53 protein-coding genes (1 of these 53 only partly in view) are annotated in these 55,349 nt (G+C 73.8%); 31 read left to right on the forward strand and 22 right to left on the reverse strand.

The window, feature by feature from the left end:
* Positions 1-128: 128 nt before the first annotated feature.
* The 3 genes from AC07A6_RS12770 to AC07A6_RS12780 are packed head-to-tail and all read right to left on the reverse strand — an operon-like array spanning position 129 to position 3,098.
* Positions 129-1,070, reverse strand: a complete 942-nt coding sequence (locus AC07A6_RS12770; protein WP_386274586.1) for a 3-oxoacyl-ACP reductase — start codon at positions 1,068-1,070, stop codon at positions 129-131.
* 37 nt (positions 1,071-1,107) lie between these two features.
* Positions 1,108-2,184, reverse strand: coding sequence for a Zn-dependent alcohol dehydrogenase (locus AC07A6_RS12775; protein WP_478777103.1), 1,077 nt, complete (start codon positions 2,182-2,184; stop codon positions 1,108-1,110).
* Between the two features lie 41 nt (positions 2,185-2,225).
* Positions 2,226-3,098: a MaoC/PaaZ C-terminal domain-containing protein gene (locus AC07A6_RS12780; RefSeq protein ID WP_362470784.1), complete on the reverse strand. Its 873-nt coding sequence runs from the start codon at positions 3,096-3,098 to the stop codon at positions 2,226-2,228.
* Between the two features lie 248 nt (positions 3,099-3,346).
* Here AC07A6_RS12780 and AC07A6_RS12785 point away from each other — a divergent pair, with 248 nt between their 5' ends.
* Positions 3,347-3,706: a response regulator gene (locus AC07A6_RS12785; RefSeq protein ID WP_478777137.1), complete on the forward strand. Its 360-nt coding sequence runs from the start codon at positions 3,347-3,349 to the stop codon at positions 3,704-3,706.
* Between the two features lie 66 nt (positions 3,707-3,772).
* Here AC07A6_RS12785 and AC07A6_RS12790 read toward each other — a convergent pair whose 3' ends face one another.
* On the reverse strand, positions 3,773-5,077 hold the full coding sequence (locus AC07A6_RS12790; protein WP_362474471.1) for a cytochrome P450 family protein: 1,305 nt from the start codon (positions 5,075-5,077) through the stop codon (positions 3,773-3,775).
* Positions 5,078-5,267: 190 nt separating this feature from the next.
* On the opposite strand from AC07A6_RS12790, the gene AC07A6_RS12795 reads away from it, so the two are divergent.
* Positions 5,268-6,695 (forward strand): amidohydrolase family protein, encoded by a 1,428-nt coding sequence (locus tag AC07A6_RS12795; RefSeq protein WP_478777104.1) that lies wholly within the window; start codon positions 5,268-5,270, stop codon positions 6,693-6,695.
* A gap of 290 nt (positions 6,696-6,985) precedes the next feature.
* Here AC07A6_RS12795 and AC07A6_RS12800 read toward each other — a convergent pair whose 3' ends face one another.
* Positions 6,986-8,173 carry a lipid-transfer protein gene (locus AC07A6_RS12800; RefSeq protein WP_362474477.1) on the reverse strand — a complete coding sequence of 396 codons (1,188 nt, stop codon included), beginning with the start codon at positions 8,171-8,173 and terminating at the stop codon, positions 6,986-6,988.
* 33 nt (positions 8,174-8,206) lie between these two features.
* Complete coding sequence (locus AC07A6_RS12805) at positions 8,207-10,411, reverse strand: acyl-CoA dehydrogenase (protein WP_478777105.1); 2,205 nt, start codon at positions 10,409-10,411, stop codon at positions 8,207-8,209.
* A gap of 102 nt (positions 10,412-10,513) precedes the next feature.
* Between AC07A6_RS12805 and AC07A6_RS12810 the strand changes: the two genes are divergently transcribed.
* The gene (locus AC07A6_RS12810) at positions 10,514-10,855 is read left to right on the forward strand and encodes a hypothetical protein (RefSeq protein WP_478777106.1); all 342 of its coding nucleotides are present in this window, start codon (positions 10,514-10,516) and stop codon (positions 10,853-10,855) included.
* 458 nt (positions 10,856-11,313) lie between these two features.
* Here the strand turns inward: AC07A6_RS12810 and AC07A6_RS12815 are convergent, their stop codons facing one another.
* Positions 11,314-13,059, reverse strand: coding sequence for a protein kinase domain-containing protein (locus tag AC07A6_RS12815; RefSeq protein WP_478777107.1), 1,746 nt, complete (start codon positions 13,057-13,059; stop codon positions 11,314-11,316).
* A gap of 31 nt (positions 13,060-13,090) precedes the next feature.
* A complete protein-coding gene (locus AC07A6_RS12820; protein ID WP_386274833.1) occupies positions 13,091-14,095 on the reverse strand; it encodes a helix-turn-helix transcriptional regulator in 1,005 nt (334 codons plus the stop codon).
* Positions 14,096-14,198: 103 nt separating this feature from the next.
* Between AC07A6_RS12820 and AC07A6_RS12825 the strand changes: the two genes are divergently transcribed.
* The 9 genes from AC07A6_RS12825 to AC07A6_RS12865 all read left to right on the forward strand — a co-directional run bounded on the left by AC07A6_RS12825 (position 14,199) and on the right by AC07A6_RS12865 (position 20,136).
* The gene (locus AC07A6_RS12825; RefSeq protein WP_478777108.1) at positions 14,199-14,609 is read left to right on the forward strand and encodes a DUF3224 domain-containing protein; all 411 of its coding nucleotides are present in this window, start codon (positions 14,199-14,201) and stop codon (positions 14,607-14,609) included.
* 101 nt (positions 14,610-14,710) lie between these two features.
* Positions 14,711-14,974: a hypothetical protein gene (locus AC07A6_RS12830; RefSeq protein ID WP_478777109.1), complete on the forward strand. Its 264-nt coding sequence runs from the start codon at positions 14,711-14,713 to the stop codon at positions 14,972-14,974.
* Between the two features lie 20 nt (positions 14,975-14,994).
* Entirely contained in the window at positions 14,995-15,192 is a 198-nt protein-coding gene (locus AC07A6_RS12835; RefSeq protein ID WP_478777110.1) for a hypothetical protein, read from the forward strand.
* A gap of 11 nt (positions 15,193-15,203) precedes the next feature.
* On the forward strand, positions 15,204-15,707 hold the full coding sequence (locus AC07A6_RS12840; protein ID WP_478777111.1) for a hypothetical protein: 504 nt from the start codon (positions 15,204-15,206) through the stop codon (positions 15,705-15,707).
* Positions 15,708-15,802: 95 nt separating this feature from the next.
* Positions 15,803-16,450 (forward strand): class I SAM-dependent methyltransferase, encoded by a 648-nt coding sequence (locus tag AC07A6_RS12845; RefSeq protein WP_362473420.1) that lies wholly within the window; start codon positions 15,803-15,805, stop codon positions 16,448-16,450.
* 127 nt (positions 16,451-16,577) lie between these two features.
* Entirely contained in the window at positions 16,578-17,567 is a 990-nt protein-coding gene (locus AC07A6_RS12850; RefSeq protein ID WP_362473417.1) for an N-acetylmuramoyl-L-alanine amidase, read from the forward strand.
* 117 nt (positions 17,568-17,684) lie between these two features.
* Complete coding sequence (locus AC07A6_RS12855) at positions 17,685-18,476, forward strand: DUF5336 domain-containing protein (protein WP_362473413.1); 792 nt, start codon at positions 17,685-17,687, stop codon at positions 18,474-18,476.
* Between the two features lie 147 nt (positions 18,477-18,623).
* Positions 18,624-19,634 carry an LLM class F420-dependent oxidoreductase gene (locus tag AC07A6_RS12860; protein WP_478777112.1) on the forward strand — a complete coding sequence of 337 codons (1,011 nt, stop codon included), beginning with the start codon at positions 18,624-18,626 and terminating at the stop codon, positions 19,632-19,634.
* 40 nt (positions 19,635-19,674) lie between these two features.
* A complete protein-coding gene (locus AC07A6_RS12865) occupies positions 19,675-20,136 on the forward strand; it encodes a hypothetical protein (protein ID WP_362473407.1) in 462 nt (153 codons plus the stop codon).
* Here the strand turns inward: AC07A6_RS12865 and AC07A6_RS12870 are convergent.
* The 5 genes from AC07A6_RS12870 to AC07A6_RS12890 all read right to left on the reverse strand — a co-directional run bounded on the left by AC07A6_RS12870 (position 20,133) and on the right by AC07A6_RS12890 (position 24,666).
* Positions 20,133-20,555, reverse strand: a complete 423-nt coding sequence (locus tag AC07A6_RS12870; RefSeq protein WP_478777113.1) for a hypothetical protein — start codon at positions 20,553-20,555, stop codon at positions 20,133-20,135. The two genes, AC07A6_RS12865 and AC07A6_RS12870, sit on opposite strands and share 4 nt — an antisense overlap.
* A gap of 26 nt (positions 20,556-20,581) precedes the next feature.
* Positions 20,582-21,154: a hypothetical protein gene (locus AC07A6_RS12875; RefSeq protein ID WP_478777138.1), complete on the reverse strand. Its 573-nt coding sequence runs from the start codon at positions 21,152-21,154 to the stop codon at positions 20,582-20,584.
* Between the two features lie 237 nt (positions 21,155-21,391).
* Positions 21,392-22,480, reverse strand: coding sequence for a prenyltransferase/squalene oxidase repeat-containing protein (locus AC07A6_RS12880; protein ID WP_386274828.1), 1,089 nt, complete (start codon positions 22,478-22,480; stop codon positions 21,392-21,394).
* Entirely contained in the window at positions 22,477-23,220 is a 744-nt protein-coding gene (locus AC07A6_RS12885; RefSeq protein WP_125604759.1) for a class I SAM-dependent methyltransferase, read from the reverse strand. The genes AC07A6_RS12880 and AC07A6_RS12885 overlap by 4 nt, the downstream gene beginning before the upstream one ends.
* A 135-nt stretch (positions 23,221-23,355) precedes the next feature.
* Positions 23,356-24,666, reverse strand: coding sequence for a glycosyltransferase family 4 protein (locus AC07A6_RS12890; protein WP_478777114.1), 1,311 nt, complete (start codon positions 24,664-24,666; stop codon positions 23,356-23,358).
* 242 nt (positions 24,667-24,908) lie between these two features.
* On the opposite strand from AC07A6_RS12890, the gene AC07A6_RS12895 reads away from it, so the two are divergent.
* Positions 24,909-25,568 carry a TetR family transcriptional regulator gene (locus AC07A6_RS12895; RefSeq protein WP_478777115.1) on the forward strand — a complete coding sequence of 220 codons (660 nt, stop codon included), beginning with the start codon at positions 24,909-24,911 and terminating at the stop codon, positions 25,566-25,568.
* A 536-nt stretch (positions 25,569-26,104) separates the two neighbouring features.
* Here AC07A6_RS12895 and AC07A6_RS12900 read toward each other — a convergent pair.
* Complete coding sequence (locus AC07A6_RS12900) at positions 26,105-26,707, reverse strand: DJ-1/PfpI family protein (RefSeq protein WP_362474987.1); 603 nt, start codon at positions 26,705-26,707, stop codon at positions 26,105-26,107.
* Between the two features lie 63 nt (positions 26,708-26,770).
* Here AC07A6_RS12900 and AC07A6_RS12905 point away from each other — a divergent pair, with 63 nt between their 5' ends.
* Positions 26,771-27,280 carry a hypothetical protein gene (locus AC07A6_RS12905; protein WP_386275868.1) on the forward strand — a complete coding sequence of 170 codons (510 nt, stop codon included), beginning with the start codon at positions 26,771-26,773 and terminating at the stop codon, positions 27,278-27,280.
* A 524-nt stretch (positions 27,281-27,804) separates the two neighbouring features.
* On the opposite strand, the gene AC07A6_RS12910 is transcribed toward AC07A6_RS12905, so the two are convergent.
* A complete protein-coding gene (locus tag AC07A6_RS12910; RefSeq protein ID WP_362474364.1) occupies positions 27,805-28,047 on the reverse strand; it encodes a ferredoxin in 243 nt (80 codons plus the stop codon).
* Positions 28,047-29,498 carry an aldehyde dehydrogenase gene (locus AC07A6_RS12915; protein ID WP_362474361.1) on the reverse strand — a complete coding sequence of 484 codons (1,452 nt, stop codon included), beginning with the start codon at positions 29,496-29,498 and terminating at the stop codon, positions 28,047-28,049. Before AC07A6_RS12915 ends, AC07A6_RS12910 begins: the two co-directional genes overlap by 1 nt.
* 216 nt (positions 29,499-29,714) lie before the next feature.
* On the opposite strand from AC07A6_RS12915, the gene AC07A6_RS12920 reads away from it, so the two are divergent.
* The 7 genes from AC07A6_RS12920 to AC07A6_RS12950 all read left to right on the forward strand — a co-directional run bounded on the left by AC07A6_RS12920 (position 29,715) and on the right by AC07A6_RS12950 (position 37,917).
* Positions 29,715-30,776 (forward strand): MBL fold metallo-hydrolase, encoded by a 1,062-nt coding sequence (locus AC07A6_RS12920; protein WP_478777139.1) that lies wholly within the window; start codon positions 29,715-29,717, stop codon positions 30,774-30,776.
* 314 nt (positions 30,777-31,090) lie between these two features.
* Positions 31,091-32,329: a prenyltransferase/squalene oxidase repeat-containing protein gene (locus tag AC07A6_RS12925; protein WP_478777116.1), complete on the forward strand. Its 1,239-nt coding sequence runs from the start codon at positions 31,091-31,093 to the stop codon at positions 32,327-32,329.
* Positions 32,326-33,051 carry an SCO2322 family protein gene (locus AC07A6_RS12930; protein ID WP_478777117.1) on the forward strand — a complete coding sequence of 242 codons (726 nt, stop codon included), beginning with the start codon at positions 32,326-32,328 and terminating at the stop codon, positions 33,049-33,051. Before AC07A6_RS12925 ends, AC07A6_RS12930 begins: the two co-directional genes overlap by 4 nt.
* The gene (locus AC07A6_RS12935) at positions 33,048-34,256 is read left to right on the forward strand and encodes an energy-coupling factor transporter transmembrane component T family protein (protein WP_478777118.1); all 1,209 of its coding nucleotides are present in this window, start codon (positions 33,048-33,050) and stop codon (positions 34,254-34,256) included. The genes AC07A6_RS12930 and AC07A6_RS12935 overlap by 4 nt, the downstream gene beginning before the upstream one ends.
* On the forward strand, positions 34,253-36,331 hold the full coding sequence (locus AC07A6_RS12940) for an ABC transporter ATP-binding protein (RefSeq protein ID WP_478777119.1): 2,079 nt from the start codon (positions 34,253-34,255) through the stop codon (positions 36,329-36,331). The genes AC07A6_RS12935 and AC07A6_RS12940 overlap by 4 nt, the downstream gene beginning before the upstream one ends.
* Positions 36,328-37,194: an ECF transporter S component gene (locus AC07A6_RS12945; protein ID WP_478777120.1), complete on the forward strand. Its 867-nt coding sequence runs from the start codon at positions 36,328-36,330 to the stop codon at positions 37,192-37,194. The genes AC07A6_RS12940 and AC07A6_RS12945 overlap by 4 nt, the downstream gene beginning before the upstream one ends.
* A 318-nt stretch (positions 37,195-37,512) precedes the next feature.
* Positions 37,513-37,917 (forward strand): aggregation-promoting factor C-terminal-like domain-containing protein, encoded by a 405-nt coding sequence (locus AC07A6_RS12950; RefSeq protein WP_469114024.1) that lies wholly within the window; start codon positions 37,513-37,515, stop codon positions 37,915-37,917.
* 110 nt (positions 37,918-38,027) lie between these two features.
* Here AC07A6_RS12950 and AC07A6_RS12955 read toward each other — a convergent pair whose 3' ends face one another.
* Complete coding sequence (locus AC07A6_RS12955) at positions 38,028-39,197, reverse strand: steroid 3-ketoacyl-CoA thiolase (RefSeq protein ID WP_478777121.1); 1,170 nt, start codon at positions 39,195-39,197, stop codon at positions 38,028-38,030.
* A 265-nt stretch (positions 39,198-39,462) separates the two neighbouring features.
* On the opposite strand from AC07A6_RS12955, the gene AC07A6_RS12960 reads away from it, so the two are divergent.
* On the forward strand, positions 39,463-40,707 hold the full coding sequence (locus AC07A6_RS12960; RefSeq protein ID WP_362469035.1) for a cytochrome P450: 1,245 nt from the start codon (positions 39,463-39,465) through the stop codon (positions 40,705-40,707).
* Positions 40,708-40,976: 269 nt separating this feature from the next.
* Here AC07A6_RS12960 and AC07A6_RS12965 read toward each other — a convergent pair whose 3' ends face one another.
* Entirely contained in the window at positions 40,977-41,498 is a 522-nt protein-coding gene (locus AC07A6_RS12965) for a PaaI family thioesterase (RefSeq protein ID WP_362469037.1), read from the reverse strand.
* A 111-nt stretch (positions 41,499-41,609) separates the two neighbouring features.
* On the opposite strand from AC07A6_RS12965, the gene AC07A6_RS12970 reads away from it, so the two are divergent.
* Positions 41,610-42,545: a GlxA family transcriptional regulator gene (locus tag AC07A6_RS12970; RefSeq protein ID WP_362469039.1), complete on the forward strand. Its 936-nt coding sequence runs from the start codon at positions 41,610-41,612 to the stop codon at positions 42,543-42,545.
* Between the two features lie 40 nt (positions 42,546-42,585).
* Here AC07A6_RS12970 and AC07A6_RS12975 read toward each other — a convergent pair whose 3' ends face one another.
* The gene (locus AC07A6_RS12975) at positions 42,586-44,628 is read right to left on the reverse strand and encodes a bifunctional glycosyltransferase 87/phosphatase PAP2 family protein (protein WP_478777122.1); all 2,043 of its coding nucleotides are present in this window, start codon (positions 44,626-44,628) and stop codon (positions 42,586-42,588) included.
* 118 nt (positions 44,629-44,746) lie between these two features.
* Between AC07A6_RS12975 and AC07A6_RS12980 the strand changes: the two genes are divergently transcribed.
* Entirely contained in the window at positions 44,747-45,031 is a 285-nt protein-coding gene (locus AC07A6_RS12980; RefSeq protein WP_478777123.1) for a hypothetical protein, read from the forward strand.
* Positions 45,032-45,096: 65 nt separating this feature from the next.
* Entirely contained in the window at positions 45,097-45,435 is a 339-nt protein-coding gene (locus tag AC07A6_RS12985; RefSeq protein ID WP_125821013.1) for an antibiotic biosynthesis monooxygenase family protein, read from the forward strand.
* A 74-nt stretch (positions 45,436-45,509) separates the two neighbouring features.
* On the opposite strand, the gene AC07A6_RS12990 is transcribed toward AC07A6_RS12985, so the two are convergent.
* The gene (locus tag AC07A6_RS12990; RefSeq protein WP_478777124.1) at positions 45,510-45,908 is read right to left on the reverse strand and encodes a nuclear transport factor 2 family protein; all 399 of its coding nucleotides are present in this window, start codon (positions 45,906-45,908) and stop codon (positions 45,510-45,512) included.
* Between the two features lie 106 nt (positions 45,909-46,014).
* Here AC07A6_RS12990 and AC07A6_RS12995 point away from each other — a divergent pair, with 106 nt between their 5' ends.
* Positions 46,015-46,560, forward strand: a complete 546-nt coding sequence (locus AC07A6_RS12995; RefSeq protein ID WP_478777125.1) for a GNAT family N-acetyltransferase — start codon at positions 46,015-46,017, stop codon at positions 46,558-46,560.
* On the opposite strand, the gene AC07A6_RS13000 is transcribed toward AC07A6_RS12995, so the two are convergent.
* Entirely contained in the window at positions 46,557-48,605 is a 2,049-nt protein-coding gene (locus tag AC07A6_RS13000; RefSeq protein ID WP_362469050.1) for an MDR family MFS transporter, read from the reverse strand. The genes AC07A6_RS12995 and AC07A6_RS13000 overlap by 4 nt on opposite strands.
* A 191-nt stretch (positions 48,606-48,796) precedes the next feature.
* Between AC07A6_RS13000 and AC07A6_RS13005 the strand changes: the two genes are divergently transcribed.
* Positions 48,797-50,431 carry a peptidoglycan-binding domain-containing protein gene (locus AC07A6_RS13005; protein ID WP_478777126.1) on the forward strand — a complete coding sequence of 545 codons (1,635 nt, stop codon included), beginning with the start codon at positions 48,797-48,799 and terminating at the stop codon, positions 50,429-50,431.
* A gap of 132 nt (positions 50,432-50,563) precedes the next feature.
* Entirely contained in the window at positions 50,564-51,253 is a 690-nt protein-coding gene (locus AC07A6_RS13010) for an HAD-IA family hydrolase (protein ID WP_478777127.1), read from the forward strand.
* A gap of 124 nt (positions 51,254-51,377) precedes the next feature.
* Here the strand turns inward: AC07A6_RS13010 and AC07A6_RS13015 are convergent, their stop codons facing one another.
* The gene (locus tag AC07A6_RS13015) at positions 51,378-51,959 is read right to left on the reverse strand and encodes a TMEM165/GDT1 family protein (RefSeq protein ID WP_469114032.1); all 582 of its coding nucleotides are present in this window, start codon (positions 51,957-51,959) and stop codon (positions 51,378-51,380) included.
* A 556-nt stretch (positions 51,960-52,515) separates the two neighbouring features.
* Between AC07A6_RS13015 and AC07A6_RS13020 the strand changes: the two genes are divergently transcribed.
* From AC07A6_RS13020 to AC07A6_RS13030, 3 genes are all read left to right on the forward strand, one after another.
* Positions 52,516-53,190 carry an HNH endonuclease family protein gene (locus tag AC07A6_RS13020; RefSeq protein ID WP_478777128.1) on the forward strand — a complete coding sequence of 225 codons (675 nt, stop codon included), beginning with the start codon at positions 52,516-52,518 and terminating at the stop codon, positions 53,188-53,190.
* 98 nt (positions 53,191-53,288) lie between these two features.
* The gene (locus AC07A6_RS13025) at positions 53,289-54,950 is read left to right on the forward strand and encodes an alkaline phosphatase D family protein (RefSeq protein WP_478777129.1); all 1,662 of its coding nucleotides are present in this window, start codon (positions 53,289-53,291) and stop codon (positions 54,948-54,950) included.
* A 103-nt stretch (positions 54,951-55,053) separates the two neighbouring features.
* A protein-coding gene (locus tag AC07A6_RS13030) for a DedA family protein (protein ID WP_478777130.1) crosses the window boundary here: on the forward strand, positions 55,054-55,349 show its beginning. The gene runs 316 nt beyond the window's last position; the window shows 296 of its 612 coding nt (coding positions 1-296); its start codon is at positions 55,054-55,056; its stop codon lies beyond the right edge, outside the window.

Consider the following 55,349-nt stretch of genomic DNA (forward strand, 5'->3'; position numbering starts at 1 on the left):
CGGGACCTGCTTCCCCTCCCGCGGGCCGGACGACGTGCGCGCGACCCTCTCTTTCCTGGGCGGACGCGGGGCGGGAGCGCGGGGGCGCCCTGGCTCCCCCCCCCCCCCCCCGCCGCCGGACACCGCGGTCAGCCGTGCTTGAGGCCCAGGACCTCGGCCGCCGCGAAGGTCTCGTTCGCCGGGCGGGAGTCGTAGTGCGGGCTGAGGAGGGCGTCGAGCTCCTCGTAGGAGAAGACCTCCTTGGCCGTGTCGAACTTCGCGGCCACCCGGGGGCGCTCCATCACGACGACGATCCCGCCGTGCACGACGAAGAGCTGCCCGTTGGCCTTGGCGGAGGCCGGCGAGGCCAGGTAGCCGACCAGCGGGGAGACGTGCTCGGGGGCGAGGGCGTCGAGCTTGCCGTCCTCCGGGACCTGGAAGCCGGCGAAGACGTCCTCGGTCATCCGGGTGCGGGCGCGCGGGCAGATCGCGTTGGCCGTCACCCCGTACTTGGCCAGGGCCAGGGCGGTCGAGGTGGTCAGGCCCACGATGCCTCCCTTGGCGGCCGCGTAGTTGGGCTGCCCGGCCGAACCGCCGAGGAAGGCCTCCGAGGAGGTGTTGACGATCCGCCCGTACACCGGGCCGCCCGCCGCCTTGGAGCGTTCCCGCCAGTGGGCGGCGGCGAAGTGGGTGGTGTTGAAGTGGCCCTTGAGGTGGACCCGGATCACCGAGTCCCACTCGTCCTCCGTCATGGAGAAGACCATCCGGTCGCGCAGGATGCCCGCGTTGTTGACGAGGACGTCGAGCTTGCCGAAGGAGGAGACGGCGAGGCCGACCAGCTCCCGGGCCTGCTCGAAGTCGGCCACGTCGCCCAGGTGGGCCACCGCCCGGCCGCCCGCCGCGCGGATCTCCTCGGCCACCTCCTCCGCCGGGGCGGCCGAGGCCTCGCCCGAGCCGTCGCGGCCGCTCTGCCCGAAGTCGTTGACGACGACGCTCGCGCCGAGCCGGGCGAGTTCGAGGGCCTCGGCCCGGCCGAGGCCGCGGCCGGCGCCGGTGACGATGGCGGAGAGCCCCTCAAGTGGGAGTGACATCCGTGGCGTTCCTCTCAGCGTTCGGTGAGCAGCGGTCTCAGAGTTCGATGCAGGTGCGCAGGGCCACGCCGGTGCGCATCTGGTCCAGGGCGTCGTTGATCTCGGCCAGGTTCACCCGGTGGGTGATCAGGTTCTCCAGGTCGATCCGGCCCGCCCGCCACAGGGCGATGGTGCGCTCGTAGGAGCGGAGCACGTCGCCGCCGCCGTACATCGACGGGAGGATCTTCTTCTCGTCGAAGAACAAGGAGAACATGTTGACCTGGAAGTTGTCGTCGAGGGCGCCCGCACCGACCACGACGACGGAGCCGCCGCGGCGGGTCGTCTCGTACGCCTTCTGCGCGGTCGCGGACTTGCCGACGACCTCGAAGACGTAGTCGAAGCCCTCGCCGGCCGTGATCCGGTTCTTGGCGTCGGCCAGTTCCTCCGGGGAGACGGCCTCGGTGGCGCCGAACCGCAGGGCTGCCTCGCGCCGCGAGGCGACCGGGTCGACGGCGGTGATCTGTGCCGCGCCCTGGACCTTGGCGCCCTGGATGACGGAGATGCCGACGCCGCCGCAGCCGATGACGGCGACCGAGGAGCCGGCCTCGACCTTGGCGGTGTTGATGGCCGCGCCGAGGCCGGTGGTGACTCCGCAGCCGATGAGGGCGGCGATGTCGAAGGGCAGGTCGTCGGGGATGGGGATCGCGCAGGCGGCCGGGACGACCATCTCCTCGGCGAAGGTGCCGGTGCCGGCGAAGCCGAAGACGTCGCTGGCGGCGCGCTTGAAGTTGGGGGTGGCGACGTTCCCGAAGGCCTCCAGGCACAGGTGACCCTGGCCGCGCTTGCAGGCGGGGCAGTGGCCGCAGGGCGGCAGCCAGCAGACGAGGACGCGGTCGCCGATCCGGTGGGAGGTGACCCCGTCGCCGATGTCCGTGATCACGCCGGAGCCCTCGTGGCCGGGTATGAAGGGGGCGGGCTGCGGCAGTACGCCGCTCATCGCGGAGAGGTCGGAGTGGCACAGGCCGGTGGCCTTGATGCGGATCCTGACCTTGCCGGGGCCGAAGCCCACGGCCTCCATGTCGTCGACGACCTCCAGCTTGTCCTGGCCTATCTCGCTCTGCAGTGCTGCGCGCACGGTGCGGCTCCTTAGTGGGTGCTACGAGGTGCTACGAGGTGCTACGAGTGTTCGACGACGGTGTCGGCGAGGACCGGTGCGTCGTCCCGTTCGGCGGCGGTCACCGAGACGAGTACGCGGCCCTCCTCGCGCCACATCCGGATGCGCAGCGTCTCTCCGGGGAAGACGATCCCGGCGAAGCGCGTGCGGTAGGCGCGGACCCGGGACACGTCCCCGTCGAGGACGGTGTCGACGACGGCCTTGAGGGTCATCCCGTACGAGCACAGGCCGTGCAGGATCGGCTTGTCGAAGCCGGCCAGTTTGGCGAATTCCGGGTCGGCGTGGAGGGGGTTCCAGTCCCCGGAGAGGCGGTAGAGCAGCGCCTGCTCCTCGCGGATGGCCCGTTCCTCGGTGCGGTCGGGGGCGCGGCCGGGCAGTTCCTCCTTGACGGAGGGGCCGCGCTCGCCGCCGAAGCCGCCTTCACCGCGTACGAAGATCTGCGCGTCGCTGGTCCAGAGCGGCCCTTCGGCGTCCGCGACCTCGGTGCGCAGCACGATCACCGCCGCCTTGCCCTTGTCGTAGAGGGCGGCGACCTTGGCGGAGGAGGTGGCGTTCCCCTTGACGGGGATGGGGCGGTGCAGCTCGATGGACTGGCCGCCGTGCAGGACGTTGGCGAGGTTGACCTCGATGCCGGGGGCGGCGAGGCCGCCGAGCATGGCCATTCCGGCTCCGGCGACGGTCGCGAAGCTGGGCAGGACGTGGAGCTTGGACTCCAGGGTGTAGCGGAGCTCGTCGGGGTCCGTGGCGAGGCTCTGCCCGTTCAGCGACGTGCCCGCTCCGAGGCCGAGGTGGTAGAGCTGGATGTCCTTGTGGTCCCAGCCGATGTTCCCCTGTCGGGGTTCGGCGGCCAGGGCCCTCGCGGCATCGATCGGCATGAGGATGCTGCTCCTTCGGTTCCTTGGAAGACCTCGGCACGGCCGTCCGCACCGTCGGCCGCACCGAGGTCGTATGCGGAGCCGGACGCCGCACGCGTTCTAGAACGCGTTCTAGCATCGGCTGAAGGCATGTATAACGCACGCCCCAGCACTTGGGAAGACTCCTGACTTCACGTCAGATGACCTTTGGCCGAGGCGTGTTGCCCGCCGCGGCGGGCACCGGCGGTTACGCTTCGCCGGTGGACGAAATGCCCGTGACGCACCGGCCCGCGCGCTCGCTGCGCGTCCTGCTGGAGCCGCCGGACCCGGCCCTCGCGCTGCTGCTCGGCCTCCAGCCGGACATCGAGGTGGTCGACTCCCCCGCGGCCCGGCCCGAGGTGGCGCTGGTGGAGGAGGTCGCCGCGGTGACCGCCCTCCTGGCCGAGGATCCCGAGTGCCGGGTCCTGGTCACCGCCCGCTCGGCCCACCCCGGCCTGCCGGAGGCGGCCCTGGCGGCGGGCGCGGCGGGACTGGTCCTGCGGGACGGCCCCGTCGAGGACCTCGCGGACTGCGTGCGCCGCGCCTCCATGGGCGAGACGGTGATCGACCCCGCGCTCACGGGTCCGTAGACCGCCGACAGCCCCGAGGCCCTCCGCCGGCACCGGCGGAGGGCCTCGCAACGCCCCTGCGGGGGCTCAGCCCGCGGGCTTGGTCCAGTCGTCGACCGTCCGCGACGGGTCCAGCGCCACGGGCAGCCGCTCCAGCCCCCGGAAGGCGGGGAACGGCCCCTTCAGCCAGTCGCCGCCGTGCGCCGACGGCATCGCCAGCACCATGTCCGGGAAGCGGTCCAGCAGCGAGGTCAGGCAGATCTCCAGCTCCAGGCGGGCCAGCGGCGCGCCCAGGCAGTAGTGCGCCCCGAAGCCGAAGCCGAGGTGGTTGCCCTGGAGCCCCTCGCGGGTGACGTCGAGCCGGTCGGGCTCGGGGAACTTCTCCGGGTCGCGGTTCGCCGAGGCGAGGGCGATCTGCACGACCGCTCCCCGCGGAATGAGCGTCCCGCCGATTTCCACGTCCTCCAGCGCGTAACGGAAAGTGGAGGTTTCCACCGATCCCTCGAAACGGACCATTTCCTCGATCGCCTGCGGCAGGAGTTCCCGGTTCGCCTGGACGGCCTCCAGCTGCTCCGGATTGGTCAGCAGGCTGTACACGCAGTTGCCGATCTGGAGGGTGGTCGTCTTGTGCCCGGCGAAGAGCAGCACCCAGATCATCGAGACGAGTTCGTCGTCCGTCAGCGGTTCCTCGTCGTGCGGTGTTTCCGCGAGCACGCTCAGGAAGTCGTCGGTGGGGTGCGCGCGGGTGCGGTGGATCAGGTCCGTGAAGTAGTCGCGCAGCCAGTGCTCGGCCTCGACCAGTTCGTGCTTGAGGTCCCGGCTGAAGCGGGAACGGGTGACCTGGGCGAACCACTTCAACACCTCGACGCGCTCGTCGCCGACGATGCCGAGCAGCTCGCAGATGACCATGACGGGCAGCGGCAGGGCGAAGGCGGCCATCAGGTCGACGGGCTCGTCGGTCGGGCACCGGTCCAGCAGCCCGTCCACCAGCTCCTGGATGTGCGGGCGCAGGTCCTTGACGTGGCGCGGGGTGAAGGCGGTCTTGGCGATGTGGCGCAGCCGGGTGTGCCGGGGCGGGTCCGCGAAGAGGAGGTTGTCGTCGAGCGCCTCGCACGCGTCCCCGAAGAGGGCGTGGTAGGTGTCGATGGCCTCGTGCATGTCCTTGCCGATGCGGTGGTCGGCGAGGACCGCGTGGGCGTCCTCGTACCGGGTGACGAGGTACGTGTCGACCCCGTGGCCGGGGGTCAGCCGGGCGATCGGGGCCCCTTCGCGCAGCGACCGGTAGACCGGATAGGGGCACTGCCGGTATTCCGGCGTACCCTTCGTCACCGCCGCCACCGCGTCTTCGAGGGCGGGTCCGTCCCCCACTGCCACCGTCGGTTCAGTCGTCACGCGCCCATACCTCTCGGGTAACCCGGAATTGACAGTCGGCTCCTTTCCCTGGGCCGAATGAAGGCAAAACCGCGTTGACCCGTTCGGAGCCGAATCCTCCCCCTCGGGAATGTCCGGGCGACGCCGGCCCGGGCCCGCCCTAAGGTGTGCGCTGATCCCGTTCCGCGGCCCGAAGAGAGGGAATGCGCGCATGCCGGAATACGGTGCCGGCGGTCTCACCGCCGGCGGTGCGTCACCGACCGGTTCCACGGCCCCGCCCCCGGCCCCGGTCGCGGAGGACGAGGACGACGGCAGCCGGGCGGTGATCGACGTCCACCACCACTTCTGCGCGCCGCAGTGGCGGGAGTGGGGCGAGGCGCAGGGGCTGGTGAACCCCCGGGCGCTGCCGCCGTGGGCCCACTGGGACGCGGAGTCCGCGCTCGCGCTGATGGACCGGGCCGGGATCGCCACGGCCGTGCTCAAGCCGATGCTGCCCGCGCGGTACGAGAGCTCCGCGCAGCTGCGGGAGGCCGTCACGGTCACGCTGCGGGCGGCGGTGGAGGCCGTCGAGGCGCATCCGGGCCGGTTCTTCTTCCACACCCCGCTGTTCCTGGACGACCTGGAGGTGTCCTCCTGGGCCCTGCGCCACGGACTGGACGAGCTCGGCGCGGTCGGCGTGAACGTGACCGCCAACTACGGCGGGGTGTACCTGGGGGACCCCGTGTACGACGGGATCTTCGCCGAACTGGACGAACGCTCCGCGGTGGTGGACACCCACCCGCACAACCTCCCGGCCGTACCGGCGGGGGCCGGGGGTACCGGGGGTTTGGGCGCGGGCAGCACCCCCGGGGCCCGGGGGCACGGGGCGCCCCGAGACACCGGGGGACCGGGCGCGGCCGGAGGGCCCGGGGCCGGGGCCATGGGGCCGCGCCCTGCGGGCGGCAGGCCGGATGCGGCAGGGGCCGCGGGCGGGCCCGGTGCGCACACGGCCGTCGGCGGCCCGGGAGCAGCGGGGCCAGGAGGGTCGTACGGGCTCGCCCGGCCGGGAGCGCCCGGTACCTCCACCGCCGTCGGCGGGCCCGGCGCCCGGGACGCGGAGCGCTCGGCCGGCGGGCCGGGGGGCTCGGGGGCGGCCAATGCCCCCTCGTCGGCCGGCAGGCCCGGGGCCGGGGGGCCGCCCGGGGTGACCGTGCCCGGGGTGCCGAACTTCCTGTGCGACTTCCTCCTCGACACCACCCGCGCCGCCGCCAACATGATCCGCAACCGGACCCTGGACCGCTTCCCCAACCTGTCCGTGATCCTGCCGCACGGCGGCGGGTTCCTCCCGCACATCGCAACCCGGCTGGAGGCCTTCGCGGGCTCCTTCGACCCCCCGGTCGACCCCGCGGCGGTCCGGGACCACCTGCACCGCTTCTACTACGACACCGCCGGCCCGATGTCCCCGGCCGGCACCCTGCTGGCCACCGTGGACCCCGCCCGGATCCTGTTCGGCAGCGACTGGCCGGCCTGCCCCGCCGACATGGTCGCGGACATCGCCGTCCCCGCACTGGCCGCGGACCCGGCGCTGACACCCGCCCTCCGCCGCGCCGTCAACCGGGAGAACGCCCTGCGCCTGATGCCCCGGCTCGTGCCCGCGTAGGGGTACCCGGCGCCCGAGACCGCACCGGTCCAGACCGAATCGAACCAGGGCCGCCCCGGGCCGGGACCGGACCGGGGCCGGACCGGGGCCGGACCAGGCCGAACCGGACCGGGCCGGGGACCCGGCCGGGGACCGGGCCGTGCCGTGCCGCACTGGACCGCGCCGGGCCGGGCCGGAGACCGGGACCAGGGAACCGGGAACCGGGGGACCGGGAACCGGGGGACCGGGACGCCCGGTACCGCGTCCTGGTCCGGTCCCGACCCGCGGAAGCCCCCCCCCCCCCGCGTGAGCTACTTCCGCAGCAGGGTCACCACCGCCGCGCCGCCCAGCCCGATGTTGTGCGCGAGCCCGACCCGGGCGCCGGGGACCTGGCGGGCGCCCGCCTCGCCGCGCAGCTGCCACACCAGTTCCGCCGCCTGCGCGAGCCCCGTCGCCCCGAGCGGGTGGCCCTTGGAGATCAGGCCGCCCGAGGGGTTGACCACCCACCGCCCGCCGTACGTCGTCGCGCCGCTCTCCACGAGCTTGCCGGAGGCCCCGTCCGCGCACATGCCGAGCGCCTCGTACGTCAGCAGTTCGTTGACGGAGAAGCAGTCGTGCAGCTCGACGACGTCGACGTCCTCGATGCCGAGCCCCGAGTCCTCGTAGACCTTGCGGCCGGCGGCGGCCGTCATCGGCTTGCCGACGACGTCGATGCAGGAGCCGCCGAAGCTCTCGGCGGTGTCCGTGGTCATCGCCTGGGCGATGATCTCGACGGCCTTGTCGTGCAGCCCGTGGGCCACCACGAACCGCTCGGAGACGACGACGGCCGCCGCGGCCCCGTCGGAGGTGGGCGAGCACTGGAGCTTGGTCAGCGGGTCGTGGATGGTCTTGGCCGCGAGGACCTCCTCGACCGTGTACACGTCCTGGAACTGCGCGTTCGGGTTGTTCGCGGAGTGCCGGTGGTTCTTGGCGCCGACCGCCGCCAGCTGCGCGGGCGTGGTCCCGTACCGCTCCATGTGCTCGCGGGCCGCGTTCCCGAAGATCTGCGCGGTGGGCGGGGACATCTCGAAGCCGTGCGCGGCCGCCATGATCCCGTAGTGCCGGGCCACCGGGGACGTCTTGAAGTCGCCGCCGCCGTCCGCCCCGCCGCCCAGCGCGCCGCGCTTCATCTTCTCGAAGCCGACGGCGAGCACGCAGTCGGCCAGACCGCCCTGGACGAACTGCCGCGCCATCATCAGGGCCGTGGAGCCCGTCGCGCAGTTGTTGTTGACGTTGTAGACGGGCACCCCGGTCAGGCCCAGTTCGTACGCCGCCCGCTGCCCGGCGGTGGAGGGCTGGAAGCAGTAGCCGGCCGGCACCTGCTCGACGAGCCCGTAGTCCACGCCCGCGTCGGCGAGCGCCGCACCGCCGGCCTCCTTGACCATGTCCCAGTACTGCCAGTCCCGTGACTCCGGCTTCTCGAACTTCGTCATGCCGACGCCCACGATGTACGACTTCATCTCCGTGACTCCTCGTCCGTGTCCGTTGGTCGTTCAGTCCCTGGGGAGGCCGAGGATCCGCTCGGCGACGACGTTCAGCTGGACCTGCGTGGTGCCCCCGGCGATGGTCAGGCAGCGGGACATGAGCGTCCCGTGGACCGCCCGCTCCCCCGCGCCCTCGCGCACCGCGCCCGCCGGGCCGAGCAGCTCGAGGGCCAGTTCGGCGGTCCGCTGCTGGTGGGGCGTCTGCACGAGCTTGCGTACGGAGGCCCCGGCGCCCGGCTCCAGCCCGGACACCTGCTGGAGGGTGGTCCGCAGGCCGATGCAGGCGAGGGCGTGCGCCTCGGCGGCGAGCGCGCCGATGCGGGCCCGGTAGGAGTCGTCGAGTCCGGCGGAGCGGGCGATGAGCGCCTCCAGGCCGGTGTCGAAGGTCATCTGGTCGGCCATGTGGACGCGTTCGTTGCCGAGGGTGTTGCGGGCGACCTTCCACCCGCCGTCGGCCGCTCCGACCAGGGCGTCGGCGGGGAGGACGGCGTCCTCGAACCAGACCTCGTTGAAGAGGGCCTCGCCGGTGATCTCCTTCAGCGGGCGGATCTCGATGCCGGGGGTGTTCTTCATGTCGACGACGAAGTAGCCGAGCCCCTTGTGCTTGGGTGCGGCCGGGTCCGTGCGGGCCAGCAGGATCCCGAAGTCGGCGGTGTGCGCGGAACTCGTCCACACCTTCTGCCCGTTGACCTTCCAGGAGCCGTCGGCGGTCCGCTCCGCGCGGGTGCGCAGCGAGGCCAGGTCGGAGCCGGCGCCCGGCTCGGAGAAGAGCTGGCACCAGGTGGTGTCCCCGCGCAGGGCCGGCAGGAGGTGGGCGGCGCGCTGTTCGTCGGTGCCGTAGGCGAGCAGCGAGGGCACCACCCAGGTGGCGATGCCGAGGTCGGCGATCCTGACCCCGGCCTCCTTCAGCTCCTGCTGGACGACGAGCTGTTCGACGGGTCCGGCGCCGAGTCCGTACGGCGGCGGGAGGTAGGGGGCCGCGTAGCCGGTGGGGGCCAGTGCGCGGCGGGCGGCGGCCGGGTCGAGGCCGCGCGCCCCCGCGATGGCGGCGCGGGCGGCGGCCCGGTGGGCCTCGGCCTCCGGCGGGAGTTCGAGGCGCAGCTCGCGCCGGGCGCCGGCCGCGGCGAGGCGTACGGCGTGGATGCGGTGGGCGTCGCCGGGGCCGAGGAGCTGGCGGGCGACGAGGGCGCGGCGCAGGTAGAGGTGGGCGTCGTGCTCCCAGGTGAAGCCGATGCCGCCGAGGATCTGGATGCAGTCCTTGGCGCAGGACCAGGCGGCGTCGAGGGCGGTCGCCGCCGCGAGGGCAGCGGCGAGCGAACGCGCCTGCGCGGCTTGACCGGCGGGCCCGGCGTCGGTGTCGGCGTCGGACCCGGCGGCACGCTCGGGCGCGGTGTCGCCCGCGGTGTCGCCCGCGCTGTTCGCGGCGTCCCAGGCGAGGGCGCGGGCCTGTTCGAGGCGGACCAGCATGTCGGCGCACAGGTGCTTGACGCCCTGGAAGCGGCCGATGGGGCTGCCGAACTGCTCGCGCGTCTTCGCGTACTCGGCGGCGGTGTGGAGCGCCCAGGCGGCGGTGCCGCAGGCGTCGGCGGCGAACAGGGTGCGGGCCAGGTCCCGGACGAGGCCGGGGTCCAGCTCCAGCAGCCGGCCGGGCGGGACGGTGACGGCACGGGCGCGGACCTCGGCGGTGGGGCGGGTGGGGTCGGCGCTCTCGTGGGTGCGGATTTCCAGCGCGGCGGCGTCCACGGCGTACCAGCGGGTCCCGCCGTCCGTCTCGGCGGCGAGCAGCACGAGGTCGGCCTCGGCGGCGCCGAGCACGGGCGGCGCGACCCCGTCCAGCCGCCATCCGCCCCCCTCGGCGGCGACGGCGGTGACACCGCCCGCCCCGAGGGCGACGGCCCCGACCCGCGCGTCGAGCGGTTCGGCCCCCGCCCGGTCCAGGAGTACGGAGGCCAGCGCGCTCGGCAGGAAGGGCCCGGGCAGCGCCGCCCGGGCGGCCTCCTCCACCACGACGGCCAGATCCAGCAGGGTCCCGCCCTCCAGGTGGGGCGCCAGCAGCCCGGACGCGGCCAGCCCGTCCCAGTAGCCGGGCCGGGCACCCGCCTGCGGCGGGGCGTCGAGCAGCTTGCGCACCTCCTCGGGCGGTACGGCCCGGGCCACCCAGCCGCGCACGGCGTCGGCCAACTCCCGCTGTTCTTGCGTGATTCCGATGCCCATGCGCGGCAGACTAGAACACGTTTCAATCTGACGGAAGGTCAGAAACGGCCCCTTCTCGGTACGCCCCTTGCGCCGGGGGCGGGGCTGCGGTGGGCTGTCGCCATGAACCCGGACTGCCCGCGCTGCGGGAGAGCGCTGACGGTGCTGAGCGTCTCGTACCTCCGCAACCGCTGGGGCGGTGCACCGCCGTCACCGAGGCCCGAACAGTGGTGGCAGTGCACCGGATGCGACTGGCTGGGCTACCGCCGGGGGGCCGACCGGCCGCTGCGCCCGATGCGGCGCCTGGAGGGCGACGAGGGAACCTGCTTCTTCTGCGGCGAGGAGGACTCCAACGCCGCCGGCGAACCCTGGGAGACCGACACGGGCGAACTCCGCGACTGGCTGGTCTGCCTGACCTGCGGCACGAGCAACCCCCGCCGCCTCACGCCTCCCGGCGGGCGCTGAACGGGCCCCCGGGCACGTGTCCCGCACTGGCAACCGCCCCCGGGCACGCGGATGGAGCGGGCGAACGGCACCGGCCCCCGTTCCGGCGGACCCGCCCCCGCCCGGCCTGCGTCCCCGAACGCCGGCGCCGGCCCGGCCCGTCAGCCGGCCCGGCCCGACCCGTCAGCCGGCCGGAACGGCCGCGAGGGCGGCGCGGGCGAACGGCCCCGGGCAGGCAGCCCGCACGGGCGAACGCACCGGCCCCCGTTCCGGCGGACCCACCCCCACCCGGCGTGCGTCCGCGAGCGCCGCAGCCCGCGCGGCGTTTGAGCGCAGCGGGCGCGCAGCGCCCGGTATCGGGGTCAGGGGCGGAGCCCCTGGGAACGGTGGAAGGGCGGGTAGGGGACCTCGCCCCGCGCAGCGGCACACCCACCCGCACCCGCCCCACCGGGACCAGCCACCCGCGCCGGCCCGACCCGTCAGCCGGCCGGGACGGCCGCGAGGGCGGCACGGGCGATCGCCACGGCCTCCGACCGGCACTCGGGCGGCGCGGCGGGCGACTCGCTCGCGCCGGAGCCGCTCCCTGCCTGCCCGCTCCCACCCGGATCGCCTCCGCTCCACACGGAGAGCCGGAGGTTCCCGTCACGGACCACGAGTTCGCAGTTGTCCTTCCACAGCGTCTCGTCGCCGAGCTCCACCTCCGTCTGCACCACCGACCGCGCGGCCGTCTCCGCCGTCTTCCGGTCCGCGGCGAGCCGCTTGCGCTGCTCCTCCACCGTGTCCCGGCTGTTCTCGGCGTCGAGCTTCAGGGCCCATTCCGCGATCACGCGGGGCTTCCCCTCGCCGAACCAGTAGCAGCGCACCGAGGTGGTGGGGCCGGCCCCGCGCTCCGGCAGGACGGTGTCCAGCGTCGGCGCCCGGTCCACCCCGGACGGCAGCGGCAGCTTGGCGCCCACTTCGTCGCAGCGGCTCAGCTTCGTGTGCACCTTCTCGCCCCACCACCCGCCGGACTGCTGCCCGTACGCCCATACGCCGACACCGGCCCCCACCAGGGCGAGGGCTGCCACCAGCGGCCCGGCCACGCGCAGCACGCTCCGGCGTGAAGACCGCCCGCCCGGCCCGGGAGCCAGGGCGTCGACGGTGACGGGCGGTTCCTCCGGCAGGGGCACGAGGGCCGGCCCCCCGGCCCCCCGCGGATCCGAGGCCCGCTCCGGCTCCGGCTCCGGCTCCGCCACGAGCGTCGCCGCGGGCCGGGCCGCGGCGGGCGGCGCCGGCGCCGGCGCCTCCGGCTCGGCCGGCCGGGCCGCCTCCCCGGCCGGGGGCTCGGCGGCGCCGCCCAGCAGGCGGTCGATGGCCGCCCCCTGCTCGGCGATCAGCCGGTGCACGGCCGGAGGCCACGGCAAGCGCCCCGCCGGGACCACCGGCCCGAGGAGGCCCAGCAGCTCCGCCGGGGCCGGGCGGGCGGCCGGATCCTTGGCCAGGCAGCGCTCCACCGCGAGCCGCAGTCCCGCCGGGACCGCGGCCAGGTCCGGCTCCGCGTGCACCACGTCGTACAGGGTCATGAGGGTCGACGAGCCCGCGAACGGCTTGCGCCCCGTGGCGGCCAGGAACAGCACGGAGCCCAGCGAGAACACGTCGCTCGCCGGAGTCAGTTCCCGCCCCTCGGCCTGCTCGGGCGACATGAACGGCGGCGAGCCGATCACCAGCCCCGTGTGCGTCAGCCGGGTGTCGGCCCCGCTCTCGGCGGCCCGCGCGATGCCCAGGTCGATGACCCGGACCCCGTCCTCGGCGAGCAGGACGTTCTCGGGCTTCAGGTCCCGGTGCACCAGACCCGCCCGGTGGATCTCCGCGAGGGCCGACGCCAGCCCGGCCGCGAGGCGGCGTACGGTCTCCTCGGGCAGCGCCCCGACCGCCTCGACGGCCGCCCCCAGCGAGGGTCCGGAGACGAACACCGAGGCCAGCCAAGGGGTCCGCGCGTCCGCGTCGGCCTCCATCACGGCCGCCGTATAGGCCCCCGAGACCTTCCGGGACGCGGCGACCTCCCGCCGGAACCGGGCCCGGAACCCGTCGTCGTCGGCGAACCGCGCGAGGACCTGTTTGACGGCGACCAGCCGCCCGTCCGGCGCGGCGCCCAGCAGCACGCGGCCCATACCGCCCTCGCCGAGCACGCCCAGCACACGGAACGGCCCCACGTACGACGGCCCCGACGGCCCCAACGGCTCCATGCCTCGCGCCCTCCCCAGGTACGGGAGGGGATCATACAGAGCCGTCAACTCCCGCCCCCGGTACGGGGATCGCATACCGGCCCGCCAGGACGGCCACCGCCGCGGCCACCGCCGCCCGCAGCTCCGGCGGGCCCAGCACCTCCGCCTCCGCACCCAGCCGGAGCAGGTCCCCCACCGCCACGGCCTGCGACTCCACCGGCAGCTCCACCTCCGCCCAGCCGTCCCCGTCCGCCGGCCCTGCCCCCTCCAGCGCCCGCGCCCCCGGCGCCCCGAACTGCACCGGCAGCAGCCGCTGCGCACGCGGCGAGACCCGCAGCCGCGCCACCCCCTGCCGGAGCGCCGCCTCCAGGCGCCGGGAGGACTCCTCCCAGTAGGCCACCAGCTCGAACCCGGCCGGCCGCCCGAAGCCCTCCCCCGTCTCCTCCACCGACAGCAGCCGCGACACCCGGTAGGTGCGTACGCCCTCCCCCGCCGGCGCCGCCACCAGGTACCAGATGCCGCCCTTGAGGACGACGCCCAGCGGATGCAGCTCCCGCTGCCGGACCTCGCCCGACCAGCGCCGGTACTCCACCCGCACCGCCCGCTGCTCCCACACCGCCGCCGCCACCGCGGCCAGGTGCGGCACCGGGTCGGCGTCCCGGAACCAGGCGGGCGCGTCCAGGTGGAAGCGGTCCCGCACGAGCCGGGCCCGGTCCGCCGGCCCGGCCGGCAGCGCGGCCTGGAGCTTCAGCTGCGCGGTGGCCAGCACCGCGCCCAGCCCCAGCTCCCGCGCGGGCCCCGGCGCCCCGGCCAGGAACAGCGAGGCCGCCTCGGCGTCGGTGAGCCCGGTCAGCCGCGTCCGGTAGCCGTCCATCAGCCGGTACCCGCCCGCGGGCCCCCGGTCGGCCCGTACGGGGACACCGGACGCGCCGAGCGCCTCGACGTCCCGGTACACCGTGCGGACGGACACCTCCAGCTCCGCCGCCAGCTCCGGGGCGGTCATCCGGCCGCGGTTCTGGAGCAGCAGGAGCAGGGAGAGAAGCCGGTCGGCGCGCATGCGCCCATTCTGTCCGCGGTACCTGACAAGAGGTGTCAGGTACCGCGTCCAGGCTGGTCACAGCACGGGGGAAGGCCCCGCGCGCCCCGACGGGAGGACCCCCATGCCCACGCGCACCACCACCGGCCACTTCACCTACGCCGACTGGGAGGAGCGTCCCGCCGGCCCCGCCGACGCACTGCCCCGGCTGGCACAGGCCACGGTCGCCAACACCTTCTCCGGCGGCATCGAGGCCGCCGGCACCGTCTGCGCCTACACGATCGCGTACCTGACGGCGACGACCGGCTCCTACTCCGGCGCGGAACTGCTCACGGGCAGCCTCGACGGCCGCAAGGGCGGCTTCGCCCTGGAGGAGCACGGCACCTTCCACGAGGACGGCACCACCCGCTGCTCCTTCACGGTCGTCCCCGGCTCCGGCACGGGCGAGCTGACCGGCCTGCGCGGCACGGGCGGCTTCGTCGCCCGGCACGGCGAGCAGTCCGTCTCCTACACCTTCGAGTACGACCTCGACTGAGCCACCCGGACGGCCCAGTCCGGACCGCCAGTCGGGCGAAAGCCCGGACCCGCCCGGCCCCCACCCCACAACCGGGCGGGACGGCGGCCGTTGGGGCGGTCATGGCTCACCTCAACCTCGCCCGCGCCGTGTCCGGCGCCGCCCTGGCCCTGGCCATCGGCCTCGCCGCCGCCCCCACCGCCCAGGCCGCCCCCGCCCCCTCCGCCGGCACCCGGGCCGCCGGCCCCCTCAGCCTGGACAACCTGCTGTCCCTGCGCTTCCTCACGCCGACCGTCAAGGACGCGAAGCGCCAGGTCTCCGGCCTCCTCACCGGCCTCTCCCCGGCCCCGACGAACTCCACCGCCCTCGGCGGCCTGCTCAAGTAGCCGGAAAAGGGGACTCACGGATGAAGCCCACCCGGACTCTGGCCACCCTCTGTACGGCCGCCACCCCGGCGGTCGTCCTCTCCGCCGGAACGGCGACCGCCGACGACGACCTCCTGTCGGCCCTCGACAACCCCGCGATCGGTGCGGCCTGCCTCCCGACCGCAAGTGAAGGTCTCCGCTACAGGGCGTACGCCGTCTGCGCGGACGCCGCAAGCTGAAGGGCACTGCCATGAAGCTCACCGAGTGGCCGACGGCTCTCTGCGGGGCCGCCGCCGTCACCGCGCTCCTCCTCGGGGCGGGCAGCGCCCACGCCGCCGAGGGCGACTCTCTGCTGTCGCTCCTCGACCTGCCGTCCATCACCGTCGCCTGCTTCCCCACCGGCCAGGCCGGCGCGGGCAACACCTTCACCGGCACCCAGAACGTCAACTGCTCCCAGAGCGCACAGCAGTCCACCAGCGGGTCCGGCGGCGGCCTCACGGGCTACGAGGTGGTCTCGCGGACCAACGAATGCGTCCGGGACGCCACCTGCGGCATCACACTCCGCTGCCCGGACGGGAAAAAGGTCACGGGCGGGGGCGTCTACGTGAACCCGCAGGGCCCCGACACCCACGTCGTGAGGTCCGGCACGGTCCCCGGGGAGGACAACACCCGCTGGGACGGGGTGATCCAGAACGACAGCACCGGAACGGTGGACTTCACCGTCCAGGCGATCTGCGCCAACGCCACCCCCTGAAGCGGCAGCGCGACGGCAGCGACCCCGGCATGGTGCCCTACCGGGCAGTAGGGCACCATGGGCCGCCACACCCGCTCACCGCCGGAGGAACACCCATGGCAGCCGCCGCCCCCAAGCCGGAGACCCTCGCCGCCTTCGAGGCCGCCAAGGGGTTCATGCCCGTACGCGAGGGCCTGGCCCTGTACGAGGCGGCCGCCGCGGCCGCCGGCCTCGGGCTGCCGCTGCTGGAGGTCGGCACGTACTGCGGGCGCTCCACCATCCTGCTGGCCGACGCGGCCCGCGAGGCGGGCGTCCCCGCGATCACCGTCGACCACCACCGCGGCAGCGAGGAGCAGCAGCCCGGGTGGGAGTACCACGACCCGGGCGTCGTGGACCCGGAGATCGGGCTGATGGACACCCTGCCGACCTTCCGCCGCACCCTGCACCGGGCCGGTCTGGAGGAGCACGTCATCGCGATCGTCGGCCGGTCCCCGCAGGTCGCCGCGGCCTGGGGCGGCAAGCTCGGCTTCGTCTTCATCGACGGCGGCCACACCGACGAGCACGCCACCGGCGACTACGAGGGCTGGGCCCCGCACGTCGCGGAGGGCGGCACGCTGGTGATCCACGACGTGTTCCCGGACCCGGCCGACGGCGGCCAGGCCCCGTACCGGATCTACCTGCGCGCGCTGGCCTCCGGCGCCTTCGAGGAGGTCTCGGTGACGGACTCCCTGCGCGTGCTCCGGCGCACCGGCGCGGGCATCTAGCGGGCATCCAGCGGGCATCCAGGGGTGCCGCCGGGGGCGCGGCGGGGGCATAAGACGACAATCACACCACGCCCCCGGATGGCCCATGGTCCGTACGGGGCCCGCGCGGGCGTTCTAGCATCGCGACGTGCGCTACGACGACAGCCCCCCGCTTCCCGAGTCCCGGTCCTCGATCAGCCCGGACCGGCCCTGGTTCGCGCGCCGGCCCGCCCTCACGGTGGCGCTGGCGGCGCTCGCCCCGACCTGTCTGGCGGGCTGGGTGCTGACCCAGGTCCTGACCGGCTCCGAGTCCGGCGGGCGGCAGCCCGGGGGCATGCCGCTCGCCGCCTCGCACACGACGGCGGGGTCGGACGCCAAGGCCAGCGCCTCCCCGACGCCGGGCCCGGGCACGCCCGCCGCGAGCCCCGCCCAGAGCCCCACCGGGGCCGGCGCTCCCGCGAAGGGCCCGCTCACCGGCCGGACCGTGGTCATCGACCCCGGCCACAACACGGGCAACTTCCGGCACTCCGCCGAGATCAACAAGCAGGTGGACATCGGCACCAGCCGCAAGGAGTGCGACACCACCGGCACCACCACCAACTCGGGTTACATGGAGGCGGAGTTCTCCCTCGACGTCTCCCGCCGGGCGCGCGCCCTGCTGGAGGCCAAGGGCGCCAAGGTGGTCTTCACCCACGAGGGAGACCGCCCGTGGGGCCCCTGCATCAACGAGCGGGCCCGGATCGGGAACGAGGCGGCGGCCGACGCCGTCGTCTCCGTGCACGCCGACGGCGCCTCCGCCGGCAACCGGGGCTTCCACGTCATCCTCCCGGCCCGGGTCAAGGGCGGCGCGGCGGACACCGCGAAGATCGTCGGCCCCTCCCGGGACCTCGGCGAACGCATCGCGAGCAACTTCGGCCGCGCCACCGGCTCCTCCCCCGCCAACTACCTGGGCAGCGGCACCGGGCTGGTGGTCCGCGACGACCTGGGCGGGCTCAACCTCTCGACCCGGCCGAAGGTGTTCCTCGAATGCGGCAACATGCGTGACGACAAGGACGCGGCGCAGCTGATGAGTCCGGACTGGCGGCAGAAGGCGGCGCAGGGGATCGCGGACGGCATCACCGGCTTCCTGGGCGGGTAGTTCACGGGTCAGTCGTCCCGGGGCGGCTCGCCGCCCCGATCCTCTCGGCCGCGCGAAGCTCCGTACCATGGGGGCGCCCGCTCGCCCCAGCCAAGACCGAGAAGGACACCCCCAGACGTGAACATCCGCTCCCTCACGCGAGGTGACGGCGTGGTGATCGGAGCAGCGGTCCTGCTGTTCATCGCCTCGTTCCTCGATTTCTACTCCGCCACCCTCCTGGACCTCCCGAGTGCGTGGGACACGGACTTCTTCGGGCTGGCGCTGCCGACCGTCTTCCTGACCGGCTTCATCGCCGCCGGGCTGCTGATCGGGGCCCGGTTCCAGCCCGAGGGCCGCAAGCTCGGGAACCTGACCCTGACGGCGTGGGGCACCGTACTGGCCGTGGCGGCGGCCTGGGCCTCGCTGTGGTCGCTGATCACCTGCCCGTCCAAGTGGGACCTGGGCGCGGGCAGCATCATCGCCTTCCTCGCCAACCTCGCCCTGGCGGGCGTCGCCGTCGCCGGTACGAAGATCCCGGCGCTGGCCGGGCCGCTGGTGCCCGAGCCGCGTCCCGCCGCCCCGCAGCCGTACGGCGGCCAGCCCGGCACCGGCTACGGCTACCCGGGCCAGCAGCAGCCGCAGGGCTACGGGACCACCCCGCAGCCGGTCCCGCCGTACGGGGGCACCCCGGCGCCCGGACCGCAGGAGGCGGCGCCGGCCCCGGCGGCGGACTTCACGCCGTTCTGGTTCGCGGTGCCGGTGGCCCGGCCCCTCTACGGCGAGGACGGCTCCCCCGTCCCGGTCGCCGAGCTGGCGCCGGGCACCTGGTACCTGGCCGTCGACCAGCGCGGCCCGTCGGCGCTGGTGGCACAGACCCAGGACGGCCGCCGCGGCGTCCTGAACGACACCTCGGGCATCCAGCGCGGCTGACCCGGCCCCGCGCCACGGTCCACGGCCCCCCGCCCCCACCCGGGCGGGGGGCCGCCGCACTTCCCGGCGGGACGCGCGTGCCCTACAGTCGCCTGACATCACATCAGCTGACACATCGTCAGATCAGGCCTGCGGAGGGGACCGTACATGCGCCTCGGACTCGCACTCGGCTACTGGGGCCGCGGGCCCAGCCCCGCCCACCTCGGCCTCGCCACCGAAGCCGAACGCCTCGGCTACGACTCGGTGTGGACCGCCGAGGCCTGGGGCTCCGACGCCTTCACCCCGCTCACCTGGATCGCCGCGCACACCTCCCGCATCCGGCTCGGCACCGCCATCGCCCAGATGGCCGCCCGCACCCCGACCGCCACCGCCATGCACGCCCTGACCCTCGACCACCTCTCCGGCGGCCGGATGATGCTGGGCCTCGGCCTTTCCGGCCCCCAGGTGGTGGAGGGCTGGTACGGGCGCCCCTTCCCCGCGAGCCCGCTCACCGCGACCCGGGAGTACGTGGACGTCGTACGCCAGGTGCTGCGCCGCGAGGCCCCCGTCACCCTGGACGGCCGCTTCCACAGCCACCCCTACCGGGGCGCCGACGGCACCGGCACCGGCAAGCCCCTCAAGCCCATCACCCACCCGCTGCGCGCCGGCCTCCCGCTGCTGCTGGGCGCGGAGGGCCCGAAGAACATCGCCCAGACCACCCGCATCGCGGACGGCTGGCTCCCCCTCTACTGGTCGCCCACCCGCACCGACGTCTACCAGGCCTCGCTGACGGACCTCCCCGACGGGTTCATGATCGCCCCGATGGCCCGCGCCCAGGTCTGCGACGACGTCGCCGAGGGGCTGCTCCCGGTCAAGGCGATGCTCGGCTTCTACATCGGCGGCATGGGCCACGCGGCCCGCAACTTCCACGCCGACCTGATGGGCCGCATGGGCTACGAGGCCGAGGCCCGGCGCGTCCAGGAGCTGTTCCTGGCCGGGCGCAGGCAGGAGGCGGTGCTCGCCGTCCCGGACGCGTTCGCGGACGAGATCTCCCTCGTCGGCCCGCGCGAGCGGATCGCGGAGCGGCTGGAACTGTGGCGCAAGGGCCCCGTCACCGACCTGCTGGTCACGGCCCCGGACCCGCACACCCTGCGGGTGCTGGCGGAGCTGAACGGCTGAGCAGCCGTACGTTAGCGAAGCGTTTGCCCCGCGCCGGAGCATGGTGCACGACCACCGACGCACAGCTCCACAAAGGGGAACAGCCATCAGCACCAACCGGATCAAGGCGGGCGTCCTCGCGGCCGCCACCGTCGCGGGCCTGGCCCTGGCCACCGCTCCGGCCGACGCCGCCGACCACTGCAAGGCCGGCGGCGGCGGCATCTACATCTGCCAGTACGGGGTGACCAAGCACAAGCTCCCCGACGGCGGGAAGCAGCAGTTCCTGGTCGGCACCGACAACGCCGTGTGGACCCGCTGGACCGACTCCGACGGCGACTGGACCCACTGGTCGTCCATGGGCGGCACCGCCAGGAGCGAGATCGTCGTCATCGACCGCTTCAGCGGCGGCGACCCCTGGCAGTTCAGCCTCTCCGTCGAGGGCAACGACGGCTGGCGCTTCGTGAAGACCCGCCACCACGACGGCAGCTGGACCGACTGGTTCCCCATGCCCGACCCGGTCTAGTCAGTCCGGTCCGTCCGGTCCTTCTGCTCCGGCCGCTCCGTCGCCTCCGGCACGGCGTCCAGGAGCCCGCGCAGGTCCAGCGGCATCACGGCGATCTCCATCGTCCCCCCGCCCTCCAGGGCGCAGGCCACGATCCGGGAGCCCGGGTTGATGGAGATGCCCTCCCGTACGGAGGGCACCCGTACGCCGGTGGCCCGGGCGCCCGCCAGGGACACGGCCGGACCCCGGCCGGGCTGCCAGCGGGCGGCGCCCTGGTCCGCGTACAGCCGGCCGGAACGCCAGCGGCCGCCGCCCGCCGGGGTCCGGGCCATGCCCGGGATCCCGGCGGGGCTGCCGGCCGCGGTCCGCTGACGCTGCTTGCGGCGCAGCAGCCAGCCCAGGCCGGCCGCCGCGAGGGCGAAGAACAGGAACTCGATCACACCGGCCATTCAAACAGGCGGCCGGATCAGCCGGTCAGCTGCGAGGTGCTCGGCACCTTGTCGGTGACCACGGCGCCCGCGTTCTTGCCGGCTTCCTTGACGCCGTTGATGACGTTGTCGAAGGCGTCGATGTCGGCGTCGCCCGCCTCACCCTTGCGGAGCTTGGTGGCCAGCCCCTTGAGGGACTCGATGCCCGCCGTCAGCGGGCCCATCGCCTTCGACAGCAGCGGGTCGCCCTTGGCGTTCTCCGCGGCCGCCTTCAGCCGGTTGTACGCGAAGGCGCCCGCCAGACCCGCCTTGATCAGCGCGAACGTGCGCCCCTTCGCGCCCTTCTTGAACTTGCCCTCGCGGTACGGCTTCACGATCCACTGGTACGTCGCCCCGGCCGCGAGCCCCGCATTGGCGACGAACCGCGTCTTGGCGAACTTCTGCTTCTCGGCCGGGGTCGTCGGTGAGGGCGTCGCCGCGGCCAGCTCGTCGGCCGCGGCCGCGTCCGGCTCCGCCACGGCCAGGACCGCCAGCTCCTGGGCGGCGGCCGAGGAGATCTCCTCCCGCTGCCCCCGGTCGCCACCGCTGCCGCACGCGGTGGCACCGGCCAGCAGCGCGGTGGACAGCACCACCGCCGTGAGGGCTCGACGGATACGGACGGTTGCGGGTACGGCCACGGTTGCCTCCGGGGACTGAGGTGTCCCCCGCAGCCTCACCCCGGGCACCGGGCACCACCACCCGGGGGACCCGTTCGGGGGTCCCCCGGCGCACGGGGCCGGCCGGGGCGTACGGCCGGCCGGGGCCGGGAACGAAGCTCCGGGCTCAGCGCCCGGTTCAGGAGCGGCAGCTCAACGGCAGCAGTCCGGCTCCAGGCCCGCCGGCAGGGCCAGCCCGCCGAAGACCTCCCCGGTCGCCTCGTCCCCGCCCAGCGCCGCCACCGCGAGCAGCAGCGAACCCGCCGTCCAGGCCGTCTGTTCCACCGGCCACACCGCCCGGTCCTCGAAGACGTACCCCGTCCAGTACATGCCGTTCTCGGCGCGCAGGTGCCCGATCGAGCGCAGCACCTCCAGCGCCCGGTCCGACTCCCCCATCACCCACAGGGTCAGCGCCAGCTCACAGGACTCCCCGCCCGTCACCCACGGGTTCGGCAGCACGCACCGCACCCCCAGGTCCGGGACGACGAACTCGTCCCAGCGCCCCTCGATGCGCGCCTTCGCCTCCGGCCCGGACAGCGCCCCGCCCAGCACCGGGTAGTACCAGTCCATCGAGTAGCGGTCCTTGTCCAGGAACCGCTCCGGGTGCCGGCGTATCGCGTGCGCGAGCGCACCCGTCGCCAGCTCCCAGTCCGGCTGCGGGTCGCCGCGGTGGTCCGCGATGGCCAGCGCGCAGCGCAGCGCCTGGTGGATGGAGGAGGAGCCGGTCAGCAGGGCGTCGGTGACGGGCGTGCCGTCCGCCTCCCGCTTCCAGCCGATCTCGCCGCCCGGCTGCTGGAGCGCGAGGACGAACTCGACGGCCGCGACGACCGCCGGCCACATCCGGTCCAGGAAGGTGTCGTCGCCGGTGGCCAGGTAGTGGTGCCAGACGCCGACGGCTATGTAGGCGACGAAGTTCGTCTCCCGGCCCGCGTCCTGCGGCGCGGCCGTGTCCACGCCGTCGGGCCGGTCCGCGTACGCCGCGTACCAGGAGCCGTCCTGGTTCTGGTGCCGGGCCAGCCACGCGTAGGCCCGCTCGGCCGCCTCGTGCTCGCCCGCCGTGTCCAGGGCCATCGCGGCCTCGGTGTGGTCCCACGGGTCGAGGTGGTGGCCGCGGAACCACGGTATGGCCCCGTCCGCGCGCTGCACGGCCAGGATCCCCTCGACGGTCCGCGCCGCCTCCTCGGCGGTCAGCACGCCGTCCAGGACGAGGTGCTCGGGAACGGTGCGCTCCGGCGAGCTCACTGGGCGGAGCCGGCTGCGCCGACGGGCAGGTGGGGCTTGGTCGCGTACGCCACGAAGCTCTTGCCGATGACCGGGTTGAGGGCCTGCTCGGCGAGCCGGGTCGCGAGGGGCTTCTTCATGATGTCCCAGACCAGGAGCTTGTGGTACGCCTTGACCGGCAGCGCCTTGTCGTTGTCGACGCCGAAGGCGCACTTGAGCCACCAGTACGGGGAGTGCAGGCCGTGCGCGTGGTGGGTGCCGTACGGCTTGAGGCCGGCGGCCTCCATCTTGGCGAGGAGCTCGTCCGCCTTGTAGATGCGGATGTGGCCGCCCTCGACCTCGTGGTAGGCGTCGGACAGCGCCCAGCAGATCTTCTCCGGGCCGTAGCGCGGGACGGTGACCGCTATCCGGCCGCCGGGCTTGAGCACGCGCACCATCTCGGCGAGGACGCCCTTGTCGTCGGGGATGTGCTCCATCACCTCGGAGATGATGACGACGTCGAAGGACTCGTCCGGGAAGGGCAGGGCCAGCGCGTCGCCCTCCATGGCGGTGGCGGTGGCGCCGGCCGGCGCCTCACCGGCCTCCTTCATGGCGGCGAACCACTTGGCGACCTCGCGGATCTCCTCGCCGTTGCGGTCGACGGCGACGACCTGGGCGCCGCGCCGGTAGCACTCGAAGGCGTGCCGGCCTGCGCCGCAGCCCAGATCGAGCACACGGTCGCCTGCGGCGAGCGGGAACCGGGAGAAATCGACGGTCAGCACGGGGTCCTGCCTTCGCGGTCACGGGGGTGAAGGGTGGTGCGGGTGGAGCAGTTGATACGGGTCATGCGGGTGCTACGCGTACTACGGGTACTACGGGTATGTGCGGATGGTGCTCGCGGCCCCGGGGCGCGCCGCTCACCGGGTCCGGGCGGCGGCGGCCTGCGCGATGGCGGCTCTGTAGTGCGCGGCGGTGCCCTCGGCCGCCTTGGCCCAGGTGAACCGGGTCAGCACCCGCTCCCGGCCGGCGGCCCCCAGACGGGCGCGCAGCTCCGCGTCGCCCAGCAGCCTGCCCAGCGCACCGGCCAGCGCCCCCGCGTCACCGGGCGGCACGGCCAGGCAGGTCTCCCCGTCGGGGCCGGACACCTCGGGGATGGCCCCGCCGGTGGTGGCGACCAGCGGGGTGCCGGTGGCCATGGCCTCGGCCGCCGGGAGCGAGAAGCCCTCGTAGAGGGAGGGCACGCAGGAGACCTGGGCGCTGCGCACCAGGTCCACGAGTTCCGCGTCGGTGATGCCCTTGACGAACCGCACCGCGTCCTGGAGCCCGTACGTCTCGATCGCGCGGGCGACCGGCCCGCTCTCGGCGCGCTTGCCGACGACGACGAGGTGGGCGTCGGGGCGCTCGGTACGGAGCTTGGCGAGCGCCTCGACGAGGTGGACGAGCCCCTTGAGCGGGACGTCGGCGCTGGAGGTCGTCACGATCCGCCCGGGAACCTCCGCGACGGACGGGTCCGGCGACCAGAGGTCGGTGTCCGCGCCGATGTGCACGACGTGGATGCGGTCGTCGCGCACCCCGAGGTGCTCGGCGATCTCCTGCTGCGAGGAGCCCGAGACCGTCAGCACGGAGGGCAGGCGGCGGGCCACCCGGCCCTGCATGCGCGTGAACGCGTACCAGCGCCGCACGGAGGCGCGCTTCTTGCGGTCCTTCGCGGCGGCGAGGTCCAGCTTGCGGTCGACGGTGATGGGGTGGTGGATGGTGGTCACCAGGGGCGCGCCGAGGTCGCCCAACAGGCCGTAGCCGAGGGTCTGGTTGTCGTGGATGACGTCGAACTCGCCCGCGCGGGCCTGGAGGTGTCGCCGGGCGCGCAACGAGAACGTCAGCGGCTCGGGAAAGCCGCCGGTCCACATCGTCGCGACTTCCAGGGCGTCGATCCAGTCCCGGTACTCGTCGCGCTTGGGGGTGCGGAACGGGTCGGGGCTGCGGTACAGGTCCAGGCTCGGGAGCTCGGTGAGCGTGGCCCCGGTGTCCAGCACCGGATAGGGCTGCGCGCCGATGACCTCGACGGAGTGCCCGAGCTTCACCAGCTCCCGCGAGAGGTGCCGGACGTAGACGCCCTGGCCGCCACAGAACGGGTTCCCCTTATAGGTGAGGAGTGCGATGCGCAACGGGCGGTCGCCGTCGGTGGCGGAACCCGCGAAAGGGCTCGCCACCATGGCCTCTGCGGACACTCTCGGCCCCCTTCTCCCTGCACTTTCGCCGGAGCGTAACCGCTCGGATAATGTAGAACAAGTTTCAGAGTTGATCCTCTGAAGACCATTGAATCTACCGGCCGGAAACCACACCGTAAGAGGCGGAGCAGGTGATTCGCGCCACGGCTCGGACGCCTGACATGCTGACCCCCGGACCATCCCGGAATCAGCCCCCGCAGCGACACGGAACGCCAGGAAACGGAACGCCAGGAACGGGACACATGACAGCGGAAGCGAAGACCGTGACGCCTCCCCTGACGGAGCGCCAGGAGGCGCGCCGCCGTCGGATCCTGCACGCGAGCGCGCAGCTGGCCAGCCGGGGCGGCTTCGACGCCGTGCAGATGCGGGAGGTCGCCGAGTCGTCGAACGTCGCACTGGGCACCCTGTACCGCTACTTCCCGTCCAAGGTGCACCTGCTGGTCGCCACCATGCAGGACCAGCTCCAGCACATGCACACGACCCTGCGCAAGCGCCCCCCGGCGGGCGAGGAGCCGGCGGCCCGGGTCGCGGAGACCCTGATGCGCGCCTTCCGCGCCCTCCAGCGCGAGCCGCACCTCGCGGACGCCATGGTCCGCGCCCTGACCTTCGCGGACCGGAGCGTGTCCCCCGAGGTGGACACGGTCTCGCGGCTGACGACCGCGATCATCCTGGACGCCATGGGCCTCGACGCCCCGCCGACGGCGGAACAGCTCTCGGCGGTCCGGGTCATCGAGCACACCTGGCACTCGGCCCTGATCACCTGGCTCTCGGGCCGGGCGTCCATCGCCCAGGTGAAGATCGACATCGAGACGGTGTGCCGGCTGATCGACCTCACGGGGGCGGGGCCGGGGGCCGCGGCCGCGGCCGGGACGGGGCGGGGGACTCGGCCCGGAAAGGCCTGATCTCGGCGGGTCGGGGGTGGGGGCGGGGTCCCCTCGGACGGCCTCAGGGCTGGTTGGGGGCTTCCCGTCAGTCCCATCGTCCTTCCGGTTCGGCCCGGTCCCTCAAGGGCGCTCCTTCGTCGCGTCGCTACGCGATGGCCTTCGGCCACCCTTGACCGACCGGCCCGAACCGGAAAGCCGAAAGACTGCCGGGAAACCCCCAAAGAAACGGCACGGTCCAGAGGAGAAGGGACGGGTCCCTCAGGGACCAGTCGAGGGGCCAGGGGCTGGCCCCCGGGCATCCGGGCCCTCAGCAGTCGAGATTCCGAGCCGTGGCCCGGCTACCCGCACGAGAGGTCGACCAGAGCGACCTCCAGACCACCCAAGCGCGACAGATCGCTACACGCTTCTCTCGTCTCAGCGTCCGGCGACCGCCTTGGGCTGATACCCGCACCAGAGGGCGAAGAGATCAACCTGGGGGTCCGACAGGCGCGACAGATCGCTACGCGCTCCTCGAATCTCCGCGTCCGACGACCGTCTGGGGCTGGTGTCCGCACTCAGGAGGTCATCGCGGCCTCACCGGCGCGGACGGCGCGGAGGGAGCGCTCGACGGTTTCGAGCTTCTCACCGACCGGTCCGGCGTAGTCGATGACGGCGCGCGCGGCCTCCTCGCCGAGGGTGCGGGTGATGACCCAGGTGGCGAGGTACTGGGACGCCAGGCAGCCGCCGGCGGTGGCGATGTTCCCCTCGGCGTGGAAGGGGGCGTCCAGGACGGTCACGCCCTCGGCTTCGACGAACGGGCGGCTCGTCATGTCCGTACAGGCCGGCATGTCGCCCAGCAGCCCGAGCTTCGCGAGGACCAGCGCACCGGAACACTGCGAACCGATCAGCTGTCGGGAGGGGTCGAGCGGCAGCATGGAGAGCAGCCGGTCGTCGGCGACCACGTCGCGCGTCTTCACACCGCTGCCGATGAGTACGACATCGGCCTCGGCCACGAAGTCCATCGACCGCTGCCCGGTCACCTCGACACCGTTCATCGAGGTCACCACGGGGGTGGGCGTCGTGATGTAGGCCTTGAGGCCGGCCTTGCTGATCAGCGCAGAGGCTATGAAGCTGTCGAGTTCGTTGAATCCGTCGAAGGTGACAACGGCTACCTGCATCACAACTCCCTTGATAGACAGGCGCGTAGTCTCTCAGGCGAGAAATGGACGTAGCCTCTCCGGATGATCGCTGAAGCTGATGTATGGAGCCGTTTCGTCAGTGTCCTGCCCGACGGCGAGGGCTACGAGGTCCAGGTGTGCTGGGACATCGGCGAGCAGGAGGCCGGACTCGACCTCCTGGTCGGCGGGCTCCTGGAACACCAGGTGGCCATCAGCGAGACCATGCGGGCGGAGATATCCGTCATAGCCGAGACCTGGGGCGTGCGGCGGGACATCGCCTCCCGCCTCCTCGCCTGCCGGGGCGACGGCCTCCCCGGCCCCGTCGAGCTCGTCGAACGCCCCACCACGACGCCCCTGGCCACCCTCCCGGAACTGGCCGACTTCCTCGTCGTCCCCTGGATCCGGCACAGCTCCGGCCGTCTCCTGACCCGCGCGCATGTCGAGGAGCCATGGGGCGACCTCTCCCTCATCCCGGAGCACTACGCCGTCCTGGCCTCCGCCCAGGGACCGATCGTCCGCCTCTTCGAGTCCTTCTCCGCCCGCGAAGCCCTCGAAGCCCTCATCCACCCGTGAAACCAGCCCCAGACGGCCGCCAGCCGCCGAAACGTGAGAAGCGCGTAGCGATCTGTCGCGCCTGTCGGCTCCCTGGGCTGCTCTTTTCGCCCTCTGGTGCGGGTATCGGCCACAGGCGGTCGTCGGACGCTGAGATTCGAGGAGCGCGTAGCGATCTGTCGCGCCTGGGGGCTTCCCAGGGGCTCTGATCGACCTCTCGTGCGGGTAGTCGCGCCCCTGGTCCGGGATCGGGACTGGGCGGGCCCGGATGCCCGGCGGGCCGACGCCCGGCCCCTCGCCCATCGCCGAGAGACCCGTCCCTCCAACCATCGACCGTGCCGTTTCTTTGGGGGTTTCCCGGCAGTCTTTCGGCTTTCCGGGGCGGGACGGCCTGTCAAGGGTCGCCGAAGGCGATCACGAAGTGACGCGACGAAGGAGCGCCCTTGACAGGCCGGCACGACACGGAAGGACGATGGGACTGACGGGAAGCCCCCAACCAGCTCTGAGACCGCCCGAGGGGATCCCGCTCACCCGGCCCCCGCCCCTCACTCCTCCGGCGGGAACACCGCCTCCCCCGTCGCCGACAAGGTGATGAGGATGGCCTCCACCGGGCAGCCCTCGGCGGCCGTCAGGGTGGGTTCGTTGGCGTCCGTCTCCGCCGACCGGGGGTGGGACTGGCGGGCCGAGTCGAGGGTGAAGGCGTCGGGGGCGTGGGTCACGCACATGCCCGAGCCGATGCAGACCCCCCGGTCGACTTCAACCTGCCACCGGTCCCCGCCCTCCCCCATCACGCACCCGCCGGGAGGTGGATCATCTTGTGCTCCAGGTACTCGCTCAGTCCCTCCGGGCCGAACTCCCGCCCCACGCCGCTGTTCTTGTAGCCGCCGAACGGACCCAGCATGTCCAGGCTGAAGGTGTTCACGTTGAAGGTGCCGGTGCGCACGCGGCGCGCGAAGTCGATGCCGTGCTCCACGTCGGCCGTCCAGACGCTGCCGCTCAGCCCGAACTCCGAGTCGTTGGCCACCCGTACGGCCTCCGCCTCGTCCCCGTACGGGATCAGGCACACGACCGGGCCGAAGATCTCCTCGCGGGCGATCCGCATCGAGTTGTCGACGTCGCCGAAGAGGGTGGGTTCCACGTACCAGCCCCGCTCCAGGCCGGCCGGGCGGCCGCCGCCCGCCAGGACCTTCGCGCCCTCCTCCTGGCCGATCCGGATGTAGTCCAGCGACCGCTGCTGCTGCCGCTTCGCGACGAGCGGCCCGAGCTGGGTCGCCGGGTCCAGCGGGTCGCCGACCACGAGGGCGCCGGCGGCCGCCGCGAGGGCTTCGGCGACCTCCTCGTACCGGCTGCGCGGGGCGAGGATCCGAGTCTGCGCCACGCACGCCTGGCCGTTGTTCATCCAGGCGGCGGGGACGATGCCCGCCACGGTGGCCGCCAGGTCCGCGTCGGGGAGGATCACGGCGGCGGACTTGCCGCCGAGTTCGAGGGTGACCCGGGTCAGGTTGCGGGCGGCGACCTCCATGACCCGCTTGCCGGCGGCGACGGAGCCGGTGAAGGCGACCTTGTCGACGCCGGGGTGCCCCACCAGGTACTCGCTGACCTCCCGGTCGGCGGGCAGGATGGACAGCACGCCCTCCGGCAGCCCGGCCTCCCGTGCGATGTCCGCCAGGATGAAGGAGTCCAGCGGGGCCTCGGGTGACGGCTTGAGGATCACCGACGAGCCGGTGAGCAGCGCGGGCGCGAGCTTCGCCGCGGCCACGAACTGGGGGACGTTCCAGGGGATGACGGCGGCGACGACCCCGACGGGTTCGCGGCGTACGAGGATCGGGCCGAGCGCGCCCTGACGGCGCTCCTCGTACGGGTATGCGGCGGCGACCTTGATGGCGGAGTCGTAGACCATCATCGCGCCGAGCGCCTGGGCGAGGACGCTCCAGGAGTACGGGGAGCCGTTCTGGGAGCTGATGGAGCGGGCGATCTCCTCGTGCCGGACGGCGATGGCGTCCTTGATGCGGGAGACGACGGCGATCCGCTCGTCCAGGGACAGGCGGGGCCAGGGTCCCTCGTCGAAGGCCTTGCGGGCGACGGCCACGGCGCGGTCCACGTCCGCCTCGGAGGCGTGCGGGACGCTGCCGATGACCTGCTCGGTGTGGGGGGAGACGATCCGGATGGTGCCGGTGCCCAGCGGATCGGTCCATTCCCCGCCGATGAACAGTTGGCCGTGTTCCACGAGCTCGGTCATGTCCGATGCCTCCAGGGGCTGCGCACGATCTCACCGATGTCGCAGAACTGATACCAGTTCTAGTTCGAGGAGTCCACGGTCGGGACGGACCTCCCGACGATCCGACGACCAGTCAGGACTTTTGGAAACCAGTCGACTTGGGCTACTACTGAAACACGTTCTCGCCAGAGCGGATCAGTGGATCGAGTCAGCCAGGGAGCACCCGTGTCAGAGGTCATGCCAGAGGTCGTGCCAGAGGTCGTGCCACAGGTCACCGACCACGGCGGCGGTGTCCACGCCATCCAGGTCCCGATCCCCGACAACCCGCTCGGCCACACCCTCGTCCACGTCCTCGACACCGACGCCGGGCCCGTCCTGATCGACACCGGCTGGGACGACCCCGCCTCCTGGGACACCCTCACCGCCGGCCTCGGCGCGCTCGGCATCGCCGTCGCCGACGTGCACGGGGTCGTCATCACCCACCACCACCCCGACCACCACGGCCTGTCCGGGCAGGTGCGGGAGGCGTCGGGCGCGTGGATCGCGATGCACGCCGCCGACACCGAGGTCGTCCTGCGGACCCGCTCCGCCGAGCCGGGTGTCTGGTTCGACTACATGAGCGGGAAGCTGGCCGCCGCCGGGGCGCCCGAGGAGCACGTCGCCCCGCTCCGCGCGGCCCGGGCGAGCGGCCGGGTCCGTACCCTGCCCGGGCTCAGCGCCGCCGTGCCCGACCGGGAGATCGTCCCGGGCGAGCTGCTGCCCCTCCCCGGGCGGCGGCTCCGCGCGGTCTGGACCCCCGGGCACACTCCCGGCCACGTCTGCCTGCACCTGGAGGAGCGGCACCCCGCCGGCCTCCCCGGCAACGGCCGGCTCTTCTCCGGCGACCACCTCCTGCCGGGGATCTCCCCGCACATCGGCCTGTACGAGGCCCCGGAGGACACCCGGGTCACCGACCCGCTCGGCGACTACCTCGACTCCCTCGAACGCGTCGGCCGCCTGGCGCCCGCCGAGGTGCTCCCGGCCCACCAGCACGCCTTCACCGACGCGCCCGCCCGCGTACGGGAGCTGCTGGAGCACCACGAGGAGCGGCTGACCGGGCTGTGGCGGCTGCTGGCCGAGCCGCTGACCCCCTGGGGGCTCGCGGAGCGGATGGAGTGGAACCGGCCCTGGGAGCAGATCCCGTACGGCTCCCGGAACATCGCCGTCTCCGAAGCGGAGGCCCATCTGCGGAGGCTGGTGAAGCAGGGCCGGGCGGAGGCGGTGCCGGGCACGGACCCGGTGGCGTACCGGGCGCTGTAGCCGCCGCCCGGCACGGGCCGGGGCCGTTCGTACGGGCTCCCGTGCCACCGGGCGCGGGGGCTACGGGCCGGTAGAGTGAGGCCGTCGTCCACACATCCGTATGGGGGGAAGCCGGTGCGAATCCGGCGCTGACCCGCAACCGTGAACCCGGCCCGCAGAACGCGGGACGGCAGCCGGAATGCCCCGTACCGGAGGTGCGCGGCTCGTGCCGCCGGGGCTTCCGGCGGCCGGCACCGTCGAGGTAAACGGAGCCGGAGCCCGGTGCCTGCGCGTGCCTGTCTCCCGCCCCCCGTACGAGAGGCACCCGCCCCGCCATGAACGTCCGCCGCAGCGCAGCCGCGCTCGCCGCATCCGCCGTGCTCTGCGTGGGTGCCGCCCCCGCCGCCCTCGCCGACACGCCGTCGCCGTCCGCGCCGCCGGTCGTCCCGTCGGGCCTGTTCGGCAAGGCCGACCCGACGTACGACGGGGTGTGGCGCCAGTCCCTCGCGCTGATCGCGCAGCGCACGGTGGGCCTGAAGCCCGCCCCGCAGGCCGTGGACTGGCTCACCGGACAGCAGTGCGCGAGCGGCGGCTTCGCCTCGTTCCGCGCGGACGCGGCCGTGGCCTGCGACGACAAGACGATGTACGACACCAACGCGACGGCCGTCGCCGTGCAGGCCCTGAAGGTCCTCGGCGGCAAGGACGCGCAGGTCAAGAAGGCGACGGACTGGCTGAAGTCCGTACAGAACGACGACGGCGGCTGGGCCTACGTGCCGGGCTCCCCCAGCGAGGGCAGCTCCACCTCCATCGTGATCAGCGCGCTCGCCGCGGCGGGCGAGAAGCCCGCCGAGGTGAAGTCGAAGGCCGGCAAGTCCGCGTACGACGGCCTGCTCTCCTTCCAGCTCGGCTGCTCCGCCGAGCCGGCCTCCGACCGGGGTGCCTTCGGGTACCAGCCGGCCGACGGCAAGCTCGCCGCGAACGCCGACGCCACGGCCGCCGCCGCGCTGGCCGCCCTGGGCAAGGGCATCGTCGTCGAGCCGGCCGCCACGGACACCGCGGCCGCCGCGCTGGCCTGCCCGGCCGGTTCCGCCGACCCGGCGGGCGCGGCCCAGGGCGCGGCCGGCTACCTGGCCGAGGCGCTGAAGAAGGACGGCCACCTGACGGCCGTCACCCCGGGCGCCGACCAGCCCACCGCCGACACCGGCAACACCGCCGACGCCGTGATCGCCCTGGCCGCGGCCGGGCACCGGCAGGCGGCGGCGGGCGCCCTGGAGTGGCTGCAGAAGAACTCCACCGCGTGGGCCAACCGCAACCCGGCCGCGCTGGCCACCCTGGTCCTGACCGCCCACGCGACGGGCACCGACCCGAAGGCCTTCGGCGGCGTCGACTTGGTGGCGGCGCTGAACGCCACGGGCCCGGCCCCGGCCGCGCCGGACGCCGAGCCGCAGAAGGTGGAGGGCGAGCAGAAGCCGGGCTCCGGCGGCCAGAACCTCTGGTGGATCATCGGCGCGGGCGCCGCGGCCGGCATGGGCATCGGCATCCTGCTGAGCGGCCGCCGGAAGAAGCAGCTGTGACCCGCCGCGGCACCCGCACCCGCACCCGCGCGGCGGCCGGTGCGCTCACGGGCGTCCTGGCCGTGCTGGGCCTGGTGCTGACCCTGTTCGCGGCCTCCCCCGCCCTGGCGGCGAGCTACCGCTACTGGTCGTTCTGGGACGGTGCGGGCGGCCGCTGGGCATACGCCACCCAGGGCCCCTCGACGGCCCGCCCCGCGGACGGTGCCACGCTCGGGTTCCGCTTCTCCGTGAGCAAGGACGCCTCCGCCGAGGCGGCCCAGCCGCGCGCCGCCGCCGACTTCGAGGCCGTCTGCGGCGGCACCGCCCCGGCGGAGGGGAAGAAGCGGGTGGCACTGGTCATCGACTTCGGCGTGCCCGAGGACGCCCCCGCCGGCGAGACCCCGCCGCAGGGCGGCCCGCGCACGGCCTGCGCGCAGCTGGCGCCCGCGGCCACGGCGGCCGAGGCGCTGGCGGAGGTGGCGAAGCCGCTGCGCTACAACGGCGCGGCGCTGCTGTGCGGGATCTCCGGCTACCCGAGGACGGGCTGCGGCGAGCCCATCGAGGACGCGCAGCAGCCGAAGCCGCCGGCCTCCGCTTCGGCGGACCCGGACCCGAACTCGGACTCGGGCTCCGGCTCCGGCTCCACGGGCAGCGGCCCCTCGGCCGGCCTGTTCCTGGGCATCGCTGCGGTCCTCGCCCTGGGCTCCGCCGCCGTCTGGCAGTCCCGCCGCCGCAGGCGATGACGCCGCGGCCCACCCACGGCGCGGCACGTGCCGACGTACCCCCGGCCGGGCACGGTGCGGCCGGGCGGCCGGGTCCCGCGCACGGGTCCGCGTACGACCGCCGGGGGCGTTGGCGGGCCCCCGAGGCACGGCGCGGGAACGCCCTGCACGCGGGGGCCTGGTGGCTGTGGGCCCTCGGGCTGGCCACCGCCGCGTCCCGGACCACCAACCCGCTGCTGCTCGGGCTGATCGTCGGCGTCGCCGGGTACGTGGTGGCGGCGCGCCGGACGCAGGCGCCGTGGGCGCGTTCCTACGGGGCCTTCGTCAAGCTCGGCCTGTTCGTGATCGGGCTGCGGCTGGTCTTCTCCGTGCTGCTGGGCTCCCCGATCCCCGGCACGCACACCCTCTTCACCCTCCCGGAGGTCCCGCTGCCCGCATGGGCGCAGGGCATCCGGTTCGGCGGCCGGGTCACCGCCGAGCAGCTGGTCTTCGCCTTCTACGACGGCGCGAAGCTGGCGACCCTGCTGATCTGCGTGGGCGCGGCGAACGCCCTCGCCAACCCGGCGCGGCTGCTGAAGTCACTGCCCGCGGCCCTCTACGAGGCGGGCGTGGCCGTCGTCGTGGCCATGACGTTCGCGCCGAACATGGTCGCCGACGTGGCCCGCCTGCGGACCGCCCGCAGGCTGCGCGGGCGCCCCACGGGCGGGGTGAAGGCCGTCCTCCAGATCGGTCTTCCGGTACTGGAGGGCGCCCTGGAACGTTCCGTCGCCATCGCCGCGTCGATGGACGCGCGCGGCTACGGGCGTACTGCGCAGGTCCCGCCGGCCGTACGGCACACCACCAACGCCCTGACGCTGGGCGGGCTGCTCGGCATGTGCGCCGGCACGTACGGGCTGCTCGCGGCGGAGGGTGCCGTGTACGGGCTGCCCGTGCTCGGCATCGGCCTCGTGCTGGCCCTCGCGGGGCTGCGGCTCGGCGGGCGGCGCAGCATCCGCACCCGGTACCGGCCGGACCGGTGGGGGGTGCGGGCCTGGCTGGTCGCCGGTTCGGGCGCGGCGGTCGCGGCGCTGCTGGTCCACGCGGCGTCGGCGGACCCGGAGGGGCTGCGGCCGGGCGTGGTCCCGCTGGTCGCGCCCGCGCTGCCGCTGTGGCCCGCGGCGGCGGTCCTGATCGGCCTGCTTCCGGCCTTCGTGGCCCCCGTACCTTCCGAGGAGTCCTCCCGTTGATCCGCTTCGAGCAGGTGTCGGTGACGTACGACGGCGCCCCGCGGCCGTCCCTCCGCGACGCGGACTTCACCCTCCCGGAGGGTGAGCTGACGTTGCTGGTCGGCCCGTCGGGGGTCGGCAAGTCGACCCTGCTGGGGGCCGTGTCCGGGCTGGTCCCGCACTTCACGGGCGGGACGCTGCGCGGGCGGGTGACGGTCGCGGGCCGGGACACCCGTACGCACATGCCGCGGGAGCTGGCGGACGTGGTGGGCACGGTCGGGCAGGATCCGCAGGCCCACTTCGTGACGGACGTGGTGGAGGACGAGCTGGCGTACGGGATGGAGTCCCTGGGCCTGGCTCCGGCGGTGATGCGGCGGCGGGTGGAGGAGACCCTCGACCTGCTCGGCCTGAACGAACTCCGCGACCGCCCGATCGCGACCCTCTCCGGGGGCCAGCAGCAGCGGGTGGCGATCGGTTCGGTCCTGACGACACACCCCCGGGTACTGGTCCTGGACGAGCCGACCTCGGCGCTGGACCCGGCGGCGGCGGAGGAGGTCCTGGCGGTCCTCCAGCGCCTGGTGCACGACCTGGGCACGACGGTGCTGATGGCGGAGCACCGCCTGGAGCGGGTGGTCCAGTACGCCGACCGCGTCCTGCTCCTCCCGTCCCCGGGCGAGCCCCCGCTCCTGGGCACCCCGGCCGAGATCATGGCCGTCTCCCCGGTCCACCCCCCGGTGGTCTCCCTGGGCCGCCTCGCGGGCTGGACCCCGCTCCCCCTCTCGATCCGCGACGCCCGCCGGCTGTCCGCCCCCCTCCACGACCGCCTCTCCACCGCCCCCCTGCCGGGGCTGCCGGGCGGGCCGGATCTGCCGGGCGCGCCCACCGCGGGCCGCGTGTCGGAGCCGGGCGGCGGGGTCGCCGCTGCGCGGGGCGAGTCCCCTACCCGCCCTTCCACCGTTCCCAGGGGCTCCGCCCCTGACCCCGCGCCTCAAGCGCCGGCGAGGCTGAAAGACCGGGGCTCTGCCCCGGACCCCGTTGCGCTCAAACGCCGCGCGGACTGGATTTCGCGTAGCGAAATTCCAGCCTCGCCGGCGTTTGAGGCGCGGGGGTCTGGGGGCGGAGCCCCCAGGAGGGGTCCGGGCGCAGCCCGGGGAACGGTGGAAGGGCGGGTAGGGGACCAGCCCCGCGCAGCGGCACCCCCCGCACCGGCAGCTCAGGCCCCGGCTACGGACCCGGCTGCGGCGACCGCTACCGGCCCCCTCGCCCGGCTCCGCCGACTGGCCGGACGCCGTCCGACGCCGCAGGGCGCAGGGCCCGCCGGCCCGGCGGACGCGCCCCCCGCCGCCTCCGCCAGGAACCTCGGCGTACGCCGAGCCCGCACCGAGGTCCTCCACGACGTCACCCTCCAGGTGGCCCCCGGCGAGACCATCGCCCTCATGGGCCGCAACGGCGCCGGCAAGTCCACCCTCCTGGCCGCCCTCACCGGCACGCTGGCCCCCTCCACCGGCCAGGTGACCGTCGGCGGCCGCACCCCGCACCGCACCCCGCCCCCGGAGATGGTCCTCCGGGTCGGCCTGGTGCCGCAGGAGCCCCGCGACCTCCTCTACGCAGACACCGTCGCCGCCGAGTGCGCCGCCGCCGACGCCGACGCCGGGGCGGCCGCCGGGACCTGCCGCGCCCTGGTCGGCGCCCTGCTGCCCGGGGTGCCGGACGACACCCACCCCCGGGACCTGTCCGAGGGCCAGCGCCTCACGCTCGCCCTCGCCCTGGTCCTGACCGCCCGCCCCGCCCTGCTCCTCCTCGACGAGCCGACCCGCGGTCTGGACTACGCGGCCAAGGCCCGTCTGGTGGAGACCCTGCGCGGTCTCGCCGCCGACGGCCACGCCATCGTCCTGGCGACGCACGACGTGGAGCTGGCCGCCGAGCTGGCCCACCGGGTGGTCATCCTGGCGGGCGGGGAGATCGTCGCGGACGGTCCGACGGCCGAGGTCGTCGTCTCCTCACCCGCCTTCGCGCCCCAGGTGGCGAAGATCCTGGCCCCGGGCCACTGGCTCACGGTGTCCCAGGTCGCCGCCGCCCTGGAGACGACCCCGTGACGACTCCCCGAACGCGCCCCGTCCGCCCCGTCCGCCCCGTCCGCATCGGCCCCCGCGCCGCCGCGGCCCTGGTCCTGGTCACCCTCATCGGCATCGCCGCCTTCGGCTGGCCCCTGCTCGCCGACCGCCAGTCCGGCCTGGCCCACTCCCAGGACGCCCCGTGGCTGTTCGCCGCGCTGCTCCCCCTCCTCGTCGCCGTGGTCATCGCGACCATCGCCGACAACGGCATGGACTCCAAGGCCGTCGCCATGCTCGGGGTGCTCGCCGCCGTGGGGGCGGCGCTGCGGCCGCTGGGCGCGGGCACGGCCGGCCTGGAGCCCATGTTCTTCCTGATGGTGCTCAGCGGCCGCGTCCTCGGTCCCGGCTTCGGCTTCGTCCTCGGCTCCGTCACGATGTTCGCGTCCGCGCTGCTGACGGGCGGGGTCGGGCCGTGGATGCCGTTCCAGATGCTGGCTCTGGGCTGGTTCTCGCTGGGCGCCGGGCTGCTGCCGGGGCCGGAGAGGATCCGGGGGCGGGCCGAGCTGGCGATGCTCGCCGCGTACGGGTTCCTGGGCTCCTTCGCGTACGGCACGGTCATGAACCTGCAGGGGTGGGTGCTCCTGCAGGGCATGGGGCAGGGGATCTCCTTCCACCCCGGCGACCCGGTGCCGCAGAACCTGGCGCGCTTCGCCGCGTACTGCCTGGCGACCTCGGTGGGCTGGGACCTGGGCCGGGCCGCGCTGACGGTCGTACTGACGCTCACCCTCGGGGGCACCCTGCTGAGGGCGCTGCGCCGGGCGACTCGGAAAGCCGCGTTCGACGCGCCCGTTTCCTTCGATTCGGGGGCCGGAAGTGACGCAGGACACCCACCACAACGGGTCTGACCGGCTACGCGGGGTGACATCGGGGGGTCTGGGCGGTGAGGCGGCCCACAGGACCCAGGTCACATCCGGCCGGGGTTAGTAGCCGGGCCGGCCGGTCCCCGCAGGCCCTGCCGCCCGGGTCGTCGGTCCCGGTCTGCGAGGGCGGCTAGTAGGTGGGGGGCGTTGCCAGGGCGGCGGGGGGCTGGCTAACTGGTGTTGTCGCCGAGGCGGCCGGGGCGCACCGCCCCCCGCCGGCTGATCCCCTCTCCACCGCGTGAGTGGCTCACGCATGTCTTCGGCATGCGGCGACCGTCCTTGTCCCCGTCGGAAGGTTCATCCGTGTCCAACGCCGTCATCCGCCGCATCGCCGCTTCGAAGAAGACCCTCGCCGGTACCGTCCTCGCCCTCGGTGTTGCGGGCTCGATGCTCGCCGCCGTTCCCGCGCAGGCCGCTCCGACGGGCGCGAAGGCGATCGCCCAGCAGATGATCAAGGACCCGGCCCAGTTCGCCGCCTTCGACAAGATCGTCACGCACGAGAGCGGCTGGGACTACACCGCGACGAACTCCTCCTCCGGCGCCTACGGCCTGGTCCAGGCCCTGCCCGCGTCGAAGATGTCCTCCGCGGGCTCCGACTGGAAGACCAACCCGGCCACCCAGATCAAGTGGGGCCTGGACTACATGAACGAGCGCTACGGCAGCCCGGTCGAGGCCTGGAACTTCTGGCAGGCCAACCACTGGTACTAAACCACCAGCAGCAGACATGTGAAGGCCCCGGTGGCCGGCCTCCCCAGGTCCGGCCACCGGGGCCTTCCGCATCCCACCCCAGGGGGTTCAGCGGGCGCCCGGATCCTCCGTCAAAGGCGCTGGATGATCGTGCCGGTCGCCAGTGCGCCACCTGCGCACATGGTGATCAGCGCGAATTCCTTGTCGCGCCGCTCCAGCTCGTGCAGCGCGGTGGTGATCAGCCGGGCGCCGGTGGCGCCGACGGGGTGGCCGAGGGCGATGCCGCCGCCGTTCACGTTGACCTTCTCCAGGTCCTGGCCGAAGACCTGCGCCCAGCTGAGGACGACGGAGGCGAAGGCCTCGTTGATCTCGACCAGGTCGATGTCCTTGAGGGACATCCCCGCCTTGCCCAGGACGGCCCGGGTCGCGTCGATCGGGCCGTCCAGGTGGAAGTGCGGGTCGGAGCCCACCAGCGCCTGGGCGACGATCCGGGCGCGCGGCTTGAGCTTGAGCGCGCGGGCCATCTTGCGGGAGGCCCACATCACGGCGGCGGCGCCGTCGGATATCTGGGAGGAGTTCCCGGCGGTGTGCACGGCCGTCGGCATGACCGGCTTGAGCCGGGCCAGGCCCTCCATGCTGGTGTCGCGCAGCCCCTCGTCCCGGTCGACGAGCCGCCACATGCCCTGGCCCGCGGCCTGCTCCTCCTCAGTCGTCGGGACCTGGACGGCGAAGGTCTCGCGCTTGAAGCGCTCCTCGGCCCAGGCGGTGGCGGCCCGCTCCTGCGAGAGCACGCCGAGCCGGTCGACGTCCTCGCGGGTCAGGCCGCGGTTGCGGGCGATCCGCTCGGCGGCCTCGAACTGGTTGGGGAGGTCGACGTTCCACTCGTCCGGGAAGGGCTTGCCGGGCCCGTGCTTGGAGCCGGAGCCGAGCGGGACGCGGCTCATGGCCTCGACCCCGCAGGCGATGCCGATGTCGACGACCCCGCCGGAGATCATGTTGGCGACCATGTGGTTGGCCTGCTGGGAGCTGCCGCACTGGCAGTCGACGGTGGTCGCGGCGGTCTCGTACGGGAGTCCCATGGCGAGCCAGGCGTTGCGAGCGGGGTTCATGGACTGCTCGCCGGCGTGGGTGACGGTGCCGCCGACGATCTGCTCGACGCAGTCCGGCTGGATTCCGGTTCGGGCCAGGAGCTCGCGGTAGGTCTCGCCGAGCAGGTAGGCGGGATGGAGGTTGGCCAGGGATCCCCCGCGCTTTCCGATGGGGGTGCGTACGGCTTCGACGATGACGGGTTCCGCGGCCATGAGCTCGTCCTCTCCTGCACACTCTGCACAGCGCCGGCGTGGCGGGCCGTCCGGCGACTGCCCCGCGCGAACTAGTACGCGTTCTACTTCTCCCCCGCAGTCTTATGACCTCGACGCCCGGCACGCAAGGGTCTTGCACGCGGCTTACACGGATTCCACACGCAACAGTTGGCGCGAGAGCCCTTGTGACTTCTAGAACTCGTTACTACCTTCAAGCCAACATCTGATGGGCCGTCAGACCTTCGTCAGACCTTGGAGTCGCCCGATGCCCTGTCCCGCGCTGCCCGAAGGCTTCGACGCCACCGACCCCGACATCCTCCAGGACCGCGTCCCCTTCCCGGAGTTCGCTCAGCTGCGGCAGACCGCGCCCGTGTGGTGGTGCCCGCAGCGGCGGGGCGTCACCGGATTCGACGACGAGGGCTACTGGGCCGTCACCCGGCACGCGGACGTCAAGTACGTCTCCACGCACCCCGAGCTGTTCTCCTCCACCACCAACACGGCGATCATCCGCTTCAACGAGCACATCCAGCGCGAACAGATAGATGCCCAGCGCCTGATCATGCTGAACATGGACCCGCCGGAGCACACCCGCGTACGCCAGATCGTGCAGCGCGGCTTCACCCCGCGCGCCATCCGCGGCCTGGAGCAGGCCCTGCGCGACCGGGCCCGGAAGATCGTGGAGGAGGCCCGGGAGGCCTCCGCGGACGGCTCGTTCGACTTCGTCACTCAGGTCGCGTGCGAACTCCCGCTCCAGGCCATCGCCGAGCTGATCGGCGTACCGCAGGAGGACCGCTCCCGGATCTTCGACTGGTCGAACAAGATGATCGCGTACGACGACCCCGAGTACGCGATCACCGAGGAGGTCGGCTCCAACGCCGCCGTGGAGCTCATCGGCTACGCGATGAACCTCGCCGCCGAGCGCAAGGAGTGCCCGGCCAAGGACATCGTCACGCAGCTGGTGGCGGCGGAGGGCGAGGGCAACCTGCGCTCCGACGAGTTCGGCCTCTTCGTCCTGCTGCTGGCGGTCGCGGGCAACGAGACCACCCGCAACGCCATCAGCCACGGCATGCACGCCTTCCTCACCCACCCCGAACAGTGGGAGCTGTACAAGGCGACCCGGCCGTCGACCGCCGCGGAGGAGATCGTGCGCTGGGCCACGCCCGTGGTGTCCTTCCAGCGCACCGCCACCCGGGACACCGAACTCGGCGGCCAGAAGATCAAGGCCGGCGACCGGGTGGGGCTCTTCTACTCCTCGGCCAACCACGACCCCGAGGTCTTCGAGAACCCGGACGTCTTCGACATCACCCGCGACCCGAACCCCCACCTCGGCTTCGGCGGCGGAGGCCCGCACTTCTGCCTCGGCAAGTCCCTGGCCATCCTGGAGATCGACCTGATCTTCAACGCCCTGGCCGACGCCCTGCCCGACCTGCGCGCCGCCTCGGACGGCCCGCGGCGGCTCCGCGCGTCCTGGCTCAACGGCATCAAGGAGCTCCGGGTCAGCGCGGGCTGACGGACCCACAAGCTGCGGGCCGGCGCGAGCCGGCCCGTGAACCAGGACGGCAGGGGCCGCCACACCCACGCCCCGGCCCCTGCCGTCCGCCGGTGCGGTGATCGCCCGAGTGGCGGAATCCCGGGACCTGGCCGATCCTGACAGGACGCGACGATCCACCGGAGGGGCGCCGGGGACACCATGCCCCGGCGTTCCTTCGGCCAATGCACGCCCCGTCCGGGCCGCGTGCCCCTCCGTCAGGCGGGCCCTTCGCCGGCCGCGCCCCTCCGTCAGGCGGGTCGCAGGATCGCGCAGGTCGTCGTCCCGTGGGCGTAGAGCTTGCCGTCGTGCGTGCCGACGACCCGGGCCTCCGCGGTTGCGGTGGTACGGCCGACGTGCAGGGCCGTGCCCTCGCAGCGCAGGGCGGGGGTGTCCGCCAGGACCGGGCGGATCATGTGGACCCCCAGCTGGACGGTGGTGTAGGCGGTGCCCGCCGGGAGCCGGGTCATCACGGCCGAACCGAGCGCCGAGTCCAGCAGGGTGGCGAGGAAACCGCCGTGGACCGTGCCCATGGGGTTGAGCAGGTGGTCGCCGGGGTCCCCCTCGAAGACGACGGAACCCTCCTCGACCTCGGTGAGCCGGAAGCCCAGGGTGCTCATCATCGAGGCGGCCGGCAGGGTGCCCTTCAGCGCGGCCCGGAGGATCTCCAGGCCGCTCATGCCCAGGACCTCCGGGGTGGTCGCGGGCCTCGGCTCCCAGGTGTGGGTACGGCTGCGCAGGCCCTCGGGGGCGGTGGTGCGGTACGTGGTCATGCCATCGACCCTAGGCGGGCCGGCACCCTCCCGGGAGTGTCGGATCCGGCGCCTTGCGGACCGATTCCGACACACCGGCGACCGACCGGGGCCCGGAGCTAGCCTGGGCCGGTGAAAGTCGCCGTACTGGCCCTCGACGGGGTCTTCGACTCCGGGATCTCCGCCGTCCTGGACGTGCTGCACACCGCCAACGCCCTGCGCCGCGAGCTCCCCGGAGCCGCCCCGCCCGCCTTCGACATCCGCACGGTCGGCGTGCGCCGGCGCGTCCGCAGCGGCCTGGGCCACCGCATCGACACCGAGCCGGCCCGCGAGGCGGAGGACGCCGGGCTCCTCGTCCTGCCCGCCCTGATGGAACGCCGCCCCGCCGCGCTGCTGGAGACCGTGGCCGCGCCCGGGCAGCGCACGGCCCGCCGGATCCTGGCCGAGGCCCGCGAGCGGCGCACCCCGCTCGCCTCCTCCTGCACCGGCACCTTCCTGCTCGCCGAGTCCGGCGTCCTGGACGGGCTGCGGGCCACGACGAGCTGGTGGCTCGCCCCGGTGTTCCGCGAGCGGTACCGGCGGGTGACGCTGGAGGAGACCCGGATGGTGACGACCTCGGACGGGGTCACCACGGCCGGCGCCGCGTTCAGCCACCTCGACCTGGCGCTCGCCCTCGTCGCCGGGCGCAGCCCGGCCCTGGCGGACCTGGTGCGGCACTACCTCGTGGTCGACGAACGCGCCTCGCAGGCCGCGTACATGATCACCGGCGCCATGGCCCGGCACGAGCCGCTGGTCGCCGCCTTCGAGCGGTGGGTGCGCGCCCGCATCGAGGAGCCGCTGTCCATCGCCGACGCGGCCCGCGACCTCGGCGTCAGCGAGCGCACCCTCCAGCGCACCATGGCCCGCACCCTGGGCCGCTCCCCGATCCGCCTGGTCCAGGACCTGCGGGTCGAGCAGGCCGAGCACCTGCTGCGCACCACCGCGCTGCCGCTCGCCGCGGTCGCCCGCCGGGTCGGGTACGAGAGCCCCGGCCCGCTGCGCGCGCTGCTGCGCCGGGGGCGGGCGTAGGGGACCCGGCGGCCGGGGCCGCGCCGGGGCCGGGGCCTCGCTACGGTCGTCCCGAGCGCGCGGGGGTGCGTACCGGATCCGCCGCGTCCGGGGCATCAGGGGCGTCCGGGGCCGTCCGGCGCTGGCCGGGGACGGCGGCCTTCAGCCCGCGCGGCCCGGACAGTGCGTGGACCAGCGCGAAGCCGGCGGCGACGACGGCCGCGCCGCCGACCGCGTCCAGCACCCAGTGGTTGGCGGTGGCGACGATCGCGCACACCGTGACCAGCGGGTGGAGGGCGCCGAGCAGCTTCTGCCACCGCCGGCGCGCGAGTATCACGATCACGGTCCCGCACCACAGGGACCAGCCGAAGTGCAGTGAGGGCATCGCCGCGTACTGGTTGGAGATCGCGGTCATCGCCCCGTAGGAGGGGTTGGCCAGGTCCTGGACCCCGTGCACGGTGTCGACGAAGCCGAGGCCGGGCATGAGGCGCGGCGGCGCGAGCGGGTACAGCCAGAAACCGGCCAGTGCCAGGACGGTGGCCAGCCCGAGGGAGGCGCGCGCCCAGCGGTAGTCGGCGGGGCGGCGCCAGTACAGGACGGCGAGGATGGTGAGCGGGACGACGAAGTGGAAGGAGGTGTAGTAGAAGTTGAAGAAGGCCTCCAGCCAGGGCGTGTCCACCACGGCCCGGTTGACGGCGCGTTCGATGTCGATGCCGAGCGCCCGCTCGATCCCGAGGATCTGGCCGCCGTTGCCCTCGGCGAGGGAGCGGCTGGTGGGGGCCGCGGCGCGGATGTGCGAGTAGATCGAGTAGCCGACCCGTATCAGCAGCAGTTCCAGCAGCAGGTTGGGGCGCGAGTTCACCCGCCGCCAGAACGGCAGCAGCGGGATCCGGGACCAGCGCGCGTCGGCGGGCTCCGCGTAGGCGGTGGGCACGGGCCTGCGCCAGTACGGGGAGGAGCGCGGCAGGAACGGCACGGCGCAGGCCGCCGCGAGGGCCGCGAGGAGCAGCACGTTGTCGCGTACGGGGGCCAGCGCGGCCAGGTTGGGCAGCAGCACGGCGCTCGGCAGGCTCATGGCCAGCACGACGGCGACGGGCCACACCCGGCGGTCGGCGGCGCGCCGGCCCACCTTGCCGGCCACGGCGAGGAGCACCCACAGCAGCTGGTGGCGCCAGCCGGCCGGGGACACGGCGACGGCGACGCAGCCGGTCACGGCGACGGCGAGGAGTAGCTGGCCGTCGCGGGCGTAGCGGACCGCGCGGCGCAGGCCGGTCCAGACGACGGCGGCGGCGAGCGCGAGGGCGAGGGCGATCTCGCCGGGGCCGCTGAGGCCGAGGCGCAGGAGGGCGCCGTGCAGGGACTGGTTGGCGAGGGAGTCGGGGGCGCCGCCGAGGCCGGTGCCGGCGAGGTACTCGACCCAGTACGTCCACGAGTCGCGCGGCAGCGAGGCCCAGGACAGCGCGGTGGCGCCGGCGAAGGTCACGGCGGCGGCGCGGGCGGCCGGGCGGCGGCCGGTGAGCCAGAGCAGCGGGGCGAAGAGCAGCAGCGCGGGCTGGAGGGCGGCGGCGAGGCCGGTGAGGAAGCCGGCGGGGCGGCCGCCGGGGACCCGGAACACGGCGAGGAGCACCAGCAGGACGGGCAGGACGGCGGTCTGCCCGGGGGAGGCGGCCTCGCGGACGGGGAGGGAGGCCATCATCAGGGCGACCAGCGCGGGCGCGGCGAGCAGCGCGGTGCGGCGGGGCACGGGGTCGGGGAGCGCCCGCGCGGCGACGAGGCCGACGCCGGCGACGAGGAGCAGCGTCACGCAGGTCCAGGCCACCTCCAGGGAGGGGGCGGCGAGGCCGGCGAGCGGTTTGAGGACGAGCCCGGCGAAGGGGGTTCCGGTGAACTGCCCGGCGCCGTAGAGCGGTCCGGGCAGGCTTCCGGGGAGGTCGAGGCCGCTGAGCCACTCGCCGGGCGGAACGCGCAGCACCGCGGCGGCCTGTCTGACGCCGAGGACCGCGGCGAGCGCCCACAGCAGGATCCGTACCGCCCCGAGCCGGCCGCCACCGCCTATGACCCCGGCATGTCCCCCGGCACCACCGCGCTCCACCGCATCAGCCACGCCCCGCCGCCCTCCGCCCTGTCGACCGCCACTGTCGCTTCGCCTGGCTGCCGCGCGTCGTGCCCCGTTCCCTTACCTGGACGACGATATCCCGGGCGGGATCCCCAGGATGGCGGGCATGAGCATCGTGAAGATCAACGTGGGTGTCGAGGCACTCGCAGGGGCGGCACTCCTGCGGGCCGGCGACGGTCTTCGCGGCAGTGTCCTGAGTGGCCTTCACCTGACCATCCAGCGGGTGCCCGTCCGGTTGCTCTCACTGGTCATGGCGGCGGGCGGCGCGGGGGCTCACATGGTGGATGAACCGCTAGCACCCGTCGGGGGGGCAGCGAGCGGTAGCGCTTCGCGCTGCGCCACCGGTGAAGCCCGGGAGTCGCCCTCACGACGCTTTGACTGGCGGATGTAGGAGACTGCACCCACGTGATCAAGGCTAGGTGCAGTGCCCGGCCTGTGTTTCCTGAGAGGTGCCACGTGCCGAGCATCGTAAAGATCAACGTGCTGACCGTCCCCGACGAGCAGCGGGAGCTGCTGGAGCAGCGGTTCGCCTCGCGGGCGGGCGCGGTGGAGGGTTCCGACGGGTTCGAGTGGTTCGAGCTGCTGCGGCCGATCGAGGGTACGGACCAGTACCTCGTGTACACCCGGTGGCGGTCGGAGGAGGACTTCCAGGCGTGGATGGAGGGGCCGATGAAGGCGGCGCACCAGGGCGGCGGCGCGGGCGGTGCCGGTGGCGAGCGGCCGAAGCCGGCGGCTTCCGGGTCGCAGGTGTGGTCGTTCGAGGTCGTGCAGCAGGCGGCGCCGAAGAAGGCCTGAGGCCTCCGGGACGGGGGCGGGGGCGGGGGCTACGCCAGCCCCGGGCCCCCGCCCCCGGCCGTCTCTTCGGCCCTTCACGCTGCCCAGAAGGCGTCGCTCTCGTCGATGTCCTGGGTGCACTGGTCGATGTCGGTGATCTTGCCGCCGACGATGGTGAAGAAGAGCCCTTCGTGGATCTCGATGCCCCGGTCGCCGCGGTCGCCCTGCGCGAGGTGCACGGACATCGCGTGGCCCCGGCCGTCCACCATGACGTGTTCCAGGCGGACCCGGAGGGTGCCGTTGGTCTCCTCCCCGACGCGGCGGTAGAGGTCGAGGACCGCTTCCCGGCCCTTGTGGTGCCCTGAGAACACGTTGTTGCCGGGCACGTGGTGGATGACGTCGGCCGTCATCAGCGTGCCCAGGGTCTCCATGTCGCCCTTGCCGAAGGCCTCGTAGCTGCGGCGGATCAGGGCACAGTCCGGATGCTCCGACATGACGGTTCACACCCTCCGTTTGCGCGATTTACACCTTTTCTCATCATCGGCCCGTGCCTGTGGATATTCCACGCGGGGGCTCCGGGGGGCGCTGCACAATGACGCCATGGACAGGAACCCGATCATGACGACAGGCGCCGCACCCCCAGGGAACAGCAGGTGGGAGGTGGTGGCCGAGCCCTTCACCACCCCGGACGCGACGGTGCTGCGCCGGGCCTACTACGCGGAAGTCGCCGGGCGGTACTGGAAGCGGTCCGTCACCGAGGCCGAGATCGACCAGGGGATGCTGGACTTCCCCGCCGACGAGCTCGTACCGCCGACGGGGCAGTTCGTGGTCGGCCGGCTCGACGGGCAGCCGCTGGCGTGCGGCGGCATACGCCTGCTCGACCCGGCCACCGCCGAGCTGACCAGGGTGTACGTGGACGCGCGCGCCCGCGGCACCGGCGGCGGGGCGGCCCTGCTGGCCGCCCTGGAGGAGGCTGCCCGCGGGCTGGGTGCCACGCGGATGCGCCTGGACACCCGCACGGACCTGGTGGAGGCCCGCGCCCTGTACGCGCGCCACGGGTACCTGGAGATACCGGCGTACAACTCCGGGCCGTACGCCCAGCACTGGTTCGAGAAGGACCTCGACTCCGCGGCGTCCGCCTCCTAGTTGGCGGAGTGGTCCCGGCGCGGCAGCGCGTCGTAGGGCTCCTCGGAGTCGGACCCGCAGAGCTCCCGGTTGAGCTCCTCGACCAGCTTGATGAGGTCGGTGGGCCGGTCCGGGCCCCACCAGTCGCCGAGCAGCTCGGCCAGGGACTCCTGACGCGCCTGCGCCAACCTGCCCGCCACCTCCCTGCCCCGGTCGGTGAGGACGAGGTCGAGCCCGTCCCGGGCGGCGAGTCCGCGCTCCTCCGTCTGGCGCGCGGCGTCGGTGACGACCTTGAGCGGGATCGCGGTGCGCTCCGCCAGCACGGCCGGCTCCACGGAGCCGTACTTGTTGATCCGCAGCAGCATCCAGCTGGCGGCGGGCAGCAGGTCGTAGCCGGCCTTCGCGGTGATCTTCTCGTAGACGTGGCGGCGGCCTTCGCGGGTGCCGAGGACGGACAGCGCGCGGGCCACCTCCTCGTGCGAGGAGCGGTGCACGGGGTTGGAGGCGAGGGTCTCCGTCACATCGGGGGCGGTGACGGACGCGCGGAGCTTGTCCTCCTTCAGGAACCAGGAGATGAGGAAAGCGAGCAGGACCACCGGGACCGCGTAGAGGAAGACGTCGGTGATGGCGGAGGAGTAGGCGTCCAGCACCCTGGGGCGCAGCGCGGGCGGCAGGGCGCCGATGGCCCGGGGGTCGGCCTCCAGCCGTGCGGGCGTCGCGGCGGGCGGCAGCGGGACTCCGGCGAGGGCGGCGGACAGTTTGTCGCCGAGCCGGTTGGTGAAGACCGTGCCGAAGATGGCGACGCCGAAAGATGCGCCGATGGAGCGGAAGAAGGTGGCGCCGGAGGTGGCGACCCCGAGGTCGGCGTAGCTGACCGCGTTCTGCACGACGAGGACGAGCACCTGCATGACCAGTCCGAGGCCGACGCCGAAGACGAAGAAGTAGGCGCTCGTCTCCCAGTCGGAGCTGGTGCGCTCCAGCTGGTGCAGGAGCAGGAGGCCGACGGCGGTGATGGCCGTACCGGCGATCGGGAACACCTTCCAGCGGCCGGTGCGGCTGACGATCTGCCCGGAGAGGGTGGAGGCGATGAGCAGGCCGAACACCATCGGCAGCATGTGGACGCCGGACATGGTCGGTGAGACGCCCCGCACGACCTGGAGGAAGGTCGGCAGGTAGACCATCGCGCCGAACATGGCGAAGCCGATGACGAAGCTGATCACCGAGCAGAGGGTGAAGGTGCGGATCCGGAACAGCCCCAGCGGCAGGACGGGTTCGGCGGCCCGCTGCTCGACGAGGAGGAAGGCGATGAGGAGGACGGCGCCGAGGACCGCCAGCCCGATGATCCGGGCCGAGCCCCAGCCCCAGGTGCCGCCGAGGGAGGCGACGAGCACGAGGCAGGTGGCGACGGAGGCGATGAGGAAGGTGCCGAGGTAGTCGATGGTGTGCCGGGAGGAGCGGGCCGGGATGTGCAGGGCGGCGGCGATGACGACGAGCGCGACGAGACCGATGGGGAGGTTGATGTAGAAGACCCAGCGCCAGGAGAGGTGGTCCACGAACAGGCCGCCCAGCAGGGGCCCGAGCACACTCGTCGCGCCGAAGACCGCGCCGAAGAGCCCCTGGTACTTGCCGCGTTCGCGGGGCGGGACGATGTCGCCGACGATCGCCATCGACAGCACCATCAGTCCGCCGCCGCCGAGGCCCTGCAGGGCCCGGTAGCCGATGAGCTGGGGCATGTTCTGGGCGAGGCCGCAAAGGGCGGACCCGATCAGGAAGATGACGATGGCGGCCTGGAAGAGCTTCTTGCGGCCGTACTGGTCGCCGAGCTTGCCCCACAGGGGTGTCGCGGCGGTGGACGCCAGCATGTACGCGGTGACCACCCAGGACAGGTGCTCCATGCCGCCGAGGTCGCTGACGATCGTGGGGAGGGCGGTGGAGACGATGGTCTGGTCGAGTGCGGAGATCAGCAGGCCCAGCAGCAGGGCCCCGATCGAGACGAGCACCTCGCGTGAGGCGTGCTCGGCGGCGGGCTTCGGGTCCACGGCCGACGCGGTCACATCCTGAGCCATCGGCTCCTCCTCAGGCCGGATCAACACCTCCATCCTGAGCGGTGTGTCCGGTTATGGCCTCTCGGAAGGGTTGGGTGGGGCCAGAGGGGTCTGCATAATCGCTGGCAGTGTCCAGGGAGGGGTACCCAGTGAGCGCAGAGCGCTGTCCGGAATGCGACGCCGTGGGCGTCGGCTGCGAATGTGGGCGGGGGGTGGGGTTCAACCCGCTGCGCATTCGCCCGTACGTGGCCATGCCGGAAGCCGACCAGGGCCCGCCGCCGCCCCAGCCGGTCCTGGGCGCCCTGGCCCCGCCGGACGCGGCCCCCACCACCCCCTTCCCCACCCTCCCCCCGCCCGCCACCGAGCCCCCGCCCGCCCCGGCAGAGGGCTTCGCGGCCCCGGCGGGAGCCTTCACGGCCCCGGCCGACGGCATGGCGGCCCCGGCGGAACCCTGGACGGCCCAGCCCGGCGGCCCAACACCGCCGACCGACAGCCCGATGGGCCCCACGGGGGGCTTCGCGGCCCCGGCGGAAGCCTTCCCGGCCCCGGCGGAACCGTGGGCGCCCCAGTCCGGCGCCCCGACTCCCCTACCCGACGCCGCACAGGACCCGGCGGCCCCGGCAGGTGCCCTCGCAGCCCCGGCCGACGGCACAGCCGCTCTGTCGGAGCCCTGGGCACCCCACCCCGGCGCCCCGACACCGCCGCCAAGCGCTCCGACGCCCCTGACCGACGGCCCGATGGGCCCCACGGGGGGCTTCGCAACCCCGGCCGACGGCACGACGGCCCCGGCGGAACCCTGGGCTGCCCAGCCCGGCGGCCCGACGCCCCCGACCGACAGCCCGATGGGCCCGACGGAGGGCTTCGCGGCCCCGACGGAGGCCTTCCCGGTCCTGACCAACTCCCCGCAGGCCCCGGTCACCCCGACGGGAGCCTTCGCAACCCCGGCCGACGGCACGGCGGCCCCGACGGAACCCTGGGCGGCCCAGCCCGGCGGCCCGACACCGCCGCCGGGCGCTGCGGCGCCCCTGGCCGACGCCCCGCAGGGCCCGGCCGGCCTGCCCGGGCCCGACGGCGCGGTCGGCGGCTTCGGGGGCGACGAGGCACCGACCGCCATGATGGCGCCCGTCCCGGCCGGCCCGCCCGCGGAGGACCCCGTCACCCCGGCGTTCGGGATACCCGCGGCCGCGCCGGTACCCGTACCCGTACCCGTACAGCCCGCGGAGCAGACGGTTCAGCTGCGGGCCGTCCCGCTGCGGCGGCCCGGCGGCCACCCCTCCGAGCAGCCGCGCTCCCGGCGGATGCCGCTGCTGGCCGCGGCGGGCGCGGCGGTGGCCGTCGGTGCGGTGGCCCTGGCCCTGGTGATGTTCACGGGGTCCGACGAACACGACGCCGCTCTGGTGGACCCCAAGCCGTCGTCGCCCGTGAGCGAGTCGGCCCCGGCCGGCCCGTCGGAGACGCCGTCCGGCCCGACGGCGAGTTCCTCCGCGTCGGCCTCGTCCTCTCCCTCGGCCGGCACCTCCCGCTCCGCGTCCGCGTCCGCCTCCCCGAGCGCGTCCCGCTCCGCGTCGCCCTCCCCCTCCGCGTCGGCGGGGACGACCCGCGCTCCGAGCCCCACCGCCCCGGCGAAGCCCGCGCAGGCGGCGACGCTGCGTCGCGGCGATTCGGGGCCCGAGGTCGAGAAGCTCCAGCGGCTGCTGTCGGAGCGCGGCATGTACAGGGGCAGGGTCGACGGCCGGTACGGCCGCAGCGTGGAGGGGGCGGTGGCGGAGTTCCAGATGGAGCACGACGTGTACGACGACGAGTTCGGCGTCTACGGGCCGGCGACCCGCCGCGCCCTGGAGGGATAGGTCACTCCGCCGTCGGTGGCGCGCACCCCGCCGGGTTTTGTATCGTGAAGAAACAAAGTGGTTCCGTCCGCACTCCCTGACCGGTGGACGGAACCGCTTGTTCTCTTTAGCCGCCCGTCTGGAGCCCCGCCGATGCCGGCCAGCACCGCCACGCCCCCCGCCCCCACCGTCCTCACCGCCCGGGCACTGCTCCTGGACATGGACGGGACCATCGTCAACTCCGACGCGGTGGTCGAGCGCTGCTGGCGCGAGTGGGCGCTGGAGCACGGGCTGGACCCGCAGGAGGCCCTGAAGGTGGTCCACGGCCGCCAGGGCTACGCCACGATGGCGATCCTGCTGCCCGAGCGCCCGATGGAGCTCAACCACGCCGAGAACGCGGTGATGCTGGCGCGCGAGACCGCCGACACCGAGGGCGTGGTCCCCGTCGCGGGCGCCCCGCAGTTCATGGCGTCGCTCGCGGGCCTGCCCCACGCCCTGGTCACGTCGGCCGACGCCGCCCTGGCCGAGGCCCGGATGACGGCCGCCGCGCTCCCGATGCCGCAGGTGCGGGTCACTGCCGAGTCCGTCGGGGCCAGCAAGCCCGACCCCGAGGGCTTCCTCAAGGGCGCCGCCGAGCTGGGCGTGGACCCGGCCGACTGCGTGGTCTTCGAGGACTCCGGGGCCGGCATCGCGGCGGGCCTGGCGGCCGGCATGCGCGTGATCGGCATAGGCCCCCGCGCCGCCGCGCACGGCCCGACGGCCCACGTCCCGGACCTGACCTCGGTCCGCGTCGACCCCGCCGCCGACGGCACCCTCACCCTCACCCTCACCCCGCCCGCCTAGGCGGGCGCCCCCGGGACGGCGGCGTACGGGGCCGGTCGCGGGCGGGGCCCGCAGGGGACGGCGTAAACCGCCCACCCGGTGCGGCGCGGCAGGCCGACCACCCCCGCGGGGGCGGTCGGCCGGATCAGCCCGCGATCGCCTCGTACAGCGAGAACGCGGCCAGCGCGGCCATGACGGCCGCCGCGATCTTGGTGATGAGCCGCAGCGGTACGTACTTCATGAGCGTGCGTCCGCCCAGGATGCCGATGCCGGCGACCGCCCAGAGCGCCAGCACCGCGCCGAGGCCGACGGAGAGCGGGTTGTCGTACCGGGCCGCGAGGTTCGCCGTCATGATCTGGGTCAGGTCACCGAACTCGGCCACGAGGATCAGCATGAAGCCGGCCCCCGAGACCTTCCAGAAGGACTGGTCGGCGGGCGGCTTGACCTCCTCGTCCTCGTCGTTCTTCTTCAGGAGCAGCATCGCCGCGCCCGCGAGGAAGAGCAGGCCGACGACGGCCTGGACGAGCCGGTGCGGCAGGAGCGTGAGCACGCTGCCCGCGGCGATGGCGAGCGCGACGTGCACGGCGAAGGCGGCGGCGACGCCCGCGAAGACGTAGGAGGCGCGGTAGCGGGTGCCGAGCATCAGGCCGGCGAGGGCCGTCTTGTCTGGGAGTTCGGCGAGGAAGACGACGCCGAAGGCGATCGCGAGGACGCTGAAGCTGAACACGGGGTGGAACCTCGATCGGTCGGTCGGGCAGGACGCCGTCGGACCGAGAGACCTGGGGTGTTTCAGGGGTCGCTTCGGCTCAGCGGCGCCCTGGAAGGCGTGAACACGTCACGCGCCACGCATCAGCATGCGTTGCACGCGCCGCGCCACATGGACAGGGCACTGCGGCCGAAGGTCTCGCTGGCCGACCGCTGACGCGGCCTGCCTCCGGGCGCCGGCTGGGTGACCCAGCAGTATGTCGACGGTCCGGCGAAGAGCTACTCCCCTTCTGCTCCGTCCAGGGTACGCGACGGCACCGACAGGACGAAGGCGCCCGTTATGTGAGCTTGACCCCACTCCGCTCCCACTCCGGCACCGCCCCACCCAGCTCCACCGCCGCCCCGAGGGCCGGAATCTCAACTTCCCCTTGAATGCGGGCCATTGATTGGCTTGATGTGACGTGCCCATGTCGGCAATCTGTCACCTGGCGCCCGTCTCCGCGACATCTGGCGCCGCCACCATGGCCGCGCCCCGCCGGGGTCCGCACGGCCACCACCCCCCGCACCAGGGAGCCCTCATGGCCCTCATATCCACCCGCACGCCCTCCGTCTACGCGCGTCGCATCGGGCGCGCCGGCGTCCTCGCATCCGCCGTCGCCCTCGCCTCCCTCACCTCGCTGGTGAACGCTCCGGCCGCCCTGGCCTCCCCGCCCGCCCCCATCAGCGCCGCCGAGGCCCGCTCCTACCTCGCCACGGTCACCCCCGCCGCCGAGGGCTCCCTCACCGGCTACAGCCGCTCGCAGTTCCCGCACTGGGGCACGGTCTCCGGAACCTGTAACACCCGCGAGACGGTCCTCAAGCGCGACGGCGTGAACGTCGTGACCGACTCCTCCTGCGCCGCCGTCAGCGGCAGCTGGTACTCGGAGTACGACGGGGCCACCTGGACCGCCGCTTCCGACATCGACATCGACCACATGGTCCCGCTCGCCGAGGCCTGGCGCTCGGGCGCCAACTCCTGGACCACCACCAAGCGCCAGCAGTTCGCCAACGACCTGACGCGGCCCCAGCTCATCGCCGTCACGGACAACGTCAACCAGGCCAAGGGCGACCTCGACCCCGGCAAGTGGCTGCCGCCGCGCACCGAGTACCGCTGCACGTACGCCCGCATGTGGGTCCAGGTGAAGCAGTACTGGGGCCTGAGCATGGACTCCGGGGAGAAGACCGCCCTGGTGAACGTCCTGAACGGCTGCTGACCGCGGGGTTTCACCCTGCCTATCCCCCGCGAGGGGGAGGTCTGTCCCCGTCCCGCCCCGTACCGTGATCGAAAGGGCTTCCGAGGAGGGGGAATTGGATGGCCGGGCTGCGACTGGGACCACTGCTGCGCCACGTCGACTGGGACACGGGCGACTCCGCCACGATATGGGTGGAGGCGGACCGCCCGTGCACCGCCGAGGTACGGTGCGCCGACGGATCCGGCGGCAGCGCCCGCACCTTCCAGATCTCCGGCCACCACTACGCCCTGGTGCCGGTCACCGGCCTGACACCGGGCACGACCACGGCGTACGAGGTCCTGCTCGACGGCGCCCTCGTCTGGCCGCAGACCGGCGGCGGCTTCCCGCCGAGCACCATCACCACGCCCGCCGTCGGAGGCCACCCCGGGCGGACCTCGCCCGGGCTGCGCGTCACCTTCGGCTCCTGCCGGCAGGCGGCTCCGCCCGCCGGCCGGCGCGGACCGCACGGGGCCGACGCCCTCGACACCCTCGCGGCGCGGCTGGCCCACGACCCCGCAGAGGTCCGGCCGGACGTCCTGCTGCTGCTCGGCGACCAGGTCTACGCGGACCACCTCTCGCGGGAGACCCGCGCGTGGCTCGCCGCCCGCCGCGACCTGCGGGAGGCACCGGGCGCGCAGGTCGCGGACTACGAGGAGTACACCCGGCTGTACTACGAATCCTGGCTCGACCCCGAGATCCGCTGGCTGCTCTCGACCGTCCCCAGCCTCCACATATTCGACGACCACGACGTCATCGACGACTGGAACACCAGCGCCTCCTGGCTGGCGGAGATGCGGGCGACCGCCTGGTGGCCGGAGCGGGTCCTCAGCGGGCTGATGTCGTACTGGGTGTACCAGCACCTGGGCAACCTCTCCCCCGCCGAACTCGCGGCGGACGCGCTCTACGCCGCCGTACGCGCCACCCCGGACGGCACCGACGCGCTGCGCGCCTTCGCGGCCGGGGCGGACGCCGATCCGGCTTCGGCGCAGTGGAGTTACCGGCGGGACTTCGGCCGGACGCGGCTGCTGATGGTGGACACCCGGGCCGCCCGGGTGCTCGCCGAGGACGGCCGGGCCATGCTCGACCCGGCGGAACAGCTCTGGCTCCGGGAGAACGCCCTGGACGGCCACGGGGATTACGACCACCTGCTGATCGGGTCCTCCCTGCCGTGGCTGATGCCGCCGCTGATCCATGACGCGGAAGTGTGGAACGCCGCGCTCTGCCGGGGCGAGCGCGGGCCGCGGTGGGCGCGGATCGGGGAGGACCTGCGGCGGCGCAGCGACCTGGAGCACTGGGCGGCGTTCCCGGCCTCGTTCGCCGCGCTGAGCGACCTGATCGAGGAAGTGGGCACCGGCCCCAAGGCCCCGGCGACGGTCTGCGTCCTGTCCGGGGACGTCCACCACGCGTACGTGGCCGAGCCCCGAATACCGAGCACCGCCGGGGTGTTCCAGCTGACCTGTTCCCCCGTGCACAACTCCATCCACACGGCGGTGAAGTGGGGGTTCCGGCTGGGCTGGTCGCGGCTGGGCCGGTGGCTGGGGCGCGGCTTCTCCCGGCACGGCCGGACGGGCCGACCGCCGGTGAGCTGGCGACGTACGGGTGGCCCGTGGTTCGGCAACCAGCTGATGACGCTGGCGCTGTCGGGCCGGAGCGCCCGGCTGCGGCTGGACCAGGCCCGGTCGGGCCGGCCGGGGGCCCGGCTGGTGACGGTGCTGGACCGGGAACTCACCGCCGCGGAGTAGGGCGGGCGGCCGCCGGAGCGGTGGCGGGCGTACGCTGTATGGCTGTCAGCCGCCCCTGCCGCTCCCCGCGACGACGCGGCGCTTCGGACGGGGGAGTTCCGCTTTGCTTGAGACTCTGGGGTCGGTGACCGCGAGCCCCTGGATCTACGCCGCGGTGGCGGTGTCGGTGCTGCTCGACGTATTCCTGCCGGTGCTGCCGAGCGGGATGCTGGTGATCAGTGCCGCCGCGGCCGCGGCGGCGGCCACGGGCTCGCCGGCGCAGGTCCCGGACATCCGGCTGCTGCTGGTGGTCGCCGCGACCGCATCGGTGCTGGGTGACATGGCGGCGTACCGGCTGGCCCGGCGCGGCGGTGCCCGGCTGGACCGCGCCATCGCCCGCTCGCGCCGGCTGACCCGGGC

Source organism: Streptomyces sp. NPDC044002 (assembly GCF_056434525.1).

What these genes read in the sequence shown, in the direction of transcription:
- AC07A6_RS13020 (WP_478777128.1), top strand. Translation starts at nt 52,516, where the DNA reads ATGGCCCTCATATCCACCCGCACGCCCTCCGTCTACGCGCGTCGCATC.
- AC07A6_RS12780 (WP_362470784.1), bottom strand. Translation starts at nt 3,098, where the DNA reads ATGCCGATCGATGCCGCGAGGGCCCTGGCCGCCGAACCCCGACAGGGG.
- AC07A6_RS12915 (WP_362474361.1), bottom strand. Translation starts at nt 29,498, where the DNA reads ATGACCGAGCTCGTGGAACACGGCCAACTGTTCATCGGCGGGGAATGG.
- AC07A6_RS12900 (WP_362474987.1), bottom strand. Translation starts at nt 26,707, where the DNA reads ATGCAGGTAGCCGTTGTCACCTTCGACGGATTCAACGAACTCGACAGC.
- AC07A6_RS12770 (WP_386274586.1), bottom strand. Translation starts at nt 1,070, where the DNA reads ATGTCACTCCCACTTGAGGGGCTCTCCGCCATCGTCACCGGCGCCGGC.
- AC07A6_RS12825 (WP_478777108.1), top strand. Translation starts at nt 14,199, where the DNA reads ATGCCCACGCGCACCACCACCGGCCACTTCACCTACGCCGACTGGGAG.
- AC07A6_RS12935 (WP_478777118.1), top strand. Translation starts at nt 33,048, where the DNA reads ATGACGCCGCGGCCCACCCACGGCGCGGCACGTGCCGACGTACCCCCG.
- AC07A6_RS12795 (WP_478777104.1), top strand. Translation starts at nt 5,268, where the DNA reads ATGCCGGAATACGGTGCCGGCGGTCTCACCGCCGGCGGTGCGTCACCG.
- AC07A6_RS12960 (WP_362469035.1), top strand. Translation starts at nt 39,463, where the DNA reads ATGCCCTGTCCCGCGCTGCCCGAAGGCTTCGACGCCACCGACCCCGAC.
- AC07A6_RS12810 (WP_478777106.1), top strand. Translation starts at nt 10,514, where the DNA reads ATGAACCCGGACTGCCCGCGCTGCGGGAGAGCGCTGACGGTGCTGAGC.
- AC07A6_RS12980 (WP_478777123.1), top strand. Translation starts at nt 44,747, where the DNA reads ATGAGCATCGTGAAGATCAACGTGGGTGTCGAGGCACTCGCAGGGGCG.
- AC07A6_RS12845 (WP_362473420.1), top strand. Translation starts at nt 15,803, where the DNA reads ATGGCAGCCGCCGCCCCCAAGCCGGAGACCCTCGCCGCCTTCGAGGCC.
- AC07A6_RS12840 (WP_478777111.1), top strand. Translation starts at nt 15,204, where the DNA reads ATGAAGCTCACCGAGTGGCCGACGGCTCTCTGCGGGGCCGCCGCCGTC.
- AC07A6_RS12805 (WP_478777105.1), bottom strand. Translation starts at nt 10,411, where the DNA reads ATGGGCATCGGAATCACGCAAGAACAGCGGGAGTTGGCCGACGCCGTG.
- AC07A6_RS12835 (WP_478777110.1), top strand. Translation starts at nt 14,995, where the DNA reads ATGAAGCCCACCCGGACTCTGGCCACCCTCTGTACGGCCGCCACCCCG.
- AC07A6_RS12990 (WP_478777124.1), bottom strand. Translation starts at nt 45,908, where the DNA reads ATGTCGGAGCATCCGGACTGTGCCCTGATCCGCCGCAGCTACGAGGCC.
- AC07A6_RS12820 (WP_386274833.1), bottom strand. Translation starts at nt 14,095, where the DNA reads ATGCGCGCCGACCGGCTTCTCTCCCTGCTCCTGCTGCTCCAGAACCGC.
- AC07A6_RS13010 (WP_478777127.1), top strand. Translation starts at nt 50,564, where the DNA reads ATGCCGGCCAGCACCGCCACGCCCCCCGCCCCCACCGTCCTCACCGCC.
- AC07A6_RS12800 (WP_362474477.1), bottom strand. Translation starts at nt 8,173, where the DNA reads ATGAAGTCGTACATCGTGGGCGTCGGCATGACGAAGTTCGAGAAGCCG.
- AC07A6_RS12785 (WP_478777137.1), top strand. Translation starts at nt 3,347, where the DNA reads ATGCCCGTGACGCACCGGCCCGCGCGCTCGCTGCGCGTCCTGCTGGAG.
- AC07A6_RS12815 (WP_478777107.1), bottom strand. Translation starts at nt 13,059, where the DNA reads ATGGAGCCGTTGGGGCCGTCGGGGCCGTCGTACGTGGGGCCGTTCCGT.
- AC07A6_RS12995 (WP_478777125.1), top strand. Translation starts at nt 46,015, where the DNA reads ATGGACAGGAACCCGATCATGACGACAGGCGCCGCACCCCCAGGGAAC.
- AC07A6_RS13000 (WP_362469050.1), bottom strand. Translation starts at nt 48,605, where the DNA reads ATGGCTCAGGATGTGACCGCGTCGGCCGTGGACCCGAAGCCCGCCGCC.
- AC07A6_RS12965 (WP_362469037.1), bottom strand. Translation starts at nt 41,498, where the DNA reads ATGACCACGTACCGCACCACCGCCCCCGAGGGCCTGCGCAGCCGTACC.
- AC07A6_RS12830 (WP_478777109.1), top strand. Translation starts at nt 14,711, where the DNA reads ATGGCTCACCTCAACCTCGCCCGCGCCGTGTCCGGCGCCGCCCTGGCC.
- AC07A6_RS12955 (WP_478777121.1), bottom strand. Translation starts at nt 39,197, where the DNA reads ATGGCCGCGGAACCCGTCATCGTCGAAGCCGTACGCACCCCCATCGGA.
- AC07A6_RS12860 (WP_478777112.1), top strand. Translation starts at nt 18,624, where the DNA reads ATGCGCCTCGGACTCGCACTCGGCTACTGGGGCCGCGGGCCCAGCCCC.
- AC07A6_RS12905 (WP_386275868.1), top strand. Translation starts at nt 26,771, where the DNA reads ATGATCGCTGAAGCTGATGTATGGAGCCGTTTCGTCAGTGTCCTGCCC.
- AC07A6_RS13025 (WP_478777129.1), top strand. Translation starts at nt 53,289, where the DNA reads ATGGCCGGGCTGCGACTGGGACCACTGCTGCGCCACGTCGACTGGGAC.
- AC07A6_RS12895 (WP_478777115.1), top strand. Translation starts at nt 24,909, where the DNA reads ATGACAGCGGAAGCGAAGACCGTGACGCCTCCCCTGACGGAGCGCCAG.
- AC07A6_RS12910 (WP_362474364.1), bottom strand. Translation starts at nt 28,047, where the DNA reads ATGGGGGAGGGCGGGGACCGGTGGCAGGTTGAAGTCGACCGGGGGGTC.
- AC07A6_RS12925 (WP_478777116.1), top strand. Translation starts at nt 31,091, where the DNA reads ATGAACGTCCGCCGCAGCGCAGCCGCGCTCGCCGCATCCGCCGTGCTC.
- AC07A6_RS12920 (WP_478777139.1), top strand. Translation starts at nt 29,715, where the DNA reads ATGCCAGAGGTCGTGCCAGAGGTCGTGCCACAGGTCACCGACCACGGC.
- AC07A6_RS12865 (WP_362473407.1), top strand. Translation starts at nt 19,675, where the DNA reads ATGGTGCACGACCACCGACGCACAGCTCCACAAAGGGGAACAGCCATC.